Below are 56,006 nucleotides of genomic sequence, written 5' to 3'. Positions count from 1 at the left end.
CCCGCGATGACGACCGTGCGTCCGGCGACGAGCGGGGCGATCTCGGCGGCGACGTCCGCGACCGTGGCGTCGTAGGCGTCGATCGCGTCGGTCGCCTGCTTCTCGCGACCGAACGCGGCGAGCTGGCGCCGCAGCGACCCCTTCCAGTCGGGGTCGTCGTCGCCGACGACGAGGACGGGCGCGATGCCGTCGGCCAGCAGCTCGTTCTCCTGGTAGTAGGTCCACCACCCCGCGCCGACGACGAGCATGTCGGGCTGGTGGGACAGGATCGACTCCGCGTTGGGCTCGATGTTGGAGCCGCCGAGGCGCTCGACCCCCTTCGGGAGGTGCGCCATGAGGTGGCTCTCGTCCGACCACTCGGTCGCCACGATCGGCAGGCCGGCGAGGAGCGCGAACTCGAGGCCCGCACGGGCCTCCAGGACGACGACCCGCTCGGGGTGCAGGGGGAGGTCGGTGCGGTAGCCGTCGTGCTCGAAGGGCTGGGTCTCCCCGCCCGCGACCGCGGACCCGGACTGCCCGTCGCCGCACGCGGCGAGGATCCCGGCGACCGTCAGGGCCCCGGCGCCGATCAGGAAGTCGCGCCGGGTGATCGCCGCGACGATCCGCTGCCACTGTTCCTCGGCGACCGGATGGGGCGTCACGTCGGAGATGTCGGGGTGGGCAGGCAGGACGAGGGTCACAGGTGTGCTCCTGGGCAGGTGGCGGCGGCGCGGCGGTCGTCGCCAGGAGTGGTTAGGTATCCCTACCCTAACCAGGCCCGTGGCTGCGGGACCGGCCGATCATCGCCACCAGCGGCCAGGGGATGTTCCGCATCGGCCCTCACCGAGGCCACGTACCAGCCCGGCGTGTGACCGAGCACCCGCCGGAACGACTGCACGAACGCGCTCGGCGTCCGGTACCCGACCCTGCGCCCGACCGTCCCCACCGGCATCCCGCCCGCGAGCAGCCCGATCGCGACCCGGACCCGCGCGTGGATGCGCCACTGCGCGAACGTCATGCCCGTCTCCCGGTGGAACAGCCGGGAGAAGTTGCGCACGCTCACCGACACCTCGCGCGCCCACGCCTCGAGCGACCGCGTGTCGGCAGGGTCGTCCAGCAGACGCCTGGCGACCGACGCCAGGCGCGCGTCCGAGGGCATGGGCAGCACCATGGGCGTGACGTCCACGGGAGACAGGAGGTCGACGACGACACGCTCGCTGCGCCGTCGGGCCGCCGGGGCCATGTCGCGCTGCGACAGGTGGACCATGAGCTCGCGCGCCGCGGGCGGGACCGAGACCGCGGTGGTGCGGTGCGCGCGGTCGAGGACCGCGACGAACGGGTCGTCCGCGGGCTCCGGGCCCGACGCCGGCAGCGCGGGCGAGGCCGCCACGTCCGCGTCCACGTACGTGCAGTAGAAGCCCGTGCCGCCGGCCGTCTGGACCGCGTGCGCGACGCCCGCGGGGATCCACAGGCCGATCGTCGGCGGGACCGCGAAGAAGCCGTGCTCGGTCTCGACCGTCAGCACGCCCTGCGTGCCCCACAGCAGCTCGTGGAACGCGTGCACGTGCACGGGCCACAGGCCCGGCGTGCTGGGCGGGAAGTGCGACGTCGACACGGACCGGACCTCGCGCGCCGCCGCGAGGAGCGCGGCGCCCTCGGCGGCGTCGGAGTCGCAGGGGCCGCCGGTGATCCCGGGGCCGCCGGTGGTCCCCGGGCCGCCGCCCGGGAGGCGGACGGGCACGAGGGGAGCGGAGGAGGCCTGGCCGATGAGCGACATGATTGGGCAGGCTATCCCACATCGGCTCAGGAAGGTAAGCATTACCTTAGCAAGCATGCCCCTCCGACCTCGCCGTCCCGCACGCCCGGAGCCGGGCTCTCCTCCCCCGCCGACAGGTGTCGACGCGCCGCCGACGACCGTCGGCGGCATCTTCCGCCTCGTCCTCGCAGGCAACCGCCGGTGGCTCCTGCTGACCGCGGGCGCGAGCGGCTTCATGGTCCACCAGGTCGCCGAGGCTCTCGTGCCCGTGCTCATCGGCGTGGTCGTGGACCGCGCGATCATGCCTCGCGACGGTGCCGCGCTCGGGCTGTGGCTCGGCGTCCTCACGGCCGTCTTCCTCGTCCTGACCATGGCGTGGCGCATCGGCATGCGCTCCACCGTCCGCGCGTTCTCGTTCGCGGCGCACGACCTGCGCCAGCTCACCGTCGCGCGCATCCTCGACCCGCGCGGCATGGCCCGGCGCCGCGCCGCGGGCGAGACCCTGACCATCGCCTCCTCCGACACGAACCGTGTCGCAGGGATCGCCTGGCTCGTCACCGGACAGCTCGGCGCGCTCGCCGCGATCGGCACGACCGCCGCGAGCCTCCTGCTCGTCTCCGTCCCGCTCGGCGTCGCTGTCCTCGTCGCTACCCCCGTGATGCTGCTCGTCATGCACCGGCTGTCCGTGCCGCTCGAGGCCCGCAGCGAGGCCGAGCAGGAGACCGCTGCGCGCGCCGGCAGCCTCGCGACCGACCTCGTCACCGGCCTGCGCGTCCTCAAGGGCCTGGGCGCCGAGGAGGCCGCCGCCGACCGCTACCGCCGCGCGAGCCGGGGCTCCCTCGGGGCCGCGCTCCGCGCCGTCCGCTCCCGCGCCGCGTACCAGGCCGTCAGCGAGGTGCTCTCGGTCGTGTTCCTCGCCGTGGTCGCGCTGTTCGCGGGCCGCATGGCGCTCGCCGGGCAGATCACCGTGGGCGAGCTCGTCGCCGTCGTGGGGCTCGCCCAGTTCGTCCAGGAGCCCATGTCCCGGACCGGGTTCCTCGGCGTCGAGCTCGCACAGAAGCGGGCGTCCGCACGGCGCCTGCTCCGCCTGCTCGGCGAGCCGACCGTCCACAGCCCTGCGGCCGGGCCCGTGGGCGCGGGTGCGGGCGCGGGCGCGGTGCCGCCGGGCGGCGCGGTGCCGCCGGGCGGCGCGGTGACCCTCGCCGGGATCTTCGGCGGCTCCGAGGTCCCACCCGTCACGGTCCGCCGCGGCCAGGTCGTGGGCGTCGTCGTGCCCGACGCCGAAGACGCGGCCGCGCTCGTCGACGTCCTCGGGTGCCGCGCGCCCGCCCCACCCGGAGCCGTCGTCGTCGACGGGACCGACCTCTCGACGCTCGACCCCGCGACCGGACGCACGCTCGTCTTCGCGGCCCGGCACGACGCGTCGCTGTTCAGCACGAGCGTGCGCGCCAACCTCGCGCCCGACGGCCCGCTCGACCCGCGCGCGCTCGACGCCTCGGGGACGACCGAGGTCCTCGGGCACCTGCCCGACGGCCTCGACACCCACCTGACCGGCCGCGGCCAGCACCTGTCCGGCGGGCAGCGCCAACGCCTCGTCCTCGGCCGGGCCCTGCACCGCCCCGAACCCGTGCTCGTGCTGCACGACCCGACGACCGCCGTCGACACCGTGACCGAGGCCCGGATCGCCGCGGCGCTCCGGACGATGCCCGACCGCGCGCTGCTGCTCGTCACGACCAGCCCGACGCTGCTCGCGGTGTGCGACCAAGTGGTGGTCGCTGTGAGCGCCGGCGGTGCTGGCCCGGACGGCACGGCTGGTGCCGGCGCGGCCGGCTCCGACGCCGCTGCCGGCTCCGACGCCGCTGCCGGCTCCGACGCCGGCTCCGACGCCGAGCTGGTCGCCTCGTGAGCGCCGGTACCGCTGCCCGGGTGCCGCGCGTCGCGCCCGCGCACGAGATCCTGCCCGTCGCCACGACCGCCGCGACCAACGCGGCCCTGTGGCGCATGCTCACGCGGCGCCGGTGGCTCTTCGCCGGGACCGTCGCGGTCCTCCTCGCCGGGTCCGTCGCGGGTCTAGCGGCCCCCGCGCTGCTCGGGGCCCTGGTCAACGTCGTGGCGGAGGGCGGCGAGACCTCCGACCTCGTCCGCTACGCGCTGCTCCTCCTCGGAGCCGGCGTGCTGAGCGCCGGGCTCGGCTACCTCGGCCAGACCCTGCTCGCCCGGATCTGCGAGGGAGCCCTCGCCGACCTGCGCGAGGACGTCCTCGCGAGTGCGCTCGACCTGCCCCTCGAACAGGTCGAGCACGCGGGCGTCGGCGACGTCGTCGCGCGCGTCTCGGGAGACGTCGACGCCGTGAGCGAGGCGATCTCGGGCGTGCTGCCCGCGGTCACGTCCGCAGCGTTCACGATCGTCCTGACGCTCGTGGGGCTCGGCGCCCTGGACTGGCGCTTCGCGCTCGCCGCGGTCGCGGCCGCTCCCCTGCAGGTCGTGTCGCTGCGCTGGTTCCTGCGTCGCTCGGGCCCCGTGTACCGGGAGGTGCGTGTCGCCGAGGCGCAGCGCACCGAGCAGGTCATCGAGACCGTCGCGGGCGCGACGACCGTCACGACGCTCGGCCACGGCGACCGGCACGAGGCCCTCGTCGCCCGGTCCTCGCTGCGTGCGATCGACCTCGCGCTGACCGGGATCGGGCTGCTCACCCGGTTCTACAACCGCCTCAACGTCGCCGAGCTGATCGGGCTCGGGGCCGTGCTCACCGTGGGGTTCTGGCTCGTGTCGGGCGACGCCGTGACGGTGGGCGCCGCGACGGCGGCCGCACTGTACTTCCACCGGCTGTTCGGGCCGATCGGGACGGTGCTGGGCGAGTTCGACGAGATCCAGAAGGCGGGTGCGGGGCTCGCACGGCTCGTGGGCGTGACGACGGCGACGGCTGCGACCGCCGAGGGCGACCGGAGCTCCGCCGAAGGTGACGCGCTGTCCGCCCAGGGTGACGCCCCGTTCGCCGAGGGTGACCGCCCTCTTGCCGAGGGCGACGCCCTGTCCGCCCAGGGTGACCACCTCAGCCCGGCGACCTCCTCACGGAGGACGCGCTCCGCCGTCGTGCTCCGGGGCGTGACGTTCGCCTACTCCCCCGGGCACGACGTCGTCGTCGACATCGACCTCGACATCGCCGAGGGCGAGCGTGTCGCGCTCGTCGGGGCGTCAGGAGCGGGCAAGACGTCGGTCGCGAAGCTCGCGATGGGCATCCACCGCCCGACGCGCGGCACGGTCAGGGTGCTCGGCGAGGAACCGGGGCGACGCCGTCGGGCCGTGCAGGACGCCGCCGGCCGACGAGACGGCGCCGCGATGGTGAGCCAGGAGGTCCACGTCTTCAGCGGGACGCTCGCCGAGGACCTGCGCCTCGCGGCCCCCGAAGCGACCGACGACGAGCTGACCGCGGCCCTCGACGCGGTCGAGGCGCACTGGGCCCACGACCTGCCCGACGGCCTCGCCACCATGGTCGGTGCGGGCGGGCTCGACCTGCCGCCCGACCGTGCGCAGCAGCTCGCCCTCGCGCGGATCCTGCTGCTCGACCCGGCGGTCGTCGTGCTCGACGAGGCGACCGCGGAGGTCGGGACCGACGGCGCCGCGACCCTCGACCTGGCCGCCCGGGCAGTGCTGTCCGGGCGGACCGCCGTCGTCATCGCGCACCGGCTCAGCCAGGCCCGGACCGCCGACCGTGTCGTCGTCATGGAGGCTGGGCGGATCGTCGAGTCGGGGACCCACGACGCGCTGTGCGAGGCCGGCGGTCGGTACGCGGAGCTGTGGGCTGCGTGGGAGCGAGGCGCGGCAGACCGCCGAGGATGACCGTTCCACGTGCCGAGGGTGACGGCGCGTCACCCTCGGCGGGCGCGTCCGTCACCCTCGGCAGTCGAGTGCGTCACCTTCGGCGGCCTCGCACGTCACCCCCGGCACACCGAGCGCTACCGTGTCCGACATGGGTTGGGAAATGTGGTTGGGGGTCGCAGCGGTCGCCATCTCCGCCGTCGCGCTCACCGTCGCGACGACGGTCTGGTCGCAGCAGCGGCGCCGACGACGCCTCGACCCCCCGCTCGCGGTCACCGAGGCCCTCGCGGAGGACGTCGGACAGCTCATCGCGTTCGTCGCGAACCCGTCGAAGCCCGCGGTCGCGAACCTCGAACGGACGGTCCGGCGCGTGTGCGCCGAGGCCGACCTGCCCGAACCCCTGTGGCTCGAGACCACGATCGAGGACCCGGGCGTCGGGCAGACCCGCGAGGCCCTGGCCCGCGGCGCCGACATCGTCGTCGCAGTCGGTGGTGACGGCACGGTCCGGGCGGTCGCCGAGGGCATGGTCGGCACCGGCAAGCCCATGGGCCTGGTGCCGCTCGGGACGGGCAACCTCCTCGCGCGCAACCTCGACCTGCCCGTCGCCGACCCGGACGAGGCCCTGCGCATCGTCGTCGCGGGTGCGGACCGCGTGATCGACGTCGGGTGGGCGCGCGTCCTGGAGTTCGCCCAGCCCGACGGCGCCGCGCGCGACCCCGCACGGACCGGCACCTCGGGCACGGGCACGGCGGGCGACGACGCAGCCTCCGGGACCGACGGGGTTCCCGGCGACGCCGACCCGGGCGGGGCCGGCACGACCGGCGCGACCCGCAGGACCGGCGACGCCCTCCCCGAGCAGGACACCGAGACGGCGCACATCTTCCTCGTCATCGCGGGGCTCGGGTTCGACGCCGCGATGGTCGCCGACGCCGACGCGACCCTCAAGGCCAGGGTGGGTTGGGTCGCGTACTTCGTCGCGGGCATCCGCCACCTGCACGGCCGTCGGCTGCGCGCCCAGATCCAGCTCGACGACACGCCACCGGTCAACGCCAAGCTCCGCACGCTGCTGGTCGGGAACTGCGGCAAGCTGCCGGGTGGCATCACGCTCCTGCCCGACGCGGTGCTCGACGACGGCATCCTCGACGTCGCCGCGATCGACACCCGGGGCGGCGTCGTGGGCTGGGCACAGCTGTTCGGCGACGTCGTCATGCAGGGCTTCGGGGTGCGCAACGACCTGCCCGCGAAGATCGGCCGGATCGACCACGCGCGCGCCAAGCGCGTCCGGGTCCGCGTCGAGGGCGGCGAGCAGGCGCAGGTCGACGGCGACCTCCTGGGCAGGGCCGTCGAGCTCGAGGCCTGGGTCGAGCCGGGCGGTCTGGTCGTGCGGACCGCCTGACCGGCAGGCATCATTCGACCTGACGTACCGACCTACCGAGGAGCACCACCCAGATGACCGCACTGCAGGACGCTCCTCGGCCGCCAGGTCTGGCCCCCTCGACCCGCACCCTGCTCAGCCTGGCCGCCGCCGTGATCGTCCTCGCCGGGGTCTACTTCGCGCGCAGCCTGTTCGGCCCGCTGGCTCTCGCCGCGGTCGTGGTCATCATCGTGCAGCCGGTCCGGGCACCGCTCCAGCGGCGCGGGTGGCCCCGGTGGGCGGCCACGACCGCGACGATCGTGGTGGCCTACCTGATCCTGGGCGCGCTCGCGGCGCTCCTCGCGTTCGCGGGCGTGCAGTTCGCGAACCTCGTGGGGCAGTACCTGGACGACCTGTCGGCCATGGTGACGCAGGCCACGACGTGGTTGGAGTCCTTCGGTGTCGAGGGGCAGGTCACGGACGCGGTGACGTCGTGGCTCGACCCGAGCACGCTCGCGGGCTTCGCCGCGACGATCGGGGGGACCGCCATGTCGGTCCTCACGGCCTTCTTCTTCGTGCTCGCCTACGTGATCTTCATGGCCGCCGACGCGACGCGCTACCAGGACGCGCGCTCGCGCTTCGGTGGGCAGCGCCCCGCGACGCTCGACCGCATCACGGCGTACAACTCGGGCGTCCGCCGCTACTTCGTGGTCAACGCGTCGTTCGGAGCGGTCGTCGCGATCATCGACGGCCTCGCGCTGTGGTGGATGGGCGTCCCCGCCCCGGCGGTCTGGGCGATCCTCGCGTTCGTCACCAACTTCGTCCCCAACATCGGGTTCGTGCTCGGCCTGGTCCCCCCGGCGGTCATGGCGCTCGTCGTGGGCGGCTGGCCGCTCGCCCTGGCCGTGGTCGCCGTCTACTGCGTCGTCAACGTGGTCCTGCAGGTGCTGGTGCAGCCCAAGTTCGTGGCCGACGCCGTGAACCTGAGCCTCACGCTGAGCTTCTTCTCGGTGGTGTTCTGGACGCTCGTCATCGGCCCGCTGGGTGCGATCCTCGCGATCCCGCTGACCCTGCTCACCCGGGCGCTCGTCATCGAGGGTGACCCGGGCTCGGCCTGGCTGCGCTACCTGTCGGGGGACACGTCGGCGGCCCCGCCGCCGAACCCGGGCCCGGCGCCGGCCGCGGAACCGACAGACGCAGCGGAACCGGCAGACGCAGCGAACCAGGCCGACGCAGCCGCCGCGGAGGCGTCCTCCGAGGACGCAAGCGACGGGGCGGGCGCCGACGAGGCCCCCGGCGGGCCGACCCCACGATGAGCCGACCTCGTGGAGGAACGGTGCCCGACGTGCTGTTCGAGCGGGCCCCCGGAAGCGCTCCCCGTACGCTGGTCCGGTGACGAAACCGGCCGCTGACCTGCCCTTCTCGCGACCGCGCACGCTCCGGACGGCCGTCGCCCTCCTGCTCGCGCTGGCCTGCCTGGTCGGCACCGCGCTGCCCGGGCACGCCCTGCCGGGCGCTCCGGTGGCGACCACGAGCGACCCCGCGCTCGCCCAGGCCCCGACCGAGACGTCGACCGAACCGACGCCGACCATCCTCGTCGCCGTGGCGGGCCTGTACTGGCGCGACATCTCCCGGGCCGCCACGCCCACGCTCTGGAGCATGATCCGCACCGGCTCCGTCGCGTCGCTCGTCGCGGGGCGGACGGCGTGCACCACCGACGCCTGGCTGACCCTCTCGGCGGGCCAGATGGTGTCGACCACGAACACGCCCACCCCGACGGGCGAGCCCGAAGAGCCCGGGGAGGACGGCGAGTCGGACCCCGCGGTCACGGGGTGCCCGGAGCTCCCACAACCGATCGCCGCGAGCCCGGACCTCGAGGGTCCCGCCACGATCCCGGGGTGGGCCGCCCTGACCCAGCAGCCCGACGACGTCACGACCACGCACCCGGCAGGCACCGTCGCGCAACGGCTCGCCGACGTCGGCGTCTGCGCGACGGCGGTCGGACCAGGAGCCGCGGTCATGCTCGCCGACGGGGCCGGTCACGTGTCGCGCTACGTCTCAGGGATCGACCAGATCCCCGCAGGCGACCTGCAGTCGTGCCCCGTCACCGTGATCGACCAGGGGGAGCTCTTCGACAGCACGGGACGACGAGGCGACAGCCTCGAGGCCCTGGACGCGACGCTGCGGCGCATCGTGAAGGAAGCCGACCTGGGCACCCGCGTCCTGATCGCCGGGGTCTCCGCAGGACCGGTCGGCGAGCCCGGGCCCCAGGTCGTGGTCGACTGGCGACCCGAGGTCGCGACCGGCACCTGGCTCCACTCCCCCTCGACGCAGACCGACGGCATCGTCCAGCTCGTCGACGTCTCGGCGACCATCGTCCACGAGGCGGGCGCGAGCACCGAGGGCCTCGACGGCGCCCCCATCTCCCTGGGTGAGACCCGTCGCATGGACGTCGCCCGGACGGTCGAGAACCGGCAGTACTTCTCGGTCCTGACCAGCACCATCCCGAGCCTCTACCCGGTGCTCGTGGGCCTGCTGATCACGGCGCTCGTCGTGACGCTGGGTGGGTTGATGTGGGTGCGCAGGGCAGCTCAGCGACGGGGCTCCCCGACACCGGTACCGCCCGGCAGGGTGGGACGGCGCGTCACGACGGCCGTCCTGCTGGTGGTCGCCTCGGCGCCCGTCGGCGCGTCCCTCGCCAGCCTGTCCCGGTGGTGGGTCTGGAGCGCCCCGAACGCCGCGGCGACGCTCGCCCTGACCGCCGGTACCGTGCTGGTCGCGGTCGTGGCCTGGCTCTGCTCCCGCCTGCTCCCGCGGCGCCCGTGGGCCCTGCCGACCTCGCTCGCGGGCGTGACGTGGCTGGTGCTCACGGTCGACGGGGCGACGGGCACCACGTTGCAGCAGGCGTCGTTGCTCGGGACGTCCGCGGTGGTCAACTTCACGCGCTTCTACGGGTTCAACAACGTCACCTTCGCCGTCTACGCGGTCGCGGGCCTCGTCCTCGCGGGCGGCCTGGCGAGCGCGGCCGTCGAGCGCGGACGCAGGCGGCTCGGGGCGTTCCTCGTCGCCGTCGTCGGCGCGGTCACGGTCGTCATCGACGGCTGGCCGGGGTTCGGCGCGGACTTCGGCGGGATCCTGGCCCTGGTGCCCGCCTTCGCGGTCCTGGCCCTGCTCGTGGGCAAGGTCCGCCTCACGGCCTTGCGGATCGCGGTCGTGGCCGGGGTGACGGTTCTCGTCGTCGCCGTGATCTCCGTGATCGACTGGCTCTCGCCGACGGGCAGCTCGCACCTGGGAGGGTTCGTCCAGTCGATGCTCGACGGCGGGGCCTTCGAGGTGATCGCCCGCAAGGCCGCCGGTGCCTGGGAGACGATCGCCAACCCGGGGGGTGTGCTCGCGACCGTCCTCGTGGTCGGGCTGAGCATCGTCCTCCTGCGCCCCGAACGGTGGCGGCTGCCGGAGGTGGCTGCGGCGTACAGGGCGTGGCCGCTGCTCAAGCCCACGGCGATCGCCCTCGTGGTGGTCGCGGGGGTCGGGTCCGTCCTCAACGACTCGGGCATCATCATCGGGATCATGGTCTTCGTGGTCGGCACCGCGATGCTCGTGCCTGGCTTCATGGCGGACGACGCAGCGCCCGCGGACGACGCCACGCCCGCTGAGAGCGGGGCTCGAGGCAGCTCGGACGCCGACGGACGCGCCGTCGGGGCGAGGGCGCAGGCTCCGGGTGTCCGTCGCATGCCCACCATGGTCGCGACGGTGGGGGGCGGCATGTTCCTCGTGATACTCCTCGCCTCGAGCGTGCTCGGGGCGGCCGGCGTGCGCTCGCCGTCCACCTCGGTGCCCGCCGGGTCCGAGGTCGCCCCTGGCAGGGCCGACGTGATCGCTGCGGACCAGCCGCTGGTCGTGGTGGGCACCGCCGGGGTGACCTGGGACGACGTCGCGTCGGGTACGACGCCGACGCTCAACGACATGCTCTCCGACGGTGCGGGTGCTGCAGGTGTCTCGCAGCCCACGGGTGCCGCGAGCCGCTGCGTCGCGGGTGGGTGGCTCGCCCTGTCCGCGGGCCAGCTCGCCGAGGTCACGACCGAGCGTGGGTCGGACGGCGCCTGGGCGTGCCCCGACCTCGTCCCGGTCGCGAGCGGCGACGGTGCCCAGGTGTCGGGCTGGGCGGACCTGGTCTCCTTGCAGCCCGGCTCGACCTACCAGGCCAGACTGGGCGTGCTGGGGGGCGCCCTGTCCTCCGCGACGTGCGCGACCGCCGTCGGGCCGGGGGCCGCAGCCGCCCTCGCGGCCGCGGACGGCACCGTCTCCCGCTACCGCGACCCCTCCGCGGCGTTCGCGCCGGGGGCCGACACCTTCGCCTGCCCCGTCACGGTGATCGACGCCGGCGACGCGACCCTGCCTCCCCTGGACCCCAGCCGGACGGCGGCCGAGCAGTCCGCCGACCGCCAGGCCCTGCGGGCCGAGCGCCTTCGCGCGGTCGACGAGCGTGTGCGCACCGTGCTCGACCGCGCACCGTCCCGCGCGACGGTGCTGGTCGTGGACGTGAGCGGCACCCCGGGTGCGCGCCCCGTCCTCGGCGTCGCCCTCGCCCGTCCGTCGCTCGACGGTCCGGAGCAGGCACGCTTCATCACGAGCGCGGCCACCCGGACCGACGGCGTGGCGCGCCTCCTCGACGTCCCCGCGACGATCCTGAGCGCGGCCGGCGTGACGCCTCCGCCGCGCATCCAGGACACCCCGCTGGCGTGGGGGTCGGTCCGGGCCCCGGACGCTGCCACGACGGCGTCCTCGCTGGCGGACCTGACGTCGCGCGACCACGTGCGCCGCACCGTGTACTCGTTCTTCGTCGACGTCCCCCTCTACGCCGCCCTCGCGCTCGGGGTCGCGTGCCTCGCGCTCGCTCCGGTGGCGTCACGGGCACGCTCGTCCCGGGCGCGGGCGTGGTGGGCGCGTGGTTGGGCGTGGGCCCGAGGGTCGGCCCTCGTGATCGCCGCGCTCCCCGCTGCGGCCTTCCTCACGTCGCTGACGGGGTGGTGGCAGTTCGCGAACCCGATGCTCGCGCTCGTCCTGGCGACGGTCGGCGTGACGGCGATCGTCGCGGCTCTCGGGGCGCTCGCTCCGCGACGGCCCGTCTGGCTGGCCCCGGGGATCGTCGCGGGCGTCACCTTCGTGGCCCTGAGCCTCGACGCGGTGATCGGCACCCCGCTCAACCGTGCCAGCCCGCTCGGGTCGGCGCCGACGTTCGGCGCGCGCTTCTACGGGTTCGGCAACCCGACGTTCTCCGTGTACGCCGTGGCGGCGCTCTTCCTGGCGGCCGCCCTCGCGCAGTGGCTCGTGCTGCGGCACCGGCGGGTCGCCGCCGCCGTGACCGTCGGGGTCATCGGCGTCGTCACGATGGCGATCGACGTGTGGCCCACGTGGGGTGCGGACCTGGGCGGTGGCCTGGTCCTCGTCCCTGCGTTCGCCGTGCTGGGTCTCGCGGCCTCGGGGGCGCGGGTCACGTGGCGGCGGTTCCTCGCCGTCGCGGCGACGGGCGTCGCTGCGGTCGCGGTGGTGGGCGTCCTCGACTGGATGCGCCCACCGGACCAGCGGTCGCACCTCGGCCGCTTCGTCGCGCAGGTGCTGGACGGCAGCGCGTGGGAGACCCTTGCCCGCAAGGCCGGGTACGCCCTGCGCTCGGTCCTGGGCGGCGTCCCCGTGTGGCTCACGATCCTGGTGCTCGTCGCCGCGGCACTGCTCCTCTTCGGCTCCAGGCGGTTCACGCCGCCGTGGTTCGCGCGCACAGAGGCGGCCTGGCCCCTCCTGCGCCCGGCGCTCCTCGCGCTGTGGATCGTCTGCGTCGCGGGTTCCGTCGTGAACGACTTCGGGGTGCGCATCGCGATGATCGCGCTCATCCCGGCGATCCCGCTCCTGACGATCACGGTCCTGCACGCGTCGGCGCGGCCGGCGCCCGGCCCGGACGAGGGCGCCACCGAGGGCGCGGCTCCCGTCGGGTCGGACAGGCAGGACGAGGCGCCCGACGACGGAGCCGCACCCCCCGACGCGACGCAACCTGCGGCGTCGGGCAGGTAGGACGACGAAGCGCCCGGGCGGAGACCGCCCGGGCGCTTCGTCGTGACGTGCTACTTCGAGTGCCTGCTGCCGCTCAGCGCGTCGATCGCGCTGCGCACGCGCCGCGACCCGACCGCGAGCTGCACGTCGCGGTACTGGTTCGCACGGTGGATCTGGCCCTTGAGGTCCGAGCCGGACGGGCGGTGGCGCAGGTCGCACGGGACCTCGACCGCGACGTACCCCTTGCGGAGCAGGTCGATCGTCAGACCGGTCTCGACGCCCCAGCCGCGAGCGAGCGGCGTCGCGGCCTCGAAGGCCTCACGCGTCAGGCACCGCATGCCCGACAACGGCTGCGTGGGCGTCCACCCCGTCATCGACTGGATCGCGCGGCGGGCGGCACCCACGACGATGCCGCGGCCACCCGCGCCGGGCTGCGGCGGGAGCAGGGCGATCGACATGTCCGCGGCACCGTTCAGCACCGGGTCGACGAGCGGCGACGTGTTGACCGCCGTCTCCCCCAGGTCGCCGTCGATGAAGAGCAGGAGACGCGCGGGACGGTCGGCGACGTCGCGCATCGCGACGACCGCGGCGCCCGTCTCCATGGCCGCGGCCTTGCCGCGGTTGTGCGAGTGACGCACGACGACGGCCCCCGCCTCGCGCGCGACGTGCTGGGTGCTGTCCTCGCTGCCGTCGTCGACGACCAGGACCAGGTCCACGTGCGGGATCGCCTTGGCCGCGCGGACGGTCGCCGCGATGCGGCGCGCCTCGTCCTTGGCGGGGATGATCACCGCCACGCGCTGCTTCTGCCTGCCGCCGCCCGTGAGCGGTGCGGGGCGCGGGGTCTTCGCCACCGGGAGCGCGTGCGTCCCGTTCGCGGGGACGCCGACGGTCTCGCCGGTGGTTCCGGTGGTGGTGTTCTTTCCTGACTCGGTCGACCGATGGTCCGCGTTCACGCCGTCCAGCCTAGTAGTGCAAAGAGTTTCCCGCAGTTTGCCACACTCTTGGTGGCAAAGTCACGGCTGTCTCCCCGGGAACGGTGTGCCCGGGTTCTTGACGAGGTATTGCCGCCTGCCCTCGACCGGCGGTCGGCCGCCACATCGCGACCACGCCGAGAGTACCCGCCTCGGAGGTGTCCGACGCGACGCACGAGAGAGCACACGGAAGGGGCGTCAGCACCCGGGCGCCGTACCGGCGACGCCCGGGTGCTGTCGCCCCCTGCCGAACCTCTATGCCCTCCGCGCCGGGATCAGCGCAGCGTGACCTGGCGGGACACGATGCCCGCCCGTGCACGGCGCTCGTTCGCGTCGAGCGGCTCGGTCACCGCGAGCGCCGCGTCGAGCTTCGCCTTGAGCTCCTTCGCAGGCTCCTCGAGGTCTGCCGCCTCCGTGCCGCGCGGCAGCTCCCACACCGGGACCAGCAGGCCGCTCGAACGGAACGCACCGACGAACTTGCCGCCGCCGAGGCCCGACTCCCGCTTGGCGTGCAGGCGCGAGATCGCGTCGATCAGCGCCTCCTCGCCCACGGGCCAGGCCCAGCGCAGGAACTCACGGCTCATCGAGCACCAGTAGGCTGACTCGACCGAGGAGAGCTTGACCGTGGGGACGATCGACTCCGACGCCTGGTCGAGCGACGCCTTGAGGTCCGGCGTGACGTCCGTCGAGGGGTCGAGCCAGAACGAGAAGTCGTCGTGGACCGTGACGTCGAACGGCACGGACAGGTCCAGGACGTCCTGCAGGCGCGGACCCGGGCCGGGCAGCTCGCCCAGCTCGATCGACGTGCCCGGCTCGGCCTCGATGGCCTCCAGGAGGGCGGCAGCGAGGTCGCGGCTCGTGTCCCCGGACCCGGCGATGGTCTGGAGGGCCAGGAGGATCGTGCCGTCCTGGCGGTGCAGCGCGGCCCAGCCGGCAGGCAGGACCGTCACCACGAGGACGTCGCGCGCACCGAAGTCCTTCGTCGTGCGGGCAGGTGCCGAGGCCGACGGGACGACCTCTCGCAGGGCGACCCAGTCGGTCTCCCCGGGGAGGCCCTCGAAGGGGCGCAGCACGAAGTCGGGCGTCGAGTTCTTGGCCATGGGGGGAAGTGTAGTAGGACTGAACTGCACGCCGACCCCTGTGACGAACCAGCCCCTGGTGCACCCGGCGCGCCGATGGCGACCCCACTCATGATCGGCAAGGCTGGACCCGATGACCACCACGCACCGCACGCCACCCCGATGGGTCCGCTGGACCCTCACCGTCGTCGCGGTACTCGTCCCCTGCGTCGTCTGGGGCGTGACGACCGCGACCGCGGACCTCAGCCTCGGTCCCCACGAGGCCCGCTACGAGGTGACCACGGACAGCGTCGTCACCGTCGACCTGGGGCCGCTCGGCACCCTGCAGATCGACTCGCCCCTTCCCGCCGGCCTCGGCGCGAGCGTCACGGTCAAGGAGATCCCGGCCGACCTCACCGCGGTCGACCAGGCCACGACGCTCGCCGGGCTCACGAACGACCTCGAGAGCTACCTGCAGTTCTTCAGCGGCCCGCAGGAGTCGATCGGGCACGCCGTCCGTGCACTGGTCGTCGACGCGCTGCGACGCACCGGGTTCGCGATCCTCGTGGCCGGCGCCGTGGGCGCCCTCGGGTACGTGGTCCTCGGGGCGGCCCGACGGGACGAGCTGACCTCGATCCTGGCCCCTCGCACGTGGGAGATCACGGCGAGCGTCGCGATCGTCTCCCTCGTCGCCGGGTCGCTGTCCTCGTCGACCCAGGACCGCGACCTCGAGACGACGACCCCCACCTCCGCGGTCTTCGCCGGGACCCCTCTCGAGGGTGCCCGCATCACCGGCCGGCTCGCCGGGATCGTCGACACCTACGGGGGGATGGTCGTCGACTTCCTGCGGGAGAACGACGAGTTCTACGACATGGCCGACAAGAACCTGGTGGCCGCGTGGGACCAGCGTGACGCGATCGACGAGGCGGAAGCCGAGGCCGAGGCGGCTGCGGCTGCGGCTGCGGCGGCTGCGGAGGCCGAGACGGGGACGGGCCCGGACGCAGGCGCGGACACCGGGGGTGACGCGATCCCGCCGGACGCGGTCGAAGGCACGGAGGGCACCGCCGGGACCGGCGCGAGCGACGGTCCGCCCACCCCCTCTCCCTCCCCCTCGCCCACCGACGACGCAGAGCTCGTGACGATGCTGCTCATCAGCGACCTGCACTGCAACATCGGGATGGCGCCGCTGATCCGGACGACCATCGACCGGTCCTCCGCGACCCTGGTCCTCAACGCGGGCGACACCACCATGAACGGGACCGCGGTCGAGAACTTCTGCGTGGACGCCTACATGTCGGCCCTTCCCAAGGGCACGACCATGGTCGTCGCCGACGGCAACCACGACTCGACCGAGACCTCGGCCCGCGAACGGTCCCGAGGCGCCAAGGTGCTCGACGGAGGGATCCTCGACGTCCAGGGGATCCGCATCCTCGGCGACAGCGACGCCATGGCACCAGGCCTCATCGAAGGCCCCACGACCCGCGCCGGAGGAGCCGTCGCGCAGGCCGCGCGCCTGACGGACGTCGCGTGCGAGGCCGAGGACGGGATCGACATCCTGCTCATCCACACCCCCCGCGTCGGCAACGTCCCCATGGAGTCGGGCTGCGTGCCCGCCCAGCTCTCCGGCCACATGCACACGCGCGCCGACCCGGAACAGGTCGGCGGCGGCATCCGCTACGTCAACGGGAGTACGGCCGGCGCCATCGCGAACGCGTCCCGCATCGGGCCCCTCAAGGGCACGGCCGAGATGACGCTGCTGCGGTTCGACCCGGTCGAGCGACGGATCGTCGACTGGCAGATCGTCTCCGTGACCCCGGACGGGGCCGCCGACGTCGGACCACGACAGCCCTGGCCGCTCGTCGTCGAGCAGCCGGTCCCCGACGAGGACGCCGTGCCCCCGGGCGAGGAAGGCGCCGACGTGCCGCCCGTCGAGGACGACGCCCCGGTGGACGGGGTCCCGGCGGGGTAGGGCCGCCGGCCGGGGTGCGGGGCGGCCGGCGAGGCAGGTCTGCCAGCGGGGCCGGTCTACCGGCGAGGCAGGTCTGCCGGGACGACCTCTACCGCTCGGCTACCGCTCGACCGGGAACCCTCGCTGCGACCACGCGACCATGCCGCCGTCGAGGTTGGTCGCGTCGAAGTCGCCCTGGTTGAGCCACGCGGCGGCGCGCGCCGACCGGCCGCCCGAGTGGCAGATCACGAGGATCGGCACGTCGGGGTCGAGCTCGCCCCAGCGGACGGGGAGCTCGCCGAGGGGGATGTGGACGGCGTCGGGCGCGTGGCCCGCGTCCCACTCGTCCTGCTCGCGCACGTCGAGGAGCACGACGCCCTCGGGCACGGGGCGCTCGGCGTCGAGCTCGGACACGTCGGTCGTGGGTACCTGAGGCGGGAACATGGTGACCAGCCTACGTTTCTGACGAGACGTCGTCGGGCCGCGTTCACGGGCCGGGGGCGCCGAGCATGCGGTTGTCGCTCGTCGACCATGCGGTTGCCGTCCGGATCCGGCCCGATCACGACGACAACCGCATGCTCGGCACCGGTGCGCCGGGCCGACCAGCAGCGACACCCCCACCAGTGGCAGGATCGGTCCATGGACCCACGCGCCGGTACTCCCGCCCAGCCTCAGGACCTCATCGACGTGGACGCCGTGGTCGGCGCCTACTACGACCTCTCCCCCGACGTCGACGACCCGGCGCAGAAGGTGGTGTTCGGGACGTCGGGCCACCGTGGTTCGAGCCTGGACCACGCGTTCAACGAGGCGCACATCGTCGCGATCACCGCGGCCATCGTGGAGTACCGGCGCGCTCAGGGCACCGACGGCCCGCTGTTCATCGGCCGCGACACGCACGCGCTGTCGCTGCCCGCGTGGCAGACCGCGCTCGAGGTCCTCGCGGCGGCGGGCGTCCAGACGTACATCGACGCTCGCGACTCGTTCACGCCGACGCCGGCCGTGTCGCAGTCGATCCTGCTGCACAACGGCGCAGCGACCGAGGAGGGCGTCCGCACGAGCGGCCCCGAGCTCGCGGACGGCATCGTCGTGACGCCGTCGCACAACCCGCCGCGCGACGGCGGCTTCAAGTACAACCCGCCGCACGGTGGCCCGGCGGACTCGGAGGCGACGGGCTGGATCGCGGACCGTGCGAACGAGATCCTGCGCTCGGGCGTCGGGCAGGTCCGGCGGGTCCCGCTCGAGCGGGCGCTGACGGCCGAGACCACGCACCGGCACGACTTCCTCACGGCGTACGTCGACGACCTGGCCTCGGTCCTGGACCTCGACGCGATCCGCGGCGCGGGCGTCTCGATCGGCGCCGACCCCCTGGGCGGGGCCTCGGTCGAGTACTGGGGCGAGATCGGCGAGCGCTACGGGCTGGACCTGACGGTCGTGAACCCGCAGGTGGACCCGCGGTGGGCGTTCATGACGCTCGACTGGGACGGCAAGATCCGCATGGACTGCTCGTCGCCGTACGCCATGGCCTCGCTCGTGCAGAAGATGACGGACCCGGACGCGACCTCGACGTTCGACATCGCGACGGGCAACGACGCGGACTCAGACCGCCACGGGATCGTCACGCCGGACGCCGGGCTCATGAACCCCAACCACTACCTCGCGGTCGCGATCGACTACCTCTACGGCGGGGCCCGCCCGGGGTGGCGTCAGGACGCCGCGATCGGCAAGACGCTCGTGTCGTCGTCGCTCATCGACCGGGTCGGCGGTGGGCTGGGCCGCCGCGTCGAGGAGGTGCCGGTGGGCTTCAAGTGGTTCGTGCCGGGCCTGCTCGACGGCTCGGTCGGGTTCGGCGGCGAGGAGTCGGCGGGCGCGTCGTTCCTGCGCACGAACGGCGGGGTGTGGACGACCGACAAGGACGGCCTGCTCCTCGCGCTGCTCGCCTCGGAGATCCTCGCGACCACGGGGAGGACCCCGTCGCAGCACCACGCCCGGCTCGTCGAGCAGTACGGCGAGTCCTGGTACGCACGCGTCGACGCCCCGGCCTCGCTCGAGGAGAAGTCGGCGCTCGCGCGGCTGAGCCCCGAGCAGGTCACGTCGACGACGCTCGCGGGCGAGGAGATCACCGCGAGGCTGACGACGGCGCCGGGCAACGGGGCGGCGATCGGCGGCCTCAAGGTCACCACGGAGAACGCGTGGTTCGCGGCGCGCCCCTCGGGCACGGAGAACGTGTACAAGATCTACGCCGAGTCGTTCGTCTCGGCCGAGCACCTGGCGCAGGTGCAGGACGAGGCCAAGCAGGTCGTCTCGGACGCCCTGGGCGGCTGACGCCCGGGGCGGGGTGCCCGACGGCGGTGCGCACCGCCGTCGGGCACCTCGCCGCTCCCCGTCCCCGCGGCATAGCACCTCGTGGCGGCCCGGACGCCCGCCGTCGGGTATCTCACATGGGTAGTTCTCACCATCAGAATCGCGAACTGCCGCGAAGATCTACTCCTAGTATCGAAGGCGTTCCCTCGTCGATCTCTGGAGTCCCCATGCGCACGTCACGCGCAGCCCTCGCGCTGCCCCTCGCCCTCGTCGCCGTCCTCGGCCTGTCCGCCTGCGCGGGCGACGACGCCCCCGAGGAGACCACCTCGGCCTCGACGAGCGTCGAGAAGCCGGCCGTGGAGGAGACCCCCGCCGAGGACGAGGCCGAGCCCGCCGCCGCCAGCACGGGGGACAAGCCGGCGTGGGCCGCGTCCAACGCGGTCGTCGGCACCCAGCTCGGCACGGCCGAGGGCGACGGCTTCACCGTGGACGTCTACCAGGTGAGCACCGCCGTCGCGACGAAGACCGGCCAGTTCGCGGACGAGTCGGGCAAGCCGATCCTGAACCCGGGCGACGAGATCGTGTTCGTCAACTACGTCCTGACCAACACGGGCGACGCCGACCTGCCCCTGAGCTACACGGTCGTGGGCGTCGACGCCCGCTACGCCGACTGGCCCTACATGCAGGGCATGGACAGCATCGTCGACAGCGCGCTCTTCGAGGCCGCCGGTGTCGTCGACTCCCCGATCGCCCCGGGATCCGGCGAGGCGCCGTTCGTCCTCGCGCCGGGGCAGTCCGTCGCCTACGGCGAGAACTTCAAGTACCAGCCCGGATCGCCCATCGAGTTCGAGGTCACGCTGACCCCGGCCGACGCCTCGGGCGACCTGAACCACGACCTGCGCCAGGAAGTCACGCTCGCCGCGACCATCTCCTGATCGCGGCACCCCGCCGAGCGGTGCAGGTCCTCGTCACCGGCGAGGGCCTCCCCCGCTCGGTCGTTCCCGCGGCAGCGCGGGTCGGCGCGAGCGCGGGTCAGCGCGCGACCAGGTCTTGGTACTCCTCGTGGAGCTGCACGAACGCCCTGATGAACGGGCACAGGGGCACGACCTTCTGCCCCGAGGCGCGCACCTGGTCGAGCGCCCCGCGCGCGAGCGTCGACCCGATGCCGTGGCCCGCGAAGGCGTCGTCGACCTCGGTGTGCGTGAACACGACCTGGCCGGGTTGTCGTACGTACGCGGCGAACCCCGCCACCTCCCCCTCGGGCGTGCGCGCCTCGAAGCGCTCCTCGGCCGTGTTGTCGACGACCGCGATCTCCTGCGTCTGCTCGCTCACCCGTTCATCATGCGGGCCGGAATCGGTTCGCGCGCGCCCGGTGGAACGGTGACACTCGGTACGTGCCGGTGTGCGACCGGCGACGGCTGGGCGCGCGCTGGACAGGCGCCGTCGACCGGGGCAACAGATGGGAGAATGGCACGGTGGTACAGGACCCCTCTCGTGCAGCGGCAGACGACTCCCGCAACCCCTATCGCGTCGTCCTCAGCAAGCCGGGAGCGCTGAACTTCTCGGCCGCCGCCGTCGTCGCGAGGCTCCCGATGTCCATGGTCGGCATCGGCATCGTCCTGATGATCCAGGGCATCTACGACTCCTACGCGCTGGCCGGTCGCGTGTCCGCGGCCTACGTCATCGCGCAGGCCATCGCCTCGCCGCAGATCGCGCGCTACGTCGACCGCGTCGGCCAGGCAAAGGTCATGCGCCCGCTGCTCGTCGTCAGCACGGCCGGACTCGTCGGGCTCATCCTCTCGGCGGTCAACCAGGCCCCCGAGATCTGGCTCTACGTGACGGCCGTCGTCGCAGGCGCGAGCATCGGCTCGTACGGCTCGATGGTCCGCGCGCGCTGGAGCCACGCCGTCAAGGACTCCCGCCAGCTCCACACGGCCTACTCCCTGGAGTCCGCGCTCGACGAGCTCGTGTTCGTCGTCGGCCCCGTCCTCGCGACGCTGCTCGCGACCGAGGTCACCGACTCCGCGGGCATCATCGTCCCGGCGGTCGCGGCCGTCGTGGGCGGCGTCTGGTTCCTGTCGCAGCGCCGCACCGAACCCCCCGTGATCCCGGTCGTCCCGGGCGTCAAGCACGGGTCGGCGATGCGGTCGCCCGGCATGATCGTGCTCGCCGTGGTCTTCGTCGCGATGGGCTTCATCTTCGGCGCGACCGACGTCTCGACCATCGCGTTCGCCGAGGAGCAGGGGTCCAAGTCGGCGTCGGGCCTCATCCTGGCGGTCTTCGCGATGGGCTCGCTCATCTCGGGCCTCGCGTACGGCGCACGCCACTGGGTCTCCCCGCTGTGGAAGCGGTTCGCGATCGGCATGGTCGCCCTGGCGCTGGGCGTCTCGCTGTTCTTCGTGGTCACGTCGCTGCCCATGCTGGCGGTCGTCATGTTCGTCACGGGCTTCACGATCGCCCCGACCCTCATCAACGGCAACGCCCTGGTCCAGAAGCTCGTGACGCCGCACCAGCTCACCGAGGGTCTCGCGTGGGTCGGGACGTCGTTGGGCGTGGGCGTCTCGTTCGGGGCGTCGATCGCGGGGTCGCGCATCGACGCCGCGGGCGCGCACGCGGGCTTCCAGGTCGTCATGATCGCGGCCGGCCTCGCGGTCGTCGCGGTGCTCGCGTCGTTGCGGGTCCTGCGCCGGGACGCGCCGGTCCCCGGCACGGACCCCGACGCCGACGGGGTCCCCGACGAGGCGTAGGCGACGCCCGCGGTCGCTCCCCCGACGGCGCCGCCCACCCCGGGCGAGCCCCGCACCCGGGCAGTCCCACGCCCGACGGCGCCGCCCACCCCGGGCGAGCCCCGCACCCGGGCAGTCCCACGCCCGACGGCGCCGCCCACCCCGGGCGAGCCCCGCACCCGGGTGGTGTGCACCCGGTGCCGGTCGCCGTCGGGCCGGGAACTGCTCGCCACGGCGAGTGTGCACTTCGGGCTGTCCCCGGGCCCTCGCGACAGCCCGAACCGCACACTCGACGCGCACCCGCTGTGACGCGGACCTGACACCCGGACGTGACGAGCGGAACGGCCCCAGCGGCTGCGCCCCCGGACCTTCCGGCGCACGATGGAGAGATCCCCCATCCCCTCGTGCGGAGGTTCTCCCATGGCACTCGGACTCGGTCGGCCCCAGGACAAGCGCAACAGGACGGTCGCCGACCTGCTCGTCGCGCAGCTCATCGAAGCGGGGGTCGAACGTATCTACGGGATCGTGGGCGACAGCCTCAACCCCGTGGTCGACGCGGTCCGGCGCAGCCAGAAGGGGAAGGGCAAGGGCATCGAGTGGGTGCACGTGCGCCACGAGGAGTCCGCCGCGTTCGCCGCCGCGGCCGAGGCCGAGGTCACCGGGAAGCTCGCGGTGTGCGCGGGCTCGTGCGGGCCCGGCAACCTGCACCTCATCAACGGGCTCTACGACGCCAACCGCTCCAAGGTGCCCGTTCTCGCGATCGCGAGCCACATCCCCAGCGCGCAGATCGGGACGAGCTTCTTCCAGGAGACGCACCCGGACCGCCTGTTCACCGAGTGCTCGGTGTACTCCGAGATGATCTCGTCGGCCAAGCAGGCACCGCGCGTCATCAACTCCGCCATCCACCACGCCTACGGCGCCCCCGGGGTCTCGGTCCTGACCATCCCCGGCGACGTCGCGGACCTCGACGCCGCGGCCGAGATCATCGACGTCGCGGTCCACCCCGCGAGGCCCCGGATCATCCCCGACCCCGACGCCCTGAGGACGCTGGCCGACGCGATCAACCAGGCCAAGAAGGTCACGATCTTCGCGGGCGCAGGAACACGCGGCGCGCACGACGACGTGATCGCGCTCGCCGACAAGATCGCCGCGCCGATCGGCCACTCGCTGCGCGGCAAGGAGTGGATCCAGTACGACAACCCGTTCGACGTCGGGATGAGCGGGCTCCTCGGCTACGGCGCCGCGCACGACGCCATGCAGGACGCCGACCTCCTGGTCCTGCTCGGCACCGACTTCCCCTACGACCAGTTCCTGCCCGAGTCCGTGCGGACCGCGCAGGTCGACACCGACCCCACGCACCTGGGCCGCAGGACCCGGCTCGACGTCGCCGTGGTCGGCGACGTGGGCGAGACCGTGCGGCTCCTGCTGCCGCTCGTGAACACGGCCAAGAACCGCTCGTTCCTCGACGGCATGGTCGCCAAGCACGAGAAGTCGATGACCGGCGTGGTCGGGGCGTACACCAAGGACGTCGAGAAGCACTCGCCCATCCACCCCGAGTACGTCGCAGACGTCCTCGACCAGGAGGCCGCCGACGACGCCGTCTTCACCGTGGACACGGGCATGTGCAACGTGTGGGCCGCCCGGTACATCAGCCCCAACGGCAAGCGGCGCGTCATCGGGTCGTTCCTGCACGGGTCCATGGCGAACGCGGTGCCGCACGCGATCGGCGTCGCGGCCGCCCAGCCCGACCGGCAGGTCGTCGCCATGGCGGGCGACGGCGGGCTGTCGATGCTGCTGGGCGAGCTCATCACGATCAAGGCCTACGAGCTGCCCGTGAAGATCGTCCTGTTCGACAACGCCAGCCTGGGGATGGTGCGCCTCGAGATGCTCGTCGACGGGCTGCCCATGTTCGGCACCGAGTCGCCGCACATCGACTACGCCGCGGTCGCGAACGCGATCGGGATCCCGTCCGTGAGGGTCGAGCGGGCCAAGGACGTGCGGGGCGCGCTGCGCGGGGCCCTCTCCCGCCCCGGCCCCGCGCTGGTCGACGTCGTGACCGACCCGCGAGCGCTGTCCCTGCCGCCGACCATCACGGCCGGGCAGGTGCGCGGCTTCACGGTCGCCATGAGCAAGGAGATCCTGGGTGGCGGCATGGGCGAGGTCGTGTCGATGGCGCGCGCGAACCTGAGGAACGTGCCGCGGCCGTAGGGCCCGGCCTGGCCCGGCCGGGCCTGGCCCGGCCGGGCCTGGCCCCGGGGCGGCCTGGCCTGGCCTTGGCCCGTCGAGTGTGCAGTTCCGGCTGCCCGGGCGCGCTCCTGACAGCCCGAACTGCACACTCGACGCCCCCCGCCCGGCGCACGCACACCCCGCGTCGCCGACGCCCGGCCCGGTGCCGACTGCGGCACCGCGCCTCCGCGCAGCCCCTCAGCGGGGGAGGTAGCGCACGAGCAGGTCGAGGTAGCCGTCCCGGTCGAAGTCCTCGATGAGGGCCGACTGGAGCATGCATCCTTGGCAGGCGCTGACGAACAACGGCGCCTGCTCGGCCGCGAGCGCCGCCGCCTCCGCCTCGGCGTGACCGTTCATCCGCTGGTGCCAGACCGTGAGGTAGTCCTCGAAGGTCCGCAGGATGCGTTCGACGACGCCGGCGGCGAGCGCGCGCAGCGCGGGGTCGGTCACGGCCTCCCCCCAGAGCTGGACGAGGATCCTGGGGTCGCGGAGCTCGCGCTGGACGCCGGTCATGAGGACCCGGACGACCTCGGCCGGCACGGGGAGCGGTTCGCTCGCGGCGAGCTTCTCGACGTCGAGGACCCGGGCACCGACGACCTGGGCGGCGGTCTGGTGGATGAGCTCGGACTTGCTGTCGAAGTAGCCGTAGATCGCTCCGGCGGACAGGCCGGACTCGGTGATGATGTCGGCCATCGAGGCGGCCTGGAATCCCTTGCGCAGGAAGACCCGGAGGGCTGCCTCGACGATCTCCTCGCGGCGGGCGGCGCGGTACTCCTCGGTCACTCTGGGCACCGACCCACCATAAACCGAACGTTCGCTCTTGACAGGCACGGGCGGCGGCCGCGAGTCTATAAAGAACGAACATTCGTTTTAAGGAGCCCGTCATGACCACCAGCCCCCCGGGCACCACCCCGTGGCCCCGCACCCTCGGACTCGCCCTCGGCCTCGTGACCCTCGTGAGCGCCCTGGTCCTGGCCTTCCTGTGGCCCTCGGTCACGGCCGACCCCCGCAACCTCCCGGTGGCCGTCGCCGGTCCGGTCGAGCAGGTCGCCCAGGTCGAGGCCGGTCTCGCCCAGAGCACCCCTGGCGTCCTGGACGTCACGGCCGTCGCCGACCGAGCCGGTGCGGTCGCGCTCGTCGAGGCCCGCGACGTGTACGGCGCGATCGTCCTGGGTCCCGCCCCGGAGATCCTCACGGCCTCGGCTGCGAGCCCGGTCGTCGCCCAGCTCCTCGGGGAGCAGGCGAGCGCGCTCCAGGCCCAGGTCGACGCCGCAGCCGCCGCTCTCGGCGCACCGGCCGGCTCGGCACCGACCGTCGTGGTGACCGACCTCGTCCCCCTGTCCCCGGACGACGCCCGCGGCACGACCCTCGCCGCCGCGACGTTCCCCCTCGTGCTCGGTGGCCTGGTCGGCGGCGTCGCGATCGCCCTCGTGGTGCGCGGCACGGGGCACCGCCTCGCGGGGCTCGGGGCCTACGCGGTGGTCGGCGGCCTCGTGATCGCGGCGATCCTCCACCTGCTCGGCGGCCTGCACGGGTCGTTCCTGGCCGACTCCGCGGCGGTCGCACTCACGCTCCTCGGGATCTCGGGAACGATCGTCGGCGCCGCTGCGCTGCTCGGGCGCCCCGGGATCTCGGTCGGGCCGGTCGTCTTCCTGCTCTTCGCGAACCCGATCTCGGCGGCCGCGATGCCGGTCGAGATGCTGCTGTCGCCGTGGGGGGCCGTGGGGCAGTGGTTCCCGCCCGGGGCGTCGGCGACCCTCCTGCGGTCGCTGTCCTACTTCCCGGGAGCCGACACGACGTTCTCCTGGCTCGTCCTCGCCGGCTGGGCCGCCCTGGGCATCGGCCTGGTGCTCGCCGGGTCGGTCCGCGGGGGCGCCCGTCGCGCACCGGAGGCAGGCGCCGCCACCAGCACCGAGGCGCCCGCGGTCGGCACCCTGGCGGCCGCTCGCTGAGGAGGGCCGGGGCGGGTGGCACGCAAGCCCCCCGCCCCGGCCCTCTTCCCCACCGGCCGTCGAATCGATACGATCGCCAGCGTGCTCACCAAGATGACGGTCACCGACGACCAGCTCTCCCGCATCGTGTCCCCGCTCGGCGAGATCGCCGCCGCCGCCCCCCTGGACGGCGGGATGTTCGCCTCGACGTTCCGGGTCGACCTCACCGACGGTCAGCGCGTCGTCGTGAAGATCACGAGCGCCGACACCTCCCGCCTCCTGCGCTACGAGCACGGGATCCTCGGCACCGAGGAGGACGTCTACCGGCGCGTGGCGGAGCGCCCCGACCTCCTCATGCCGCGCGTCGTCCACAGCGACTTCAGCCGGACGACGCTCGACGGCGACGCCCTGGTCGTCACGTTCCTCGACGGCGAGGTGTGGAACACGCTGCCCCCGCTCGACGACGCCGCGACGGCGCGGGTCCACCACGACCTCGGCGCGTTCATGGCCCGTCTGCACACGGTCACGGGAGACGCGTTCGGCTACCCCGCCCCGGCGTCCGGGATGAGCGCCCCGACGTGGCCCGAGGCGTTCGGCCTCATGGTCGAGGCTCTGCTCGCCGACGCCGAGACCTGGGCCGTCGACCTCCCCGCCGACGCCCTGCGGGCCGTGGTCGCACGCCACCGCGACGCGCTCTCCGAGGTCACGGTCCCGCGCCTCGTCCACGCCGACCTGTGGCCGGGCAACCTGTTCCTCGCCGCCGGGGGCCCCGGCCTCGCGGACCCGGCGGTCGCAGCGGGCTCCCCCGACGAGCCGTCCCCCCTGCGCCTGAGCGGCGTGATCGACACCGAGCGCTGCCTGTGGGCCGACCCGCTGTACGAGCTCGCGGGGGCAGACCAGCTCGGCCTCGGCCCCGTCCCGCCCGCGATCGCTGCGGGCTACCGCTCGGCGGGGGGCCGGCTCCCCGTCGAGGAGCCGTGGTTCGCGCCTCCCACCCCGGGTGAATTCCTGCCCGACGGCGGCGCACCGGACGGGAGCGACGCCGTCGGGCAGGTGCGTCCCGGGGCGAGCACCCTCGGGGCCGGTGACGTGCGCCTGCTCCTGTACCGCGCGTACATCAGCGCGGTGCTTGTGACCGAGGTCGTCCCCCGCGACTACCAGGGCGAATGGGTCCAGGGCTACCGCGACACGGCCGCGGCCAACCTCGACGTGGTGCTGGACCAGCTCTCCCGCTGACCTCCGAGGGACGTGTCGGAACCACCGTGCCCCAGAGGTCACGCAGGTTCCGACACGCTCGGTCCGATGGTGCGGACCACCCATCTCGTCCCGGGGCAGGGTTGAGTCACGCTAGAGTTCGGGCAAGTTCACGATCACGTCAAGTGTTCGGGCGGCCCGTGCTCGGCGGCGCGACGTGACCCACCCTGGGGGTATGCGGTGATCACGTTCGTCGTCGTCGGCATCGTCGGGCTCGCGCTCGTCCTGGTCTCGATGATCCTCGGGGAGTTCATCGAGCTCGGCGACGGCGCCGTCTCCGGGACCTCGCTCGGCGTCGGGGCGATCGTGTTCGGCGCGACCGGGGCGATCGTCGTCTCGAACGACCTGCCCGTCGTCCTGGCGTACGTGGGCTCCGCAGTCCTCGCCGCCCTCGCGATCCTCCTCGTGGCCGTGCTCACCGCCAAGCTCCGCGCGTCGGACGACGCCGTCCCGATCTCGCTCGTCGGCGTCCAGGGCACCGCGACGAGCGACATCTCGCCCGCGACCGGGGAGGTCTCGCTCGACGCCGCGCACGAGCTCGAACGACGCCTCGCCTGGGCCGACGAGCCGATCCCCTCGGGGGCCCGCGTCGTCGTCCTGGAGCAGTCCGGGACGCGGGTCCGCGTCCGGCGCTACTTCCCCAACGACTGACCTCCCCGTCGGGCGCCCCCGCAGGGTGACCCCGCGGTGACCCTGCCGGCGACCCCAGCCGCACGACGCGCACCACCACCGCATGACCAGCAGGACCAGCACGACCCGCTCGCACGACCCGCCACCGAAAGGAGTCGCGCCGCAGGCGCGTACCGACATGCTCGAAGATTCCAACCTCGTCGGCATCATCGCCACGATCGCCCTGGTCATCGCGTTCTTCGCGATCATCACCTTCATCGCCAAGCGCATCCGCCGCGTGCCCCCGAACGAGGCGCTGATCATCGTCGGGCGCGGCGCGGGCCGCAAGGAGGCCGCGGGCACCGGCCAGCGCGTCGTCACGGGTGGCCGCACGTTCGTGTGGCCCATCCTCCAGCAGGGCTTCTCCATCTCCCTCGAGCAGCGCCAGATCGGCATCACGGTCGAGGGCGTGGACAAGAACCGCATCAAGATCGCGATCAAGGCGTCGATCAACTTCAAGGTCCGTGGTGACGAGGAGGGCGTGCGCCGTGCGGCCCAGCGCTTCCTGTCCCAGCAGGGCACCCTGACCGAGATCATCAAGGAGTCCCTCGAGGGCTCGCTGCGCTCGATCGTGGGCGACATGACCATCGAGCAGATCATCTCCGACCGCAAGGGCCTCTCGGACCGCGTCGTCGAGTCCACCAAGACCGACCTCTCGGAGCAGGGCCTGCAGGTCGACCTCCTTAACATCTCGGACATCTCGACGCCGGGCTCCGACTACCTCGCCAACCTCGGTCGCGCCGAGGCCGCTCGCGCCCGCCAGGTCGCCGAGGTCTCCGAGGCCGAGGCGCAGCGGGCGTCGGAGTTCGCCGCGATCGACGCCGCCGAGCAGATCGCCGAGCGCCAGAAGGCTCTCGACCTCAAGCGCGCCATCATCAAGGCCGAGACCGACAAGGCCAACGCCGAGGCCGAGGCCGCAGGGCAGCTCGCCCGGGCCGAGCAGGAACGCCTGGTCGCGGTCGAGGAGCGCGAGGCCCTCGCCGAGCAGGCCCGTGTGACGCAGGAGCGCCTCGACATCGAGATCCGCAAGCCCGCCGAGGCTGCGGCCTACGCCGAGGTCCAGCGGGCCAACGCCCAGCGCGACTCGTCGAACGCCGCGACCGAGGCCGACGCCTACAAGCGCACCACGATCGCCGAGGCCAACAAGACCGCCGCGATCCAGGACGCCGAGGCGTCCGCCGAGGCCGTCCGTCGCGCCGGTGAGGCCGAGCGTGACCGCCAGGTCGCCCTGGCCGTCGGTATCAAGGCCGAGGGTGAGGCACGGGCGTTCGCGGTCGAGGCCGAGGGTCGCGCCGAGGCCGTCGCCACGGACGCCAAGGCCGAGGCGCTCAAGAAGTACGGCGAGGCGGCCCTGGTCCAGGAGCTCATCGAGCGCCTGCCGGAGATCGTCCGCGCCGCGGCCGAGCCCATCGGCAAGATCCAGGGCATGACGGTCATCTCGACCGACGGCGCGAGCGCGGTCACCAAGAACGTCGCCTCGGTGCTGGGCGAGGGCCAGCAGGTCATCAAGCAGCTCACGGGCGTCGACATCAACCAGCTCATCGCCGGGCTCGCCGGGGGGCACCTCAGCGGCCAGTCGGCGTCGAACGGGTCGGCCGGTCCGTCGGCCGCGTCGTCCAACTGATCCGTCGCTGACACCGGCCGCGGCGCCGGGGTGGACCCGCTCGGGTCCGCCCCGGCGTCGCCCGCCGTCCCGCCTCACACCTCGGAGCCCCCGCATGCTGACCGCTGACCAGGTCCTGGACACGAAGTTCACCGCGACGAAGTTCCGGGAGGGCTACGACGTCGTGCAGGTCGACGACTACCTCGACCGTGTCGCCGTGACCCTCGCGGCGTACGAGTCGGGCGACCGCCCGGGCACGGGGCTGCTGACCTCGGCCGAGGCCAGCGGCGTCCGGTTCTCGGCCACGAAGTGGCGCGAGGGCTACGACGTCACCGAGGTCGACGACCTCATCGACGGGATCGTCGGCACGCTCCGGTCCTACGAGTCCGGCCCTGCGCCGACGCCGCACCCGGCCGCCCCGCACCCGACCGGGGCGGCGAGCGACGCCGTCGGGCAGCAGGACCCGGCCGTCACCTCACCGGTCCCGGCCGCGGGGGCGACCGCGGGACCCGGGAGCAAGCCCCTCGGCATCCACGACCTGACCACGCAGCTCCAGTACGCCCGTGTCCGCGCGAACGGCAGCGACCGGCTCGTCGTGCTCCTCCCCGACGGGTCGACGGCCCACGTGACCGCGCTCGACGCGGGGCCGGACGGGATCACGCTCCGCACCGCACCGCAGGCGTAGCCCGGAGCGGGAGCGTCACGCGGGCCGTCGCACCCGCAGCACCGTGTCGCGGATCGTGGCCGGGCGCCCCTCGGCGTCGAGCATCTCGCGCGTGGGTGCGTCGTTGGTCTCGACGACCCACCCGGCGAGGTCGAGCTCGGCCAGCAGGTCGTCGCCCGTGTAGAAGAAGTGCTCGTCGAAGTCGCGGCGCACCGTCTCGTGGTCCTCGGGGTGGTGCCCGACGACGAGCAGCCGCCCGCCCGGTGCCACGACCTGCGCGAGGCGCGGGAAGACCTGGCGGCGCAGGTCGGCCGGCAGGTGCATGAAGTGGGCCGTGACGAGGTCGAAGCGCTCGTCGCCCGGCTCCCACCCGACGAGGTCGGCCTGGCGCCACTCGATGCGCTCGGCCACGCCCGCGACGACCGCGTGGGCAGCGGCCTTCCCGAGCGCCACGGGCGACACGTCGAGCCCGACGACGTCCCACCCCTGCCGCGCGAGCCAGACCGCGTCGGCCCCCTCGCCCGCCCCCACCTCGAGCGCTCGGCCCGCGGGCAGGTCCGCGACCTCGCGCACGAGCTGCGGGTTCGGGTTGCCGCTCCACACCGCCGCCGAGGAACCGTAGCGCTCGTCCCAGAACGCCTGGTCGTGGTGGTGCTGCTGGTGGCCGTGCTCGTGGTTCTGGTGGTCGTGCGGCACGCGGGCTCCTCGGGTCGGGGTGGGCCGCAGGGGTCGGCCGTCTTCCCCGACCATGGCGCCTGGCCCGGCCCTCGCGCAAGCGCCGTTGCCGTTCCGGCAAACAGGGACCCGGGCAGACGCGGACCCGGTGGCCCGCCCCGGTCTGCCGAGAGCGTTCACCCGATCCAGCCGAGCCACACCACCGCGTCGCGTGCGAGCAGGAAGCCCACGATCCCCACGACCCATGCCGTGGTCGATGCCGCGTTCTTCGTCATCCACGCGTTGAGCCGGTCCAGCAGCGGCCCCACCTGGCGGGCGGCGAGGACGCGCGCCGCCATGAGCAGCAGCGCGGGCAGCACCATGACGACGCAGTACCCCGCCAGGACGACCCCTGTCGCAGGCCACCCGAGGTCCGCGCGGGTCATCATCCCGATCGCCGCGAGGTACGGGAGCATCGACGCGAGCTCGATCGCCGCGGCCGCGAGCGCCAGCCCCACGAGGGCCGTCACGGAGCCGGCGCGCGACGCGGTCGCGACGGGCGCGGGGTGCGCTGCGCCGTCGGACAGGGGCGTGAGGCCCGACGGCGCCGCTCCCGTCCCGCTCGACGCCCCCATCGCGCGGGCCCGCCACCGCAGGACGCGACCCTGACCGTCCGACGACCCCTTGGACCGCCGGTCGAGGCGGAAGCTGTACGCGACCAGCGCGACCCCCACGAGGAGCTCGACGATCCGGGCGGGCCGTGTCTCGAACAGCTCGCCGAACCCTTCGGCGAAGGCCCCCGCGCCCAGCGCGACGACGACCCCGACCACGAGGTAGAACCCGGCGACCGTGCCCAGGTAGACGAGCAGGCGGGCGACGCGCACCCGCCCCGGCGTCATGAGCAGCCAGACGGGGATGAGCAGCGTCCCGAAGCTCGTCGAGTCGACGAGGGCCAGGACCACGAGCACGCCGAGGAGAGGCAGGAGTTCCATGCCGCCACCCTCGCGCGGGGCGGGGGCCGGCGTCGTCGGGCGGACGAGTGATCCTCGGTCCGCCGGACGCCGCGCCGTACATCGTTCGGGCGATCCGCGCGCGACGCCCCTGTGCTGAGATGGGGACGTGCCCGACCCCCTGCCCGCGGCCGCGCCCCGACCCGCGCACGCCGACCACCCGTCCCCCGGTGACGCTGCGGCCGGGGGGCTCGGCGACGCCGTGGCGCCGGGCGCCTCGCGCGTGCGGCGGGTCGTGCGCCGGATCGACGCCGGCTTCCGCGACGACGGGCCCGGCGGGGACCCGTACGACGCGGCCGGGACGTTCGTGCTCGGGGTCGCGCTGCTCGCGGTCGGGGTCGTCGCGGTGTGGTCGTTCCCGCCGTTCGTCGAGCCGGCCAACCGGTGGTGGCACGTCCTGCCCCTCGCGGTCGGCTGCCTCATGCTGCTCGTCAAGCGCCGCCGCACGGCGCTCGCGCTGGTCGGCGGGCTGGTCGCGCTGCTCGCGGACATCGCGATCGGGGGGAGCCTGAGCGTCCTCCTCGTCCTGTGGGAGCTGCTCTTCGCGTGCGGGCTCTACGGGAGCAGGCGGCTGCGACGGGTGGTCAATATCGCGGTGACGGTGCTCGTCGCCGCGGCCGCGGTCGCCACGGGCGAGTACTTCCGGGACGTGAAGGGGTTCGTCCTGGGAGGGATCCAGGCGGCCGCGATCATCGCGACCCCGCTGTGGTGGGCCGCGAACGTGCGGCAGAAGACCAACCTCGCCGACCTCGCGGCCCAGCGGGCCGACCTCGAGGCGCAGCGCGCCTCCGACCTGGAGCGGATCGCCGAGCTCGGCCAGCACGAGGCCGTACGGGCCGAGCGTGCGGCGATGGCACGCGACCTGCACGACGTCATCGCGTCGCACCTGTCGGCCATCGCGATCCACTCGGGGGCCGCGCTCGCGTCGCCCCCGGACGCGGCCAAGGACCGGGCGGCGCTCGAGCTCGTGCGGTCGAGCAGCATCACGTCGCTCGAGGAGATGCGGGCCATGATCCTGCTGCTGCGGTCCGACCTCCCCCGCGACGGCGCGTCCACCGTCCACGACGCGGCGGGCGGCACGGTGCTCGCGGGCGAGGCGGTCGCGGCCCCCGCGCGCCTCGCCGGGATGGACGACGTGATCGCGTCCGCGCGCACCCAGGGCATCACGGTCGAGGTCGAGGACCCCGACGACGTCCGGTCCGTCCACCTGCCGTCGGCTCTCGACCAGGCCGCGCACCGGATCGTCCAGGAGGCGCTGACGAACGCGGCCAAGCACGCCCCGGGAGCCCGCGTGCGGGTCGTGCTCGGGCTGGACGAGGCGCCCGACCCGGTCCTCACGGTCGAGGTCACGAGCACGCAGACCGCCCGGCCCGGACCGTTGGCACCGAGCCTCAGCGCTCGCACCGGGCTCCTCACCATGCGGGAACGCGCCGAGGCGCTCGGCGGCACCTTCCGGGCGGGCCCGACCGGCGCCGGGGACTCGTGGACCGTCCGGGCCGAGCTGCCGCTGGGCCGGTCCTGCACGGAGGTGTCAGGACCGACCTCGCCCGCACCCGACCCGGAAGACCCTCCTGGAGCCCCCGCATGATCCGTGTCCTGCTCGCCGACGACCACGCCGCGATCCGCGCCGGGCTCCGGTTCCTGCTCGCGTCGGCCCCGGACATCGAGGTCGTGGGCGAGGCCGCCGACGGCTCGTCGGCGATCACGAACACCCGCGCCCTGCGTCCGGAGGTCGTCCTCATGGACCTGCGCATGCCGGGCGTCGACGGCATCGAGGCCACGCGCACGATCGTGACCGAGCGCCTCGCCGAGGTCCTCGTCCTCACGACGTTCGACCTCGACGAGTACGTCGACGAGGCCCTGCGCGCAGGGGCCGCAGGGTTCCTGCTCAAGACCGCGGAACCGGCCGCCCTCGTCGACGCGGTGCGACGCGTCGCGGCCGGGGACGGCGTCCTGGCGCCCGAGGTCACGCGCCGCCTGCTCGCGGCGTTCGCGTCCGCCCCCAGGCCCGACGGCGGCGCTCACCTCCCGGGGGGCGCGGCGCCGTCGGGCACGGGGACGCCGGGCGACCCGCGACTGTCCGACCTGACCCCGCGCGAGACCGACGTGCTCGCGGCCCTCGGCCGGGGACTGTCGAACCAGGGCATCGCCGACGAGCTCGTCATCAGCGAGGCCACCGCGAAGACGCACGTGTCGCGCGTGCTCGCCAAGCTGCAGGTCACGACCCGCATGCAGGCCGCGATCGTGGCACGGGACACGGGGCTCGCGTAGCCGCGCACCGCCGAGAAGAAGGCAGATGCCCCTGAATCGTGGGACTCAGGGGCATCTGCTCACTACTCGGCAGGGACGAGGCGCGTCAGGCCGACTCGACGATGTGGCCGCGCTTGATGACGAAGTCGTCACGCATGTCCTCGAGCTCCTTGCCGCGCGTCTCCGGGATCTTGTAGAACACGAAGAACAGCGACAGCAGCGCGAAGAACGCGTAGAACGCGTACGCGAAGCTCAGGCCGATGTCGGCCAGCACGGGGAAGGTCGTCGAGATCGCGAAGTTCGCGACCCACTGCGCCGCAGCCGCGACCGCGAGCGCCGTCGCACGGATGCGGTTGGGGAACATCTCCCCCAGCAGCACCCAGACGACCGGCCCCCACGACGCCCCGAAGAACACCACGAACGCGTTGGCCGCGATGAGCGCGACCGTGGCCCAGGCGCCGTCGAGCGAGGCCGTGGAGGTGCCGTCGGAGGCCGTGGTCATCGTCGCCTGCGTGAACGCGATGGCCATCATGCCGAGCGAGACGAACATGCCCGTCGAGCCCGCCAGGAGCAGGATGCGGCGGCCGATCCGGTCGATCAGGAGGATCGCGACGATCGTGACGACGATGTTCGTGACCGACGTGATGACCGAGGTCAGCAGGGCGTCGTCCTCCGAGAACCCGACCGACCGCCACAGCGTCGTCGAGTAGTAGAAGATCACGTTGATCCCGACGAACTGCTGGAAGACCGAGAGCAGGATGCCGACCCAGACGATCGGCTTGAGGCCCAGGCGCTTGCCTCTCAGGTCCCTGAGCGACGCCTTGGTGTCGGACTTGAGGGAGTCCTCGATGTCCGCGATCTTGTGGTCGACGTCGTCGACCCCCGTGAACTCCCGCAGGACGTCGGCCGCCTTCTTCGTCTCGCCCTTCGCCACCAGGTAGCGCGGCGACTCCGGGATGCGGAGCGCGAACAGTCCGTACGCGACCGCCGGGACCGCAGCCGCCATGAACATCCAGCGCCATGCCTCCTGCCCGAGCCACAGGACGTTCGACGCGCCCCCGGCAGCACCCGCCAGCGCGGCGTCCGTGAGGAGGGAGGCGAAGATGCCGGTCACGATCGCGAGCTGCTGCAACGACCCCAGCCGCCCACGGATGCGTGCCGGCGAGACCTCGGCGATGTACGCGGGCGCGATGACCGACGCGGCACCGATACCCAGGCCGCCGACCACGCGCCAGATGATCAGGTCGACCACCGAGAACGCGAGACCCGAACCGAACGCCGACACGAAGAACAGTGCCGACGCGATGAGCATGACCTTGATGCGGCCGATCTTGTTCGCGACCGGCCCCGCGAACCAGGCGCCCACCGCACAGCCTATGAGCGCCGACGACACCGCAAAACCTGTGATCGCCGCGTTCAGCTCGAACGTCTCGGACAAGGAGTCGACGGCCCCGTTGATCACCGCCGTGTCGAACCCGAACAGGAAGCCACCCAGTGCGGCGGCCAGGCTGATCCCGACGACCTTCTTGTTCAGCCGCTTGGCCCTGGCCTGGGCCTGTGCGTCCCCAGCCGCTCCCGCGTCGTTGCTGGTCATGACGACCCCCTCCGTGTCAGGTTGTCCTTCGACGATAGTGAGGAGGAGGCGTGGTCGCGCGGTGAGCGACCGTGGTGAGGGTCACCCTGCAGGTCACGGCACCGCGTCGAGGATCATCCAGGTGACGTGCGCCGTCGGAGGGCCGACGGCGTCGCCCGGGTCCCAGACGGCGTCGCACCCGTCCGGCCCGCCCGAGACCGCTCCCCAGTCGAGACCTGTCGCTTCCGTGAGGCGTGCGATCACGACCTCGGCGTCGTCACCTGCGCCGGCCGGCCACGAGAGCCCGGTCACGACGACCCAGGTCCCCGGGACCTTCCCGTGCTCGACGGGCTCGTCGACGTCGACGGTGTCGAGGCCCAGCGCCGCGACGAGCTCGCGTGTCCGTGCCACAGCCTCGTCCGCGTCACGCGCCTGGACGTGGGACCGCAGCGTCACGTGGCGGTGGCGCATGCGGTCCCCCGGCCGGACGCCTCCGACCCTCCCGCGTGCGTGCTCGTCAGCGGTGAGCCGCGTGCCGTCGTCCTCCCGGAACCAGCCGGTCGGCACGACCCGGGCCGCGGTGACGCCGACGAGGTCTCCTGTGTCGTCGAGCGCGACCGTGAACGACCAGGGGCGACCTCGCCACGGGCGGACGACCCCGCGCACCACGCCGACCCCCACGTCCGCACCCGAGGGCGCGAGCACCCGGACCTCGTGCCCGAACCAGACGGGCGGCGGCTCCTCGTCGATCTCCACCAGGGGACGGTACCGCGGCGGCATGTCACCGAGTGTGCAGTTCGGGCTGTCGCCAGGCGCGTAGGACGACCCGAACTGCACGCTCGGCGAGCGGCCTCGGGGACCGGCGCGACGTCGTCGGGCAGCCTCGTCCCCAGGGCTCACCCCGCACCGCTACCCGGCCACGGACCGCGCGGCCTCCCGGCGCGCCTCCGCCGCCGCGCGCAGGACCTCGGCCGTGCGGTCGTCGGCCGGGAGGAACGTCTCGATCGTGAGCTCGGACAGCGTGACGTCGACGGGCGTCCCGAAGGTCGTGACCATCCCCAGGAACGCGAGCTCGTCGTCGCCGTACCGCAGGCGGAACGGGATCGCGAGGCTGCTCTGCTCGGGGTCGGCCGGTCCCGGGGCCGCGGCGGGGCCGGGCGCGACCGGGTACCCGTCGAGCTCGCGGTAGAGGTCCGCGAGGTCATCGTCGGCGCTCCACCCGACCTGGCGCCGCAGCCGGCCCAGCAGCTCCTCGCGCCACCGTCGGAGGTCGACGACGCGCGGCGCCATCCCTCGCGGGTGCAGTCCGATGCGGAGCACGTTCACGGGCTCGGTCAGCAGGTCCTCGTCGACCCCGTCGAGCAGCACCTGGACCGACGCGTTGGCCTCGACCACCGTCCACGTCCGGTCCACGACGAAGGCCGGGAACGGGTCGTGCGCGTCCAGGACGGCCCGCAGCGACGCGCGCAGGGACTCGAGCGCCGCGACCGGGGTCTCGGGATGGGCGGGCGCATACCCTGCGGCCAGCATCAGACGGTTCCGCTCCCGCAACGGGACGTCCAGGACCTCCCCCAGCCGGGCCACGAGCCCTGGGCTCGGCCGGGACCTCCCGGTCTCGACGCAGCTCAGGTGCCGGGTCGAGACGTCCGCCTCGATCGAGAGCGCGAGCTGGCTGACGCGCCGACGCTCACGCCACTCCCGCAGCAGCGCACCCACGGTGGCCTGGCGCGGCGCGGCTGCGGGGCCGCCCGTCGCCGCCCGGACCGCGGGACGCGCTACCGCCTGCCCCGTCACCGGCCGCCGCGCAGACGACGCAGGCCCACCGCTTCGGTGATCGTGATCCACAGGACCGCGAGGGCCTGGGCTGCCACGAAGAGGACTCCCCAGAGCGTCGGCGACCAGACCACCAGGACGGCGACGCTCGCGGCCATCCACGAGCAGTTGGCGGCGACGACTGCCCGTGCGGCGCCCCGGTGGAGCGGCACGGCGCGCGCGGTGAACCACAGGAAGGTCGCGAGGAGCAGCAGCACGACGCCCGCCCCGACCAGGAGCGGGACGGGCAGCCCGAGCGGGTCGGCGAGCGGGACCGCGGCCGCCAGCAGCAGCGGCGCGCTCACCAGCCCGACGACGGCGTCGGTCCGGATCGCTCCCCGCAGGAGAGCCTCGGGGACGGTGGACGTGCGGTCGGCGGTGGACTCTGGGTGGGCGGCAGAAGTGCGGGCAGTATCGGCTGTGGCGGGTGCGGGATGCATCGTGACCTCCGGTGGACGGGTGCTGTGGGTCCCACTCTCGTGGGGCTACGTGCGCCCTGTCGATGACCTCGGAGGTCATGCCACCGCCCGGCTACGGGCCCACCCCCGGCTGCGCACGCAGGCCCAGGTCGCCGAGTGTGCAGTTCGGGCTGCCGACAGCCTCGCTGCGCGACCCGAACTGCACGCTCGGCGAGCCGACCGACGATCCGGGCCGACGTCGTCGGGCCCTCGAGCGGCGCGCAACCCCGTCGCCCGGGGCGCGGTCCCGCGACTCCCCGGCGCGCGGTCCCGCGACTCCCCGGCGCGCGGTCCCGCACCCCGCCCTACGGCTCGGGGTGCAGCGCGTCGTACCTCAGGAAGCGTGGCTGGGCGCGCAGGATCAGCCAGACGACGACGATGCAGGCCAGCCCGCCCGCGACCGCGGCCCACGCCTCCCCGAACCAGCTCGCCTGCGCCCCGAGCACGACCTCGCCCAGGCGCGGGCCGCCCGCGACGACCACGATGAACACGCCCTGGAGGCGACCGCGCATGTCGTCGGGTGTCGCGGTCTGCAGGATCGTCTGGCGGAAGACCGCGCTCACGGCGTCGGAGGCCCCTGCGAGCGCGAGGGCGACGCACGCGGCGACCAGCCCGCCCACGAGCACCTGCGGCGGGTTGGTCGAACCGACCAGGAGCAGCACGGCGCCGAAGGCCGCGATCGACAGCCCCCACGCCGTGATGGCCCACGCGATCACGAGGCCCTGCCAGCGCACGCGCGACAGCGCCCCGGAGAACACCCCGGCGAGCACCGCGCCGACCGCGAAGGCCGCGCTGAGGACGCCCGTCGTGGTCTCGCCGCCGCCGATGAACAGGACGCCGACCGCGGGCAGCAGCACGCGCGGGAAGGCGAGGATCATCGCGGCGAGGTCGACGAGGAACGTCGTGCGGACGTTGGGCCGGGTCGCGAGGTAGCGCAGGCCGTCGACCACCGAGCTGATGCCGACCACCTTGCGCCGGGGCGCGTCGTCGACGGCGACCGCGACGCCGTCAGGACCGGCGTGACCTGGGGTGCTCGCAGGTTCTGACACGTCGCCGGCGGGGGCGTCGGTGGGGACCGGCGGGATCGACGGCAGCCGCCACACGGCCCACAGCGCCGCCGCGAACAGCACCACGTCGATCGAGTACGCGATCCCGTAGCCCCACAGCGCCACGAGGAACGCGCCGAGCAGCGGACCCACGGTCAGTGCGATGCTCCACGAGATGGTCTGGAGCGCGTTCGCGGCGGGCAGCAGCCGGGGCTCGACCAGGCGCGGGATGATCGCCGAGCGTGCGGGGTTGTTGATCGCGAACGCAGCGGACTGGAGCGCGACGAGCCCGTACAGGACCCCGACGGACCCGACGTCGAGCCACGCCTGGAGCGCGAGCAGCCCCGTGACGACCCACAGCGCCCACGACGCGAGCAGCGCGACCTTGCGGCGGTCGTACGCGTCGACGAGCGCGCCCCCGTAGAGGCCGAGGGCCACGAGGGGCACGAGCGCGAAGATCCCGAGCACGCCGACCGCGAGCGTCGAGCCCGTGAGCGCGTAGACCTGGAGGCCCACGGCCACGACCGTGAGCTGCGAACCGAGGTTGGAGATCCCGAGCCCCCACCACAGCCTGCGGAAGGGTGGGGAGACGCGGAGCGGGGTCGTGTCGGCAAGGATGCCGTCGAGGCGGGGCACGAGCGACGAGGTTACCCCCGAGTCGGCGCCGGAACAGTCTCCCGGGGCGACCGTCTCAGGACGAGAGGCCGCTGACCCGGTGCGTGGCGCCGTCGGGCATTCCCCTGACGACGGCCGCGGGGGGCGCGCCCTCACTCCGCGAGCGCCGCCCGGACCTCGCCCACGAGCGCCGCCATGGCGCGCTCCGCCTCCACGGGGTCGCCGGCCGCGACGGCGCGGGCGACCGCCTCGTGCTCGTCGAGGGCCTCGGCGACGGGCGCCTGCGGCATGAGCCCCAGGTGCGTGCGCCCTGCGAGCACCTCGCCGACGACGTCGGTGAGCGCCGCGAACATCTCGTTGCCGCACGAGCGCAGGAGCAGGGCGTGCAGGCGGATGTCGAGCTCGAGGAACTCCTCGAGCCGCCCGGCCTCGCCGAGCTCGCGCATGCGTGCGGCGAGCTCGACGGCCTCGGTCCGGGCCTCGGGGGTCGCGTGCCGTGCGGCGCCGGCCGCGGCAAGGGGTTCGACGGCGCAGCGCAGCTCCGTGAGCGACCTGAGCTGGGCGTCGCGGCCGGGTCCGGCGAGGCGCCAGCGGATGATGCGGGCGTCGTAGACGCTCCAGTCCTGCTCGGGGAGGACGACGAGGCCGATGCGTCGGCCCGAGCGCACGAGACCGAGCGCCTCGAGCTGACGCATGGTCTCGCGGGTCACGGTGCGCGAGACGCCGAACTCGGTACCGATCCCGTCGAGGGTCAGCGTGCTGCCCGCAGGGAGGTGACCTGCGGTGATGCGCTGACCGAGGACGTCGGTCACCGAGCTGTGGAGCACCGTCGCGGACATGGGTCGAGCCTACGGCGTCCACCATTGGTCACACCATTGTTTGCCAAAGGTGATACCAATCGTGCATGCTCGAACGGCGGCCGTAGAGGTCCGCGCACGACGCAGCAGTCGACAGGCCAAGGAACCCCTCATGGACACAGACGTCACCCCCACCCCGGCGCCCATCGCCGCAGCCTCGCTCGCCGCGACACCGGACCCGGCGGACGAACCCGGCCCCGTGCACCTCGTCATCATGGGCGTCGCGGGCTCGGGCAAGACGACGGTCGCGACCCTGCTCGCCGAGCGCACGCACCGCCCGTACGCCGAGGCCGACGAGTTCCACCCGCAGGCCAACATCGACAAGATGAGCGCCGGCACCCCGCTCACCGACGAGGACCGCTGGCCCTGGCTCCGCGCGATGCGCGACTGGCTCGACCAGCAGGCCGCCGAGGGCGACTCCGCCGTCGTGACCTGCTCGGCCCTCAAGCGCACGTACCGCGACCTGCTGCGCACGGCCCACGGACGCGTGCGGTTCGTGCACCTCACCGGGAGCCCCGAGCTCCTCGAGGAGCGCATGACGCACCGCAGCGGACACTTCATGCCCGCATCGCTGCTGCCGTCGCAGCTCGCGACGCTCGAACCCCTCGCGGCCGACGAGGACGGGGTCACGCTCGACGTCGGCACCCCGCCCGAGGAGCTCGTCGACCGGATCCTCGCGACCAGCGCCCTGCCCCACCCCACGATCCCCCGCTCGCCCCGCCACCTGGCGGGCGACCCCAGCACCGACACCGAGGAGCGATGATGCTCACCCTCGCCTCGCACCCGCTCGCCGCGGGCGCCCTGCGCGCAGCCACCGAGACGCCCACGACCGACGCCGGGACAGCCCAGCTGATCCTCGCGGCCGTCGTCGGGATCGCGACGATCATCGTCCTGATCGTGTGGCTCAAGCTCCACCCGTTCCTGTCCCTCATGATCGGCTCGGCGGTCCTCGCGATCGTCGCGGGCATCGACTTCGTCAGCGCGTTCGTGAGCTTCTCGGCGGGGCTCGGGTCGACCGTCGCCGGGGTCGGCGTCCTCATCGCGCTCGGCGCGATCATCGGCAAGATGCTCATCGACTCGGGCGGAGCCGACCAGATCGTCGACACGATCCTCGCGCGCACGCCCGTGCGACGACTCCCCTGGGCCATGGCGCTCATCGCGTTCGTGATCGGCATCCCGCTGTTCTTCGAGGTCGGCGTCGTCCTGCTCATCCCCGTGGTCATGATGGTGGCCCGCCGTTCCAAGGTCTCCCCGATCCTCGTCGGCATCCCGGCCCTCGCGGGCCTGTCCGCGCTGCACGGCCTCGTGCCCCCGCACCCCGGACCGCTGCTCGCGATCGACGCGCTCGGCGCGAACCTCGGGCTGACGCTCGGACTCGGGCTCCTCGTGGCCGTGCCGACAGTGATCGTCGCGGGCCCCCTGCTCGCCAAGCCGCTCGCCGCATGGGTCAAGCTGCCCCCGCCCACGACCGTCCTCGGTGTGAGTGAACGGGACGAGGGCGCACCCCGCCCGAGCTTCGCGGTCGCCGTCACCGTGGTCCTGCTGCCCGTGATCCTCATGCTCGCCCGGACCGTCGTCGAGACGACCGGCACGCTGGACACCCCCGTCGGCAAGGGGCTCGAGTTCATCGGGACGCCGCTGGTCGCCCTGCTCATCACGTCGCTCGTGTCGCTCGTCGCGTTCGGCAGCGCGATGGGCCGCACGCGCGACGAGATCAGCTCGCTCGTCGACAAGTCCTTCGCCCCGATCGCGGGCATCCTGCTCATCGTGGGAGCGGGCGGCGGCTTCAAGCAGACGCTCGTCGACTCGGGCGTGGGCGACGTCATCGCGAGCGGCATCTCCGACGCGAACCTGTCGCCGCTCCTCGCGGGCTGGCTCGTCGCGGCGCTCATCCGCGTGGCGACCGGGTCCGCGACGGTCGCGACCATCACGGCCGCCGGGATCATGGCCCCGCTCGCGGTCGGGCTCGAGCCCACGCACGCCGCGCTGCTGGTCCTCGCGATCGGCGCGGGCTCGGTGTTCCTGTCCCACGTGAACGACGCCGGGTTCTGGCTCATCAAGGAGTACTTCGGCATGACGGTGGGCCAGACGTTCAAGACGTGGTCCGTCATGGAGTGCGTGCTGTCCGTCGTGGCACTGGTCGTGATCCTGCTGCTGGGCGTGGTCGTCTAACGCAGGTCCCCGGGCCACCGGGCCACCTGGCTACCGGGTACCACCGGGCCACCAGGCAGGTGTGCGTTCCTGCGGAGCGGCAACAATCGTTGCCGCTCCGCAGGAGCAGGACCCTCCGGGAGACCGCCTCGGCTGCACGCGCCCGCCCGGCGCCGCACGCCCGCACCGCGCATGCCGGCGCCGCACGCGCCCGCCCGGGCGAGCCGCCGACGGAAGGGCGAGCACCGCCGTCGGGCAGCCCGACGAGAACGACTACGCGACCGTCGCCCCGAAGACCAGGCCCAGCGCGTACGTCGCGGCCGCGGCCCCGAACCCGATCGCGAGCTGGCGCAGCGCGCGCTTGACGGGCGACGCCCCAGACAGGAGCCCGACCGTGGCGCCCGTCCCGAGCAGCGCAAGCCCCACGAGCGCGCTGCCGACGAGGATCGCCACCCCGCCCTGGAGGCCGAACAGGTACGGCAGCACAGGGATGAGCGCACCCGATGCGAAGAACAGGAACGACGACACCGCAGCGCCCATCGCGGAGCCGTGGGTCTCGAACTCGTCGTCCTCGGCGGCGGGGGCGATCACCGTCGCGGCCGTGTACGTCGACAGGACCTCGCACGCGTGCTTCTCCGCCTCGTCGGGCGCCAGGCCCCTCGCCCGGTAGACGAGCGCGAGCTCGTTCGCGTCGACGTCGAGGTGCGGCAGCGCGGCCGAGGCCAGCGGGCTGGGCGTCGACGCGTCGAGCAGCTCGCGCTGCGAGCGGACCGACACGTACTCGCCCGCACCCATCGACAACGCACCCGCGAGCAGGCCCGCGAGGCCCGAGAGCAGCACGGTCGCGTTCGACGCGCCCGACGCCCCGATCCCGAGGATCAGCGCGAGGTTCGACACGAGGCCGTCGTTCGCGCCGAACACCGCGGCGCGGAACGTCCCCGACATGCGCATGCGCCCGCGCGTCGCGAGCCCCCGCACGACCTCCTCGTGGATGCGCTCGTCGGCGGCCATCGTGGCGGTCGCGTCGGCGTCGGTCTCGTACGTCGAACGGGCCTCGGCCCGCTGGGCGAGCGCGAGCACGAAGACCCCGCCGAAGCGCCGGGCGAACAGCCCGAGGGACCGCGTGCGCCAGTCGCCCCGCAGCGGCTTGCCGACGTCGTCGCCGAGCAGCGCGAGCCAGTGGTCCTCGTGCCGCTTCTCGGCGTCGGCGAGCGCCAGGAGGATCTCCTTCTCCTCGCCGCTGCGGCGCGAGGCGAGGTCGCGGTAGGTCGCGGCCTCGGCACGCTCGTCGGCCAGGTAGCGGCGCCAGCGGCGGATGTCCTGGGGTGTCCGACGGCGGTCCGCGCCTGCGTCTGCGGGCACGCCGGAGGTCGGGGTGGCGGGGGGAGTCATGCGTTCATCATGGCAAGAAAAGAGCCCCCGTGGGTTTCGGGATCCCCAACTTTTCCGCACGGTTCTGCGGTTCTCGGGAGTTGCGACAGCCCGCGCGGGGGTGCGGCGTGGTTGGATCGGAGCATGTCCGAGAACACCGAACGCACTCGTCCTGAGGTCGACGCCCCCGAGGGTCCGGCCCCCACCGAGCTCGAGGTCACCGACCTGATCGTCGGCGACGGCGCCGAGGCGCAGCCCGGCTCGACCGTCAACGTCCACTACCTGGGCGTCGAGTACGACTCCGGCGAGGAGTTCGACTCGTCCTGGAGCCGCGGCCAGTCCATCAACTTCCCGCTGCGCAGCCTCATCGCCGGCTGGCAGCAGGGCATCCCGGGGATGAAGGTCGGCGGGCGCCGCAAGCTCGTCTGCCCCCCGGAGCTCGCCTACGGCCCGGCCGGTGGTGGCCACCGCCTGTCCGGCAAGACGCTCGTCTTCGTGATCGACCTGCTCGGCGTCAGCTGACCACCGCCTGATCACGCGTCGCCCCCGCTCCCTCGGTCCGCCGGTGGGGGCGGGGGCGTCGTGCTCTCCGGGACACTCCCGACCGCTGGCTGGGGCGGGGGTGAGTTTCCGGTCACGCCGGTCCGCACGAGATCCCAGGCGCCCGACGGCGGAACGCACGCAGGTCACCCGGGTGCGCTGCGCCGTCGGGCCGGGGCCGGCAGACGGCGGTCCCTGCGCCCCGGAAAGTCGGGGACAATGGGCGCGACGGACTTCCGACTCCGATGAGCGAGGACGCACAAGTGATCACTGTCAGCACCGACGGCTCGTGCCTGGTCAACCCGGGTGGAGCGATCGGTTGGGCGTGGATCAACCACGACGGAACCTTCGACTCCGGCGGCGCAGCCTCCGGGACGAACCAGATCGCGGAGCTCATGGCTCTGCTGGAAGCGGTACGCGCCCACCCCAGCGCCGAGCCGCTCCTCATCGAGTCCGACTCCCAGTACGCCATCAAGTGCGCGTCGGAGTGGCTCGAGGGATGGAAGCGCAAGGGCTGGCGGACGGCCGGCGGCAGCCCCGTGAAGAACCTCGAGCTCGTGCAGGGCATCGAGGCCGCGATCCAGGCACGCCCCGGGCCCGTGCGGTTCCGGTGGGTGCGCGGGCACGTCGGCAACCACTTCAACGAGCGGGCCGACCAGCTCGCGGGCCTCGCGGCGCAGGACTGGGCCGCGGGTCGTGGCGAGGAGCGCGCGACGCTCGCGGGGACGGACGACCTCGTGGCCGCTCCTGCGGCCAAGCGCCCGGCGGTCGCTGCACGCCCGGCGGCGAAGGTCGGCGCGAGCGCGGCGAGCCGGGCCGCTGCCGAGGCCTGGACCGAGTCGACGCTCTTCGACTGACCCTCGCGGGCTGCCGAGAACGGGCTTGAGGTCGCCACCGCGTCGGTGGCGACCTCGAGCCCGTTCTGGACGTGGTCCGCCGGACCGGGCGGTGGCTCGGCAGGATGTACCCATGAGCTCTCCCACTGCCGAGGTCCTGGTCCGCGAGTTCTTCGCCGTCGTCCGCTCGGGCACGGCCCCGCACCGGGCCGGCGACTTCATGGCCCCCCACGTGCGCGCCCACCAGGTCCAGGCCGAGGACCCGACCACGGTCGAGCGCACGCCCGAGCAGTACGCCGAGCACGTCGAGGAGATGATCGCGGCCTACGGCCCGTTCCGGCTCACGGTCGACGAGGTCCTCGCCGCGGGCGACAAGGTCTACGTGCGGTGGACCCAGGAGGGGAACCACGTGGGCGAGATCGACGGCCACGCCCCGACGGGCCGGCCCCTGGTCCAGGTCGCGAGCTGTGTGTACCGGGTCGAGGACGGGCTGATCGTCGAGTACTGGATGCAGATCGACCGGGCAGGCCTGACGGCGCAGCTCGCTGCGGGCTGAGCCGGACCGGCCCTGGGCGCCGAGAACGACGTTGCGGTCGTTCCGGGGTCCATGACAACCTCCATCCCGTTCTCGGCGGCCCCGCTCGGCGACCCCGCTCGGCGGCCAGAGGCCGGGGGCTCAGGTGGCGGTGCGACACTGGGGCGATGACCGCGTCCCCGCTCTCCGCACCAGCCCTCACCGGGCCCGGGGCGGGGGACCCGCTCCCCCTCGCGCTGCGCTCCGAGCGCCCGCTCGACCTGCGCTCGACGCTCGCGAAGCTCGCCCGCGGCCCCTACGACCCCACCTTCCGCGTGGTGCCGGGCGGCCCGCACGCCGGGACCTGGCGCACGAGCCTCTTCCCGACCGGACCCGTCACCTACCGCCTGGTGCAGGCGGGGGCGAGTGACGTCGTCGGGCAGGCGTGGGGGCCCGGGGCGGGCGAGCTCGCCGCGTCGCTCCCGTCGCTCCTCGGAGAGCCCGACGACGCAGCCTCCTTCGAGCCGCCCGCTCCCCTCGCGGACGCGCACCGCAGGCACCCCGGCCTGCGCGTGCCCCGCACCGGGCGGGTGCTCGAGGCGTTGGTGCCCGCGGTCCTCGAGCAGAAGGTGCAGACCGTGACCGCGCACCACGCGTGGCGCTGGCTGCTCGTGCGGTACGGGACGGCCGCGCCGGGCCCCGCGCCCGAGGGCATGCGGGTCGTGCCCGACGCCCGGACCTGGGCCACGATCCCCACGTGGGACTGGCACCGCGCAGGGGTCGACCCGCGACGGGCCCGGACCGTCGCCGAGTGCGCCCGGGTCGAGCGACGGCTCGAGGAGTGCGCCGCGATGGCCCCGGCCGCGGCCCAGGCGCGGTTGCAGCTCGTGCCCGGGGTCGGGGTGTGGACGGCCGCCGAGGTCGCGCAGCGGGCGCTCGGCGACGCGGACGCGGTGTCGGTCGGGGACTTCCACCTGGCCAAGGCCGTCGGGTGGGCGCTGACCGGCGAACGGACCGACGACGCCGGGATGCTGCGCCTCCTCGCCCCGTACGCACCGCACCGGTACCGGGTCGTGCGGCTGCTCGAGGTGTCGGGCCGGGGTCACGCGCCGCGGCGAGGCCCCAGACTCTCGATCCAGGACCACCGGGCCAACTGAGCACGAGCTTCCTCGCGCTCGAGCACGGGGTTGAGGTCGCCAAGGCTGTCAGAACGACCTCAACCTCGTTCTCGGCCCCGCAAGGCGCGCCGGTTTCCGACACGTCCCGGCCGGGAGATGACAGCGCGTTGTGAACCATCCCACTGGGTCGTGCGGGCCCCCTCCGTCAGAGGCTCCCAGGTCATGAGGTTAGCCTTACCTCTAGCACCACCACCCCGTGCAGCACCGACCGAGGAGCCTCATGTCCCGCACCGTCTCTCGAGGGCTCCGGCCCGCAGCGCTGGTCGCCGCGACCGTCGCCACCGCGTTCGCCCTGGGAGCCTGCTCCGGCGGGTCCACCGACGACACCTCGTCGCCCGCGGGCGGCAGCGCCGCGGCCGAGGGCGCCTTCCCCGTGACGATCGAGAGCGCGCTCGGCGAGGCCGTCATCGAGGAGAAGCCCGAGCGCGTCGTGACGTGGGGCTGGTCGACGCAGGACGCCGTCCTCGCGCTCGACGTCGTTCCCGTCGCCATGCCCGCCTACAAGTACGGCGGCAACGCCGACGGCGTGCTCCCCTGGGTCGCCGAGAAGCTCGACGAGATGGGTGCCGAGACGCCGACCCTGCTCTCGGGCGGCGACACGAGCGAGGTCCCGTTCGAGGAGGTCGTGGCCGCCAAGCCCGACGTCATCCTGGCCCCCTACTCGGGCATCACGCAGGAGGAGTTCGACAAGCTCTCCAAGATCGCTCCCGTCGTCGCGTACCCCGACGAGCCGTGGTCGCTGTCGTGGCAGGACCAGCTCGACATCGTCGGCAAGGCACTGGGCCTGTCCGACGAGGCCGACGCCCTGCTCGAGGAGACGAACGCCGGCATCACCGCGCAGTCGGACGCCTACCCGGTCATCAAGGACAAGTCCTTCCTCTACGCGGCCGCGAACACCGCGGACCAGCTCAATGTCTACCGCGCCGGCGACCCGCGCGTCCAGGTCGTCGAGGACCTCGGCATGACGCTCTCGCCGAGCGTCGCGGAGCTCGACGCCGACCCGTCGTCCGGGACCTTCTGGTACCCGCTGAGCTACGAGAACGTCTCCAAGATCGAGACCGACGTCCTCATCATGTACTTCGCCACGCAGGCCGACGTCGACACGTTCGTGGCCGACCCGGTCATCGCCGCGATGCCCACCGTCGCCGAGGGCCGCTTCGCCCCGATCGTGGGCGAGTCGTTCGTCATGGCGTCGAGCGCCCCCACGGCCCTGTCGATCCCGTGGATGCTCGACCAGTACGTGCCGCAGCTCGCGACCGCCGCCGAGAAGGTGTCGTAGTCTCACACCACCCATGAGCACGACCCACAGCACCGACGCCGGCACGGGCCGGGCGACCTCTCGTCGCCCGGCCCGTGCTCGGCGTCTCGCTGTGGGGCTCGTGGTCCTGGTCGTCGCGCTGGCCGCGGTGTGCGCGCTGAGCCTCGCGGTCGGGGCCAACGCCCTGCCGCTGAGCGTCGTCATGGACGCCCTGACGAGCTACGACCCGACCAACCCCGACCACCTCGTCGTGATCGAGAAGCGCGTGCCCCGCACGCTCGTGGGCCTGGTCGCGGGGGCCGCTCTCGGCGCCGCGGGCACCCTCATGCAGGGACTGACGCGCAACCCGCTCGCCGACCCGGGCCTGCTGGGCATCAGCGCGGGCGCGTCGCTCTTCGTGGTCGGCGCGATCTCGTTCTTCGGGGTCTCGCAGGTCGGTGGCTACGTGTGGTTCGCGTTCGCGGGTGCGGCCGTCGCGGCAGCCGTGGTCTACGGCGTCGCGAGCGTGGGGCGCGAGGGTGCGACACCGGTCAAGCTCGCCCTCGCCGGGGCGGCCGTCACGGCCGCGCTCACCTCGGTCGTGACCGCGGTCCTCCTGGTCGACCGCGCCGCGCTCGACCTCATGCGCTTCTGGCAGGTCGGTTCGCTCGCGGCCCGCGGCTCGACCGTCGTGTGGCAGGTGCTGCCGTTCGTCGTCGTGGGCCTGGTGCTGGCCCTCGCGCTAGGGCGCTCGCTCAACGGCCTGGCCCTGGGCGACGACGTCGCACGCGGCCTCGGGCAGGACGTGACCCGCACGCGCGTGGTCGCGGGTGTCGCGATCGTGCTGCTGTGCGGGGCTGCGACCGCGGCCGTCGGCCCCGTGGCCTTCGTGGGGCTCGTCGTCCCGCACGTGGCGCGCTACGTCGTCGGGCTGGACTACCGGTGGGTGCTGCCGTACGCGGCCGTCGCGGCGCCCGTGCTGCTCGTCGGGTGCGACGTGATCGGCCGCGTCGTGGCACGCCCGGGCGAGCTCCAGGTGGGCGTGGTCACGGCGGTCGTGGGCGCGCCCCTGTTCATCGCGCTGGTCCGGCGCGGGAAGACGGTGTCGCTGTGAGCGCCCGGGCCACGCTGCCCGCCGGCTCCCCGCACGGCCTGCCCGACGGCGCCGCACGCCCGGGCGTCGACGTCGCCCGGTCCTCGCGTCACCGTGGGCGGGTGCGCGAGGCGCGCCTGGTCGCGGGCCTGTCGGTCGCGCTCGTGGTGCTCGCCGCGGTCGGGATGACGCTCGGCGACGCGTCCGTCCCGTTGTCCGGCATCCTCGACACCGTCCTGGGCCGCGCGGACGTCCTCACGCAGTTCGTGATCGTCGAGCTGCGCCTCCCGCGCCTGCTCACGGCCCTGGTCGTGGGGGCCGCGCTGGGCCTCTCGGGGGCGCTGTTCCAGTCGATCGTGCGCAACCCGCTCGCGAGCCCCGACATCATCGGGATCACGCAGAGCGCGAGCGCCGCGGGAGTCCTGGGTGTCGTGGTGCTGGGTATCAGCGGGCTCGCGCTCACGGGACTGGTGCTCGCGGGGTCGCTCGTCGCGGCCGTCGCGATCTACCTGCTCGCGTGGCGCGGCGGCGTGGCCGGGTACCGGCTGGTCCTGATCGGGATCGGCGTCGCGGCCCTGTGCATGAGCGTGGTCTCGTGGGTCCTCACGACGAGCGACGTGCGCGACGCGCAGGCCGCGCTCGTGTGGATCACGGGCTCGCTCGCACGCTCCGACTGGTCGACGCTGAACCCGCTGCTCGTCTGCTTCGCGGTGCTCGTGCCGCTCACGGCCTACCTGGCCCCGCGGCTGCGCTCGCTCGAGCTGGGCGACGACGCCGCGGCCGCGCTCGGCATCCGCGTCGAACGCTCCCGGCTCTTGCTGATCCTCGTCGCCGTCGGGCTCGCGGGGTCGGCCGTCGCGGTCGTGGGCCCCGTCGCGTTCGTCGCGCTCGTCGCGGCCCCCATCGCCCGCCGCACGCTGGCCGACGGCCGGCTCGCGCTCGTGCCCGCGGCGCTCGTGGGTGCCCTGCTCGTGCTCGGCTCCGACCTCGTCGCACAGTTCGCGATCCCCGACGTGACCCTGCCCGTCGGGGTCGTCACGGGCATCGTCGGCGCCCCCTACCTGCTGTGGCTGCTCGTGCGCACCAACCGTTCCGGACGCGGAGGCTGAGAATGACCGACCACCCCGAGACCTCCGGGGGCGCTCCCGAGGCGAGCGACGCCGTCGGGCGTCCGGCCGACGGGCATCCGGCCGACGGGCAGACCGTGCGCGGCGAAGCCGCAGGCGGGGGTGCCGCCGGGCGCGCTGCCGCGCGGACCGCCGGGACGCACACGCTCGCCGCCGACCACGTGTCGCTCGCCTACGACGAGCGCCGCGTCGTCGAGGACCTGAGCCTGACGGTCGCGGCCGGGAGGATCACGTCGATCGTCGGCTCGAACGGCTGCGGCAAGTCGACGCTGCTGCGCGGCCTCGCGCGCCTGCTCAAGCCCGTGGGCGGGGCCGTCCTGCTCGACGGCGAGGACATCCGCTCGATGCCCACCAAGCAGGTCGCGACCACGCTCGGCCTGCTGCCCCAGAGCCCCGTCGCCCCCGACGGCATCACCGTCGCCGACCTCGTGGGCCGTGGCCGCTACCCCCACCAGGGCTGGTTCCGGCGCTGGACCGCGGACGACGACGAGGCCGTGGCCGACGCGCTCGCCTCGACCGGGACGCTCGAACTGGCCGAGAGGTCCGTCGACGAGCTGTCCGGCGGGCAGCGGCAGCGCGTCTGGATCGCGATGGCGCTCGCGCAGCGCACCGACCTGCTGCTGCTCGACGAGCCGACGACGTTCCTCGACATCGCGCACCAGATCGACGTGCTCGACCTGCTCGTGGACCTCAACCAGTCACGCGGGACCACGGTCGTCATGGTGCTGCACGACCTCGACATGGCGTGCCGCTACTCCGACCGCCTCGTCGCGATGCGCGACGGCCGGGTGCACGCCGAGGGCGCGCCGGGCGACGTGGTGGACGCGCAGATGGTGCGCGAGGTGTTCGGCCTGGACTCTCTCGTCGTGCCCGACCCCCTCACCGGGACCCCGACGCTCGTCCCCATGGGACGCCACCACCGAGGCTGAGCCTCGGCTGCCGAGAACGGGGTCCGGGCCGTCCTGGGTGCCAGGACGACCCGAACCTCGTTCTCGACCGGTGCGTCGGCGGCCGGCCAGGTGCCCGCCAGGGAGGATCACTCGGGGAGTGCGCACACCCCGTCGACGCACACCGCGGCGTCGTCGCTGCCGACCATCGTGAACGGCGCGGCGGCCTCGGCGGCCGAGACCGTCACGAGCGTCGTGCGGCGCGGGTTCGCGATCGAGTGGAAGAGGTTTTCCTGGATGGTGTCAGTCATGGGATCTCCTGATGTCACGTGCTGCGGTGCTCGTGGGTGGTGGGAAGGCTTGCCGTCTCGACGGGCGGACGGCCGCGGTGCCACCGGGACCAGCGACGCTGCGGGTTTCCGACAGTCTGGCTGATACTCGGTCGCATTCGCTACCGCTCCTGCTGTGATCTCGGTCGCTTTCCGCCCGGTAGGCGGAGGCGGCGCGGGACCGGCGTGAGCCGGAGCGTCAGGCCACGGACTCCGCGGCGTCCGCGACGACCTGGTCGAGGACCTGCGTGAAGACGGCCGGGTCCTGCGCCCCCGACACCCCGTACTTCCCGTTGAACACGAAGAACGGGACGCCACTGATGCCGTAGGCGCGCGCCTGCGCGATGTCCTGCTCGACGTCGTCCGCGAAGTCACCGTTCTCGAGGGCCGTACGGACCTCGTCGGCGTCCAGACCGACCTCGGTCGCGAGCGCGACGAGCTCGTCGATGCGCCCGACGTGGCGCCCCTGCTCGAAGTACGCCTTGAGGAGGCGCTCCTTCATCTCGACCTGCTTGCCGCGCGACTTCGCGAGGTGCAGCAGCTCGTGCGCCTTGAGGGTCTTGGTGTGCTGGAGGGCGTCGAAGTCGTACGCGAGCCCCTCCGCTGCGGCGACCGTCGTCATCTGCCCGAGCATCTGCTCGACCTGCCCCTTGGGCATGCCCTTGTGCTTGGCCAGGAAGTCGACCTCGGTCCCCTCGAAGTCGACCGGGGTGTCCGGCGCGAGCTCGAACGAGTGGTACTCGATCTCCACCTCGGGGGCGTCGTCGCGGCCTGCGAAGCCGGCCAGCGCCGTCTCGAAGCGGCGCTTGCCGACGTAGCACCAGGGGCACGCCACGTCGGACCAGATGTCGACCTTCACCTTTTCGCTCATGACGGTTCTCAACCGTGGGCGCGGGCCGGGGATTCCCCGGGAACGTGTGATCCTGCCGACGCCTCTCCGGTTGCGGGCCGACCAGCCCTGTGGCCAGGATGGGCGACGTGCCCGAAACAGGGCATTCGGATGAATCAGGGGAGAACATGCGAAACAAGGTCATCGGAGCCCTCGTCTCCGCAGCAGTCGGTGTCACCGCTCTGGTCGGGGCTGCGGCTCCGGCGAGCGCGGCGCCCCTCAGCGGCCAGGCCGCACCTCTCAGCGGGCAGGTCGCGCTCCTCAGCACACCGGTCGTGGTCGGTGGCTTCACGACGCTGGCGAGCTGCAACGCGGGACGCGCCGAGTGGCGCAACCGCGGGTACGTCGTCGGCTCCTGCACGTACGCGGGCGGCGAGTACCACTTCATCGCCCGGCGCTGACCGACGCTCTCGGCGACGTCGCCGAGAGTCCCGTCCGCGCAGCACGACGGCGCGCCGCCCCGTGGGGGTGGCGCGTCGTCGGGGTGGCGCGTCGTCGGGGTGGCGCGTCGTCGGGGTGGCGCGTCGTCGGGGTGGTTCAGTCCGCGGCCCGCGCCCGGTACAGGTCCTGCAGCACCATGATCTCGGCGCCGTGGTGGATGAGCTCGCGGTTCATGTGGAGCACGAGGTGCCCGAACGGCGCCTGGGCGTCGATCTCGGTCGCCTGGCCGAGCCCGACCGTGAAGACCTCGTCGTCGGGCAGCCCGTCCACGCCGTCGCGCCACAGGTCGACCCAGCGCGTGAGCCCTTCGACCGCGGGGTCCACCTCGCCCGAGAACGCCACGGTGTCCCGCCGGGCGATGCGGTCGCCGAACGTCCACTCCCACCGCTCGAAGAACGCCTCCGTGAGGTGCGCGACGAGCCACGCGATGGTCCGCGGCTGCGGCGAGTCCGACCCCTCGGGCCACTCCATGACCCACTCGCCGACCCCGAGCGTGCGGGGCGAGCGCTCCTCCCCGCGCCGCACGACACGCAGCGCGTCGGGCCCGGGCTCCCACTCGAACTCGTCCTGGTCGAGGGTCACGAGCCGTCCGAGCAGCTCGAGCCACGAGAACCCGAGCTGCCCGCGCACCATCGCGAGCGGGGACGGGACGGTCAGCACGGACCAGTCGAAGACGGGGCTGCCGTAGGTCGCGTCGTCGCTCATGGGTGGCTCCTGGGGGGTCTCCTGCCCGACGGCGTCGCTCGCCCCGGGCGTCCTGCTCACCTTCGCGATCATCCCCCGGGGCGTGCACGGTCGCCTCCCGGGCAGCGGCGGCGGAGGTGCCGGGCCTGGGCGGGAGGCACGCACGGGCGAGGCGACCGTCAGCGGCGCGGGATGCCCGCGACCAGGCCGCCGTCGACCACGAGCTCGGCCCCGGTCGTGTACGACGACGCGTCGCTCGCGAGGAACACGACGGTGTCCGCGATCTCTGCCGCACGGCCCGGGCGCCCCAGGGGGATGTCGAGGTGGTCGGGGTCGATGCGCGAGGTCATGCGGGTGCGGACGTAGCCGGGGTGCACCGAGTTGACCCGGATGCCGAACTCGCCGAGCTCGACCGCGAGCGACTTCGACAGGCCTCGCACGCCGAACTTCGCGGCCGTGTAGGCGTGCACGGCGGGGCTGCCCCGCAGGCCGTCGACCGACGAGATGTTGACGATCGAGCCACGCCCCTGCGCCTTCATGACGGGGACGACCGTGCGGCAGCCGAGGAACACGCCCGTGAGGTTCACGGCGAGGACCGCGTCCCACCTGTCCGTGGTGAGCTTCTCGATCGGTGCTGCGTTGGCGATGCCCGCGTTGTTGACCAGGACGTCGACGGTCCCGAGGCCGGCGACGACGCCCTTGACCGCCCGGGTCCACGCGGCCTCGTCCCTCACGTCGAGGTGGACGAACCGCGCCCGGTCACCGAGCCTGGCCGCGAGCGCCGCTCCTTGCCTGTCCGCGACGTCCGCGATCACGACGTGCGCGCCCGCGGCGTGCAGCGCACGGACCGTCCCCTCGCCGATCCCGCGCGCCCCGCCCGTGACGAGCGCTACCCGTCCGTCGAGCGCCCCGGCACCCGTCCCGGCATCGTTCTCCGCACGCGTCATGGCTCCCCCTCGGTCGCGCCGAGCGGTCGCGTCGGCTCGTCGTCACAGTAGGGGAACCGCACGCCGCGCGACAGGGGCGGCCCGTCCTGCTCGGCCACCGTGCCGGGCGAGGGCGAGAGCGCGGCGGGCGCTGCGCCGTCGGGCCGGAGGGCCGGATGGACGGGGCGGGCAGGCTGGGGGGCTGGGCGGCCCGCCTAGGTCAGGGACAGGAAGAGCTTCTCGAGCTTCTGCACGTCCGCCGGGCCGTTCTCGTCGTCCGTGAGGCACTGCTTCATGCCCGAGGCGATGATCGCGAACCCGGCGCGGTCGAGCGCCTTGGACACCGCGGACAGCTGCATCACGACGTCGGCGCAGTCACCACCTTCGTCGACCATCCGCACGACCGCGGCCAGCTGCCCCTGGGCGCGCTTGAGCCGGTTCGAGACCTTCTTCATCTCGTCCTTGTCGAGCTCCATGACTCTTCCTCTCCTCGCGCGCACGCGTCGCGCGTGCTGCTCGTGCGCTGCACCAGCCCGAACAGGACAACAGCCAGGGCGGGCAGCACCATCCCGACCTGGTGCGGCGCCTGGGAGACCAGGAGCACGGCGGCGAGCACCGTGCCGCCCGAGACGACGGCGCACGGCGAGCACCCGAGGGTATCCCGCCAGGGCTCGCCCCGGGCCGGGACGTAGCTCGCGAGCGTGAGGCCGCCGACGACGGCCACGACCACGAGCAGCACCAGCCACAGGGGGGCGACGTCGTGGGTCCAGCCCCCGCCCGCCTCCACGAGCAGCGCGAGCAGCCCGGGAGCGAGGAGGGCGACGACGACGAGCCGCCGCCTTCCCCACGTCCCCCACGCCGGGCGCCGCACCTGGACGGGCAGCGGGGGGCGGACCCGATCGCTCACGACCTGCTCGACCCGAACAGCCTCGCGAGGAACGAGGTCGGCGGTGCCTGCGGGGACGGCTCGTCCGCGTGCCCCTCGCAGCGGTCCGTGCGCGGGATGCCCCGCATGACGTCGTCGACGTGCTGGCCGCAGCCGGCCCACGTCGTCTTGCCGCACTTCTTGCAGGTCACAGCTCTGCACATGGTGGTCCTCCTTGGTGGTCGAGGTCGACTATACCCCGGGGGGTATAGTCGACCAGCCCCCCCACGGGGTAAAAGCATAAAATAGGGCAAAGAGGGGGGGGGGGGGCGGGCAAGTGCGCCGGGGCCCCGGAT

Annotated in this window: 51 protein-coding genes (1 of these 51 only partly in view); 28 read left to right on the top strand and 23 right to left on the bottom strand. The window is 73.5% G+C overall.

Annotated features, from left to right (window positions below):
• Both ACFVQ3_RS12410 and ACFVQ3_RS12405 read right to left on the bottom strand, forming a co-directional pair.
• Positions 1–680: the 5' portion of an ABC transporter substrate-binding protein gene (locus tag ACFVQ3_RS12410; protein ID WP_387639295.1), read on the bottom strand. Its footprint begins 334 nt before the window's first position; only the first 680 of its 1,014 coding nucleotides appear in the window; it begins with the start codon at positions 678–680; its stop codon lies beyond the left edge, outside the window.
• Between the two features lie 62 nt (positions 681–742).
• Positions 743–1,756, bottom strand: a complete 1,014-nt coding sequence (locus ACFVQ3_RS12405) for a helix-turn-helix domain-containing protein (protein ID WP_387639292.1) — start codon at positions 1,754–1,756, stop codon at positions 743–745.
• 55 nt (positions 1,757–1,811) lie between these two features.
• Here ACFVQ3_RS12405 and ACFVQ3_RS12400 point away from each other — a divergent pair, with 55 nt between their 5' ends.
• The 5 genes from ACFVQ3_RS12400 to ACFVQ3_RS12380 all read left to right on the top strand — a co-directional run bounded on the left by ACFVQ3_RS12400 (position 1,812) and on the right by ACFVQ3_RS12380 (position 12,977).
• Positions 1,812–3,641 (top strand): ABC transporter transmembrane domain-containing protein, encoded by a 1,830-nt coding sequence (locus ACFVQ3_RS12400; RefSeq protein ID WP_387639289.1) that lies wholly within the window; start codon positions 1,812–1,814, stop codon positions 3,639–3,641.
• Positions 3,638–5,575, top strand: coding sequence for an ABC transporter ATP-binding protein (locus ACFVQ3_RS12395; RefSeq protein ID WP_387639286.1), 1,938 nt, complete (start codon positions 3,638–3,640; stop codon positions 5,573–5,575). The genes ACFVQ3_RS12400 and ACFVQ3_RS12395 overlap by 4 nt, the downstream gene beginning before the upstream one ends.
• Before the next feature lie 130 nt (positions 5,576–5,705).
• Positions 5,706–6,950 carry a diacylglycerol/lipid kinase family protein gene (locus ACFVQ3_RS12390; RefSeq protein ID WP_387639284.1) on the top strand — a complete coding sequence of 415 codons (1,245 nt, stop codon included), beginning with the start codon at positions 5,706–5,708 and terminating at the stop codon, positions 6,948–6,950.
• A gap of 53 nt (positions 6,951–7,003) precedes the next feature.
• Positions 7,004–8,224 (top strand): AI-2E family transporter, encoded by a 1,221-nt coding sequence (locus tag ACFVQ3_RS12385; protein WP_387639281.1) that lies wholly within the window; start codon positions 7,004–7,006, stop codon positions 8,222–8,224.
• Between the two features lie 76 nt (positions 8,225–8,300).
• On the top strand, positions 8,301–12,977 hold the full coding sequence (locus ACFVQ3_RS12380) for a hypothetical protein (RefSeq protein ID WP_387639279.1): 4,677 nt from the start codon (positions 8,301–8,303) through the stop codon (positions 12,975–12,977).
• Between the two features lie 50 nt (positions 12,978–13,027).
• Here ACFVQ3_RS12380 and ACFVQ3_RS12375 read toward each other — a convergent pair whose 3' ends face one another.
• Positions 13,028–13,807, bottom strand: a complete 780-nt coding sequence (locus ACFVQ3_RS12375; RefSeq protein ID WP_387639315.1) for a glycosyltransferase family 2 protein — start codon at positions 13,805–13,807, stop codon at positions 13,028–13,030.
• Between the two features lie 395 nt (positions 13,808–14,202).
• Positions 14,203–15,027, bottom strand: a complete 825-nt coding sequence (locus ACFVQ3_RS12370) for a DUF5926 family protein (protein ID WP_387639276.1) — start codon at positions 15,025–15,027, stop codon at positions 14,203–14,205.
• A gap of 112 nt (positions 15,028–15,139) precedes the next feature.
• Here ACFVQ3_RS12370 and ACFVQ3_RS12365 point away from each other — a divergent pair, with 112 nt between their 5' ends.
• Positions 15,140–16,954: a metallophosphoesterase gene (locus tag ACFVQ3_RS12365; protein WP_387639274.1), complete on the top strand. Its 1,815-nt coding sequence runs from the start codon at positions 15,140–15,142 to the stop codon at positions 16,952–16,954.
• A 99-nt stretch (positions 16,955–17,053) separates the two neighbouring features.
• Here the strand turns inward: ACFVQ3_RS12365 and ACFVQ3_RS12360 are convergent, their stop codons facing one another.
• Positions 17,054–17,377 carry a rhodanese-like domain-containing protein gene (locus ACFVQ3_RS12360; protein ID WP_387639271.1) on the bottom strand — a complete coding sequence of 108 codons (324 nt, stop codon included), beginning with the start codon at positions 17,375–17,377 and terminating at the stop codon, positions 17,054–17,056.
• Between the two features lie 195 nt (positions 17,378–17,572).
• Between ACFVQ3_RS12360 and pgm the strand changes: the two genes are divergently transcribed.
• Together pgm and ACFVQ3_RS12350 are read left to right on the top strand one after the other, a co-directional pair.
• Positions 17,573–19,255: a phosphoglucomutase (alpha-D-glucose-1,6-bisphosphate-dependent) gene (pgm, locus tag ACFVQ3_RS12355; protein WP_387639268.1), complete on the top strand. Its 1,683-nt coding sequence runs from the start codon at positions 17,573–17,575 to the stop codon at positions 19,253–19,255.
• A gap of 206 nt (positions 19,256–19,461) precedes the next feature.
• Positions 19,462–20,169, top strand: a complete 708-nt coding sequence (locus tag ACFVQ3_RS12350; protein WP_387639266.1) for a hypothetical protein — start codon at positions 19,462–19,464, stop codon at positions 20,167–20,169.
• Between the two features lie 97 nt (positions 20,170–20,266).
• Here the strand turns inward: ACFVQ3_RS12350 and ACFVQ3_RS12345 are convergent, their stop codons facing one another.
• Positions 20,267–20,566 carry a GNAT family N-acetyltransferase gene (locus ACFVQ3_RS12345; protein ID WP_387639263.1) on the bottom strand — a complete coding sequence of 100 codons (300 nt, stop codon included), beginning with the start codon at positions 20,564–20,566 and terminating at the stop codon, positions 20,267–20,269.
• Positions 20,567–20,709: 143 nt separating this feature from the next.
• On the opposite strand from ACFVQ3_RS12345, the gene ACFVQ3_RS12340 reads away from it, so the two are divergent.
• Both ACFVQ3_RS12340 and ACFVQ3_RS12335 read left to right on the top strand, forming a co-directional pair.
• The gene (locus ACFVQ3_RS12340) at positions 20,710–21,981 is read left to right on the top strand and encodes an MFS transporter (protein ID WP_387639260.1); all 1,272 of its coding nucleotides are present in this window, start codon (positions 20,710–20,712) and stop codon (positions 21,979–21,981) included.
• Between the two features lie 399 nt (positions 21,982–22,380).
• Positions 22,381–24,168, top strand: coding sequence for a pyruvate dehydrogenase (locus ACFVQ3_RS12335; protein ID WP_387639257.1), 1,788 nt, complete (start codon positions 22,381–22,383; stop codon positions 24,166–24,168).
• A gap of 216 nt (positions 24,169–24,384) precedes the next feature.
• Here the strand turns inward: ACFVQ3_RS12335 and ACFVQ3_RS12330 are convergent, their stop codons facing one another.
• Positions 24,385–24,978, bottom strand: coding sequence for a TetR/AcrR family transcriptional regulator (locus ACFVQ3_RS12330; RefSeq protein WP_387639255.1), 594 nt, complete (start codon positions 24,976–24,978; stop codon positions 24,385–24,387).
• 92 nt (positions 24,979–25,070) lie between these two features.
• On the opposite strand from ACFVQ3_RS12330, the gene ACFVQ3_RS12325 reads away from it, so the two are divergent.
• The 5 genes from ACFVQ3_RS12325 (at position 25,071) to ACFVQ3_RS12305 (ending at position 30,328) form a co-directional block, all read left to right on the top strand.
• Entirely contained in the window at positions 25,071–26,138 is a 1,068-nt protein-coding gene (locus tag ACFVQ3_RS12325; protein WP_387639252.1) for an ABC transporter permease, read from the top strand.
• A gap of 81 nt (positions 26,139–26,219) precedes the next feature.
• Positions 26,220–27,353, top strand: coding sequence for a phosphotransferase family protein (locus ACFVQ3_RS12320; RefSeq protein WP_387639250.1), 1,134 nt, complete (start codon positions 26,220–26,222; stop codon positions 27,351–27,353).
• A 198-nt stretch (positions 27,354–27,551) separates the two neighbouring features.
• Complete coding sequence (locus ACFVQ3_RS12315; RefSeq protein ID WP_387639247.1) at positions 27,552–28,022, top strand: NfeD family protein; 471 nt, start codon at positions 27,552–27,554, stop codon at positions 28,020–28,022.
• A gap of 157 nt (positions 28,023–28,179) precedes the next feature.
• On the top strand, positions 28,180–29,664 hold the full coding sequence (locus ACFVQ3_RS12310) for a flotillin family protein (RefSeq protein ID WP_387639312.1): 1,485 nt from the start codon (positions 28,180–28,182) through the stop codon (positions 29,662–29,664).
• Positions 29,665–29,758: 94 nt separating this feature from the next.
• Positions 29,759–30,328: a DivIVA domain-containing protein gene (locus tag ACFVQ3_RS12305; protein ID WP_387639245.1), complete on the top strand. Its 570-nt coding sequence runs from the start codon at positions 29,759–29,761 to the stop codon at positions 30,326–30,328.
• Positions 30,329–30,343: 15 nt separating this feature from the next.
• On the opposite strand, the gene ACFVQ3_RS12300 is transcribed toward ACFVQ3_RS12305, so the two are convergent.
• Both ACFVQ3_RS12300 and ACFVQ3_RS12295 read right to left on the bottom strand, forming a co-directional pair.
• Positions 30,344–31,003: a class I SAM-dependent methyltransferase gene (locus ACFVQ3_RS12300; RefSeq protein ID WP_387639242.1), complete on the bottom strand. Its 660-nt coding sequence runs from the start codon at positions 31,001–31,003 to the stop codon at positions 30,344–30,346.
• A gap of 155 nt (positions 31,004–31,158) precedes the next feature.
• Positions 31,159–31,953, bottom strand: coding sequence for a GAP family protein (locus tag ACFVQ3_RS12295; RefSeq protein ID WP_387639239.1), 795 nt, complete (start codon positions 31,951–31,953; stop codon positions 31,159–31,161).
• A gap of 127 nt (positions 31,954–32,080) precedes the next feature.
• On the opposite strand from ACFVQ3_RS12295, the gene ACFVQ3_RS12290 reads away from it, so the two are divergent.
• Complete coding sequence (locus ACFVQ3_RS12290; protein ID WP_387639236.1) at positions 32,081–33,559, top strand: sensor histidine kinase; 1,479 nt, start codon at positions 32,081–32,083, stop codon at positions 33,557–33,559.
• Positions 33,556–34,242: a response regulator gene (locus ACFVQ3_RS12285; RefSeq protein WP_387639233.1), complete on the top strand. Its 687-nt coding sequence runs from the start codon at positions 33,556–33,558 to the stop codon at positions 34,240–34,242. The genes ACFVQ3_RS12290 and ACFVQ3_RS12285 overlap by 4 nt, the downstream gene beginning before the upstream one ends.
• A gap of 85 nt (positions 34,243–34,327) precedes the next feature.
• Here ACFVQ3_RS12285 and ACFVQ3_RS12280 read toward each other — a convergent pair whose 3' ends face one another.
• The 6 genes from ACFVQ3_RS12280 to ACFVQ3_RS12255 all read right to left on the bottom strand — a co-directional run bounded on the left by ACFVQ3_RS12280 (position 34,328) and on the right by ACFVQ3_RS12255 (position 40,564).
• On the bottom strand, positions 34,328–35,815 hold the full coding sequence (locus ACFVQ3_RS12280) for a sugar porter family MFS transporter (protein ID WP_387639231.1): 1,488 nt from the start codon (positions 35,813–35,815) through the stop codon (positions 34,328–34,330).
• 93 nt (positions 35,816–35,908) lie between these two features.
• Positions 35,909–36,550 (bottom strand): hypothetical protein, encoded by a 642-nt coding sequence (locus tag ACFVQ3_RS12275; protein WP_387639229.1) that lies wholly within the window; start codon positions 36,548–36,550, stop codon positions 35,909–35,911.
• Between the two features lie 153 nt (positions 36,551–36,703).
• Positions 36,704–37,588, bottom strand: coding sequence for a helix-turn-helix domain-containing protein (locus tag ACFVQ3_RS12270; protein ID WP_387639226.1), 885 nt, complete (start codon positions 37,586–37,588; stop codon positions 36,704–36,706).
• Complete coding sequence (locus ACFVQ3_RS12265) at positions 37,585–38,046, bottom strand: hypothetical protein (protein WP_387639224.1); 462 nt, start codon at positions 38,044–38,046, stop codon at positions 37,585–37,587. The genes ACFVQ3_RS12270 and ACFVQ3_RS12265 overlap by 4 nt, the downstream gene beginning before the upstream one ends.
• 323 nt (positions 38,047–38,369) lie before the next feature.
• Entirely contained in the window at positions 38,370–39,746 is a 1,377-nt protein-coding gene (locus ACFVQ3_RS12260; protein ID WP_387639222.1) for an MFS transporter, read from the bottom strand.
• 131 nt (positions 39,747–39,877) lie between these two features.
• On the bottom strand, positions 39,878–40,564 hold the full coding sequence (locus tag ACFVQ3_RS12255; RefSeq protein WP_387639219.1) for a FadR/GntR family transcriptional regulator: 687 nt from the start codon (positions 40,562–40,564) through the stop codon (positions 39,878–39,880).
• A gap of 130 nt (positions 40,565–40,694) precedes the next feature.
• Here ACFVQ3_RS12255 and ACFVQ3_RS12250 point away from each other — a divergent pair, with 130 nt between their 5' ends.
• Together ACFVQ3_RS12250 and ACFVQ3_RS12245 are read left to right on the top strand one after the other, a co-directional pair.
• Complete coding sequence (locus ACFVQ3_RS12250; protein ID WP_387639216.1) at positions 40,695–41,345, top strand: gluconokinase; 651 nt, start codon at positions 40,695–40,697, stop codon at positions 41,343–41,345.
• Positions 41,345–42,754 (top strand): gluconate:H+ symporter, encoded by a 1,410-nt coding sequence (locus ACFVQ3_RS12245; protein WP_387639310.1) that lies wholly within the window; start codon positions 41,345–41,347, stop codon positions 42,752–42,754. Before ACFVQ3_RS12250 ends, ACFVQ3_RS12245 begins: the two co-directional genes overlap by 1 nt.
• Positions 42,755–43,006: 252 nt before the next feature.
• On the opposite strand, the gene ACFVQ3_RS12240 is transcribed toward ACFVQ3_RS12245, so the two are convergent.
• Positions 43,007–44,125, bottom strand: coding sequence for a VIT1/CCC1 family protein (locus tag ACFVQ3_RS12240; RefSeq protein WP_387639213.1), 1,119 nt, complete (start codon positions 44,123–44,125; stop codon positions 43,007–43,009).
• Between the two features lie 123 nt (positions 44,126–44,248).
• On the opposite strand from ACFVQ3_RS12240, the gene ACFVQ3_RS12235 reads away from it, so the two are divergent.
• From ACFVQ3_RS12235 to ACFVQ3_RS12200, 8 genes are all read left to right on the top strand, one after another.
• On the top strand, positions 44,249–44,626 hold the full coding sequence (locus ACFVQ3_RS12235; protein ID WP_030151190.1) for an FKBP-type peptidyl-prolyl cis-trans isomerase: 378 nt from the start codon (positions 44,249–44,251) through the stop codon (positions 44,624–44,626).
• A 281-nt stretch (positions 44,627–44,907) separates the two neighbouring features.
• Positions 44,908–45,501: a ribonuclease H gene (locus ACFVQ3_RS12230; RefSeq protein ID WP_387639211.1), complete on the top strand. Its 594-nt coding sequence runs from the start codon at positions 44,908–44,910 to the stop codon at positions 45,499–45,501.
• Positions 45,502–45,613: 112 nt separating this feature from the next.
• Positions 45,614–46,036: an ester cyclase gene (locus ACFVQ3_RS12225; RefSeq protein WP_387639209.1), complete on the top strand. Its 423-nt coding sequence runs from the start codon at positions 45,614–45,616 to the stop codon at positions 46,034–46,036.
• Between the two features lie 146 nt (positions 46,037–46,182).
• A complete protein-coding gene (locus ACFVQ3_RS12220) occupies positions 46,183–47,151 on the top strand; it encodes a DNA-3-methyladenine glycosylase family protein (protein WP_387639207.1) in 969 nt (322 codons plus the stop codon).
• A gap of 241 nt (positions 47,152–47,392) precedes the next feature.
• Entirely contained in the window at positions 47,393–48,451 is a 1,059-nt protein-coding gene (locus ACFVQ3_RS12215) for an iron-siderophore ABC transporter substrate-binding protein (RefSeq protein ID WP_387639204.1), read from the top strand.
• Positions 48,452–48,464: 13 nt separating this feature from the next.
• The gene (locus ACFVQ3_RS12210) at positions 48,465–49,523 is read left to right on the top strand and encodes a FecCD family ABC transporter permease (RefSeq protein WP_387639201.1); all 1,059 of its coding nucleotides are present in this window, start codon (positions 48,465–48,467) and stop codon (positions 49,521–49,523) included.
• On the top strand, positions 49,520–50,611 hold the full coding sequence (locus tag ACFVQ3_RS12205; RefSeq protein WP_387639199.1) for a FecCD family ABC transporter permease: 1,092 nt from the start codon (positions 49,520–49,522) through the stop codon (positions 50,609–50,611). Before ACFVQ3_RS12210 ends, ACFVQ3_RS12205 begins: the two co-directional genes overlap by 4 nt.
• Positions 50,612–50,613: 2 nt before the next feature.
• Positions 50,614–51,558 carry an ABC transporter ATP-binding protein gene (locus tag ACFVQ3_RS12200; protein WP_387639196.1) on the top strand — a complete coding sequence of 315 codons (945 nt, stop codon included), beginning with the start codon at positions 50,614–50,616 and terminating at the stop codon, positions 51,556–51,558.
• A 107-nt stretch (positions 51,559–51,665) separates the two neighbouring features.
• Here ACFVQ3_RS12200 and ACFVQ3_RS12195 read toward each other — a convergent pair whose 3' ends face one another.
• Positions 51,666–51,827, bottom strand: a complete 162-nt coding sequence (locus ACFVQ3_RS12195; RefSeq protein WP_387639193.1) for a hypothetical protein — start codon at positions 51,825–51,827, stop codon at positions 51,666–51,668.
• Between the two features lie 217 nt (positions 51,828–52,044).
• Positions 52,045–52,716, bottom strand: a complete 672-nt coding sequence (locus ACFVQ3_RS12190; RefSeq protein ID WP_138826654.1) for a DsbA family protein — start codon at positions 52,714–52,716, stop codon at positions 52,045–52,047.
• 146 nt (positions 52,717–52,862) lie between these two features.
• On the opposite strand from ACFVQ3_RS12190, the gene ACFVQ3_RS12185 reads away from it, so the two are divergent.
• Complete coding sequence (locus tag ACFVQ3_RS12185; protein ID WP_387639190.1) at positions 52,863–53,135, top strand: hypothetical protein; 273 nt, start codon at positions 52,863–52,865, stop codon at positions 53,133–53,135.
• 136 nt (positions 53,136–53,271) lie between these two features.
• Here ACFVQ3_RS12185 and ACFVQ3_RS12180 read toward each other — a convergent pair whose 3' ends face one another.
• From ACFVQ3_RS12180 to ACFVQ3_RS12160, 5 genes are all read right to left on the bottom strand, one after another.
• Positions 53,272–53,940 carry a DinB family protein gene (locus tag ACFVQ3_RS12180; RefSeq protein WP_387639187.1) on the bottom strand — a complete coding sequence of 223 codons (669 nt, stop codon included), beginning with the start codon at positions 53,938–53,940 and terminating at the stop codon, positions 53,272–53,274.
• A 98-nt stretch (positions 53,941–54,038) separates the two neighbouring features.
• Positions 54,039–54,806 (bottom strand): SDR family NAD(P)-dependent oxidoreductase, encoded by a 768-nt coding sequence (locus tag ACFVQ3_RS12175; RefSeq protein WP_387639185.1) that lies wholly within the window; start codon positions 54,804–54,806, stop codon positions 54,039–54,041.
• 194 nt (positions 54,807–55,000) lie between these two features.
• Positions 55,001–55,261 carry a metal-sensitive transcriptional regulator gene (locus tag ACFVQ3_RS12170; protein WP_387639182.1) on the bottom strand — a complete coding sequence of 87 codons (261 nt, stop codon included), beginning with the start codon at positions 55,259–55,261 and terminating at the stop codon, positions 55,001–55,003.
• Positions 55,237–55,692: a hypothetical protein gene (locus ACFVQ3_RS12165; RefSeq protein WP_387639180.1), complete on the bottom strand. Its 456-nt coding sequence runs from the start codon at positions 55,690–55,692 to the stop codon at positions 55,237–55,239. The genes ACFVQ3_RS12170 and ACFVQ3_RS12165 overlap by 25 nt, the downstream gene beginning before the upstream one ends.
• Positions 55,689–55,874 (bottom strand): hypothetical protein, encoded by a 186-nt coding sequence (locus ACFVQ3_RS12160; RefSeq protein WP_387639177.1) that lies wholly within the window; start codon positions 55,872–55,874, stop codon positions 55,689–55,691. The genes ACFVQ3_RS12165 and ACFVQ3_RS12160 overlap by 4 nt, the downstream gene beginning before the upstream one ends.
• Between the last annotated feature and the right edge of the window lie 132 nt (positions 55,875–56,006).

It is taken from the genome of Oerskovia sp. NPDC057915 (assembly GCF_042887685.1).
Taxonomy (GTDB): domain Bacteria; phylum Actinomycetota; class Actinomycetes; order Actinomycetales; family Cellulomonadaceae; genus Oerskovia.
Note: the sequence above shows the minus strand (reverse complement) of the source record. Positions and strands in the feature narration are given on the sequence as shown.

What these genes read in the sequence shown, in the direction of transcription:
- ACFVQ3_RS12400 (WP_387639289.1), top strand. Translation starts at nt 1,812, where the DNA reads ATGCCCCTCCGACCTCGCCGTCCCGCACGCCCGGAGCCGGGCTCTCCT.
- ACFVQ3_RS12325 (WP_387639252.1), top strand. Translation starts at nt 25,071, where the DNA reads ATGACCACCAGCCCCCCGGGCACCACCCCGTGGCCCCGCACCCTCGGA.
- ACFVQ3_RS12235 (WP_030151190.1), top strand. Translation starts at nt 44,249, where the DNA reads ATGTCCGAGAACACCGAACGCACTCGTCCTGAGGTCGACGCCCCCGAG.
- ACFVQ3_RS12255 (WP_387639219.1), bottom strand. Translation starts at nt 40,564, where the DNA reads ATGTCCGCGACGGTGCTCCACAGCTCGGTGACCGACGTCCTCGGTCAG.
- ACFVQ3_RS12210 (WP_387639201.1), top strand. Translation starts at nt 48,465, where the DNA reads ATGAGCACGACCCACAGCACCGACGCCGGCACGGGCCGGGCGACCTCT.
- ACFVQ3_RS12185 (WP_387639190.1), top strand. Translation starts at nt 52,863, where the DNA reads ATGCGAAACAAGGTCATCGGAGCCCTCGTCTCCGCAGCAGTCGGTGTC.
- ACFVQ3_RS12295 (WP_387639239.1), bottom strand. Translation starts at nt 31,953, where the DNA reads ATGGAACTCCTGCCTCTCCTCGGCGTGCTCGTGGTCCTGGCCCTCGTC.
- ACFVQ3_RS12365 (WP_387639274.1), top strand. Translation starts at nt 15,140, where the DNA reads ATGACCACCACGCACCGCACGCCACCCCGATGGGTCCGCTGGACCCTC.
- pgm (WP_387639268.1), top strand. Translation starts at nt 17,573, where the DNA reads ATGGACCCACGCGCCGGTACTCCCGCCCAGCCTCAGGACCTCATCGAC.
- ACFVQ3_RS12195 (WP_387639193.1), bottom strand. Translation starts at nt 51,827, where the DNA reads ATGACTGACACCATCCAGGAAAACCTCTTCCACTCGATCGCGAACCCG.
- ACFVQ3_RS12160 (WP_387639177.1), bottom strand. Translation starts at nt 55,874, where the DNA reads ATGTGCAGAGCTGTGACCTGCAAGAAGTGCGGCAAGACGACGTGGGCC.
- ACFVQ3_RS12310 (WP_387639312.1), top strand. Translation starts at nt 28,180, where the DNA reads ATGCTCGAAGATTCCAACCTCGTCGGCATCATCGCCACGATCGCCCTG.
- ACFVQ3_RS12385 (WP_387639281.1), top strand. Translation starts at nt 7,004, where the DNA reads ATGACCGCACTGCAGGACGCTCCTCGGCCGCCAGGTCTGGCCCCCTCG.
- ACFVQ3_RS12190 (WP_138826654.1), bottom strand. Translation starts at nt 52,716, where the DNA reads ATGAGCGAAAAGGTGAAGGTCGACATCTGGTCCGACGTGGCGTGCCCC.
- ACFVQ3_RS12370 (WP_387639276.1), bottom strand. Translation starts at nt 15,027, where the DNA reads ATGGCCAAGAACTCGACGCCCGACTTCGTGCTGCGCCCCTTCGAGGGC.
- ACFVQ3_RS12175 (WP_387639185.1), bottom strand. Translation starts at nt 54,806, where the DNA reads ATGACGCGTGCGGAGAACGATGCCGGGACGGGTGCCGGGGCGCTCGAC.
- ACFVQ3_RS12225 (WP_387639209.1), top strand. Translation starts at nt 45,614, where the DNA reads ATGAGCTCTCCCACTGCCGAGGTCCTGGTCCGCGAGTTCTTCGCCGTC.
- ACFVQ3_RS12285 (WP_387639233.1), top strand. Translation starts at nt 33,556, where the DNA reads ATGATCCGTGTCCTGCTCGCCGACGACCACGCCGCGATCCGCGCCGGG.
- ACFVQ3_RS12360 (WP_387639271.1), bottom strand. Translation starts at nt 17,377, where the DNA reads ATGTTCCCGCCTCAGGTACCCACGACCGACGTGTCCGAGCTCGACGCC.
- ACFVQ3_RS12350 (WP_387639266.1), top strand. Translation starts at nt 19,462, where the DNA reads ATGCGCACGTCACGCGCAGCCCTCGCGCTGCCCCTCGCCCTCGTCGCC.
- ACFVQ3_RS12335 (WP_387639257.1), top strand. Translation starts at nt 22,381, where the DNA reads ATGGCACTCGGACTCGGTCGGCCCCAGGACAAGCGCAACAGGACGGTC.
- ACFVQ3_RS12405 (WP_387639292.1), bottom strand. Translation starts at nt 1,756, where the DNA reads ATGTCGCTCATCGGCCAGGCCTCCTCCGCTCCCCTCGTGCCCGTCCGC.
- ACFVQ3_RS12170 (WP_387639182.1), bottom strand. Translation starts at nt 55,261, where the DNA reads ATGGAGCTCGACAAGGACGAGATGAAGAAGGTCTCGAACCGGCTCAAG.
- ACFVQ3_RS12220 (WP_387639207.1), top strand. Translation starts at nt 46,183, where the DNA reads ATGACCGCGTCCCCGCTCTCCGCACCAGCCCTCACCGGGCCCGGGGCG.
- ACFVQ3_RS12250 (WP_387639216.1), top strand. Translation starts at nt 40,695, where the DNA reads ATGGACACAGACGTCACCCCCACCCCGGCGCCCATCGCCGCAGCCTCG.
- ACFVQ3_RS12240 (WP_387639213.1), bottom strand. Translation starts at nt 44,125, where the DNA reads ATGACTCCCCCCGCCACCCCGACCTCCGGCGTGCCCGCAGACGCAGGC.
- ACFVQ3_RS12265 (WP_387639224.1), bottom strand. Translation starts at nt 38,046, where the DNA reads ATGCATCCCGCACCCGCCACAGCCGATACTGCCCGCACTTCTGCCGCC.
- ACFVQ3_RS12305 (WP_387639245.1), top strand. Translation starts at nt 29,759, where the DNA reads ATGCTGACCGCTGACCAGGTCCTGGACACGAAGTTCACCGCGACGAAG.
- ACFVQ3_RS12245 (WP_387639310.1), top strand. Translation starts at nt 41,345, where the DNA reads ATGCTCACCCTCGCCTCGCACCCGCTCGCCGCGGGCGCCCTGCGCGCA.
- ACFVQ3_RS12200 (WP_387639196.1), top strand. Translation starts at nt 50,614, where the DNA reads ATGACCGACCACCCCGAGACCTCCGGGGGCGCTCCCGAGGCGAGCGAC.
- ACFVQ3_RS12390 (WP_387639284.1), top strand. Translation starts at nt 5,706, where the DNA reads ATGGGTTGGGAAATGTGGTTGGGGGTCGCAGCGGTCGCCATCTCCGCC.
- ACFVQ3_RS12280 (WP_387639231.1), bottom strand. Translation starts at nt 35,815, where the DNA reads ATGACCAGCAACGACGCGGGAGCGGCTGGGGACGCACAGGCCCAGGCC.
- ACFVQ3_RS12215 (WP_387639204.1), top strand. Translation starts at nt 47,393, where the DNA reads ATGTCCCGCACCGTCTCTCGAGGGCTCCGGCCCGCAGCGCTGGTCGCC.